This is a genomic window from Nonomuraea cypriaca (assembly GCF_015645445.1).
Lineage (GTDB): Bacteria > Actinomycetota > Actinomycetes > Streptosporangiales > Streptosporangiaceae > Nonomuraea > Nonomuraea cypriaca.
The window spans coordinates 1-57,671 of the sequence record NZ_JADOGI010000038.1 but is presented as its reverse complement, the minus strand read 5'-3'; the positions used below and the strand labels follow the sequence as shown (position 1 = coordinate 57,671).

Genomic DNA, 57,671 nt, shown 5'->3' with positions numbered 1-57,671 from the left:
GCTGCCGATCGAAGGTGTGGAGATACGACTATTGGACGGGGCCGGGCATCCGGTGCCGGTCCGTCGCCCCGGGATAGTCCATATCGGAGGCGTGCCGGTCGACGACCTTTGCCGTTGGCGTGACGACGGTGCGCTGGTGCCAGGCCTGTCGGTCGGGCCGGAGACCGGGTCACACGGCGCGGACGGCACCGACGCCGCCGACGCCGCTGACGACGACGAGGTGCTCGAGCGGGTGGTCACCGTCTGGCGGGAGGTGCTTGGGCTCGATCAGGTTTCACCCGACGTGAACTTCTTCGACCTCGGCGGGCACTCGTTGGCGATGGTGCGGGTGCAGGCGGCCCTCGCGAAGGAGTTCGACCGCAGGCTGCCGCTGCTGCAACTGTTCGCCCATCCCACCGCGCGCTCGCTGGCGAGGATGATCGGCAGTCGCGATGTCGAGGCCGCTGCGACCGTGGCGACGATCGAACCGGTGGAACCGGTGGAGGGTTTTCCGCCGTTGGCGGTCATCGGGATGGCGTGCCTGTTCCCCGGCGCGGCCGGTACCGACGAGTTCTGGCGCAACCTCCTCGACGGTGTCGACAGCACGCAGGAGCTGACCGATGACGAGCTGCGCGCGGCCGGGCTGACCGAGGAGGAGTTCCACGCCGGCAACTATGTGCGGCGGATAGGCCTGGTGCGTGGCGGCGATCTGTTCGATGCGGGCTACTTCGGCATGAGTGGTCGCGAGGCCGAGCTGGTCGACCCGCAGCAGCGTTTCTTCCTGGAGACGGCGCATGACGCGCTGCAGGACGCGGGTTATGACATCGAGCAGTTCTCCGGCCGCATCGGGCTGTTCGGAGGTACCGGCCTGAATCTTTATGGCTGGCTCAACGTGGCGCTGAATCCGGCCAAGTCGGAGCTCACCCACCTGCAAGGTCTGCTCGCCGTCGAGAAGGACCACGCGGCCACCCGCGCCGCCTACAAGCTCAATCTGCGCGGGCCGGCGTTGTCGGTGCAGACCGCCTGCTCGACCTCGCTGGTGGCCGTCTGCACGGCGGCCAAGGCGCTGGCGATGGGCGAATGCGACATCGCTGTGGCGGGCGGCACCAACATGACGGCGAATCCGAGCGGCTACCACTACACGCCTGGGGGCATCACCTCACCGGATGGTCGGTGCCGCGCCTTCGACGCTGACTCGGGCGGCACGACACCGGGCATGGGTTCGGGATTCGTGGTGCTCCGGCCGCTGCGCGACGCCGTGGCCGCCGGTGACACGGTACACGCCGTCATCATCGGTGCGGCGACCAACAACGACGGTTCCGACAAGGTGGGTTACACCGCACCGAGCATCTCCGGGCAGGAGGCGGTGTTGCGAGCCGCGCATCGGACGGCGCGGATCGATCCGCGTTCGATCGGCTATGTCGAGGCGCACGGCACGGGCACGGCGCTGGGCGACCCCATCGAACTCTCGGCGCTCAACCGGGCTTTCGGTGATATGAAGGTGAACTGCGCCATCGGCTCGGTGAAGAGCAACATCGGTCACCTCGACGCCGCGGCCGGAGTGGCCGGATTCATCAAGGCGACCCTGATCGTCCGCAATGGAGTGATCCCGCCGAGTCTGCATTACAGGGCGCCCAATCCCGAGATCGAGTTCGGCGGGTTCAGGGTGAACACCGAGATTACGCCGTGGCCGGCGGGCTATGAGCGGCGGCGGGCGGGCGTCAGCGCGTTCGGTGTCGGTGGCACCAACGCGCACGTGGTGCTGGAGGAGGCTCCGGCGATCGCGCCGAGCGACCCGCCCGGATCGTCGGAGCTGATCGTGCTGTCCGCCGATGGAGAGGAGTCGCTTCGGAAGTCGGCGGACCGGCTCGCCGCTCATCTCGACGCGCATCGCGACCTCAATCTGGCCGATGTCGCCTTCACCCTCCAGGTGGGACGGCGTGCCCGGCCTCTGCGGCTGGCGTTGGAGGCGCGCGATGTGGCCGACGCGGTGACCGCGCTTCGTTCGTGGGATCTCACGCGGCTGCGGATCCGGCGAACCGGCCCAGGCTGTCCGACCGTGCGGGAAGGAGACGTGGCCGAGGCCTGGCTGGCCGGCGCGTCGATCGCCTGGTCGGGGCTTCATGTGGGCAAGCGTCGGCGCCGGATTCCACTGCCGACCTACGCCTTCGACAAACGTCGCTACTTCGTCGAGATCGAGCAGCCCGGCGTCGACGAGCACCGAAGGGACACGGTCTACCTTCCGACCTGGACTCGTGTGCTCGGCGACAATCCCCGTCAGGGCACGCACTGCTTCGTCATCCACGACGGCTCAGCGCTGGCCGAGGAACTGGTGGCCGGGCTGTCCGCGATCGGTGCCCGGGTGGTGCCGCTCGGCGTCGACGACGATCTGATGGCGTCGGTGCGAGCGCTGCGGGCGGAGGCGACCGCGCCTACCACGATCGTCCACTGCGTAGGGTCCGATGTGGAGGATCTGACCGGGTATCGATCGCTGCTTGCCCTCGCCCGCACCCTGGCGACAGAGCACGTGGCGGAGGAGGTCGTGGTGATCACCGATGCCGGTCAGGCGGTCGCTGGTGAGCGCGCCCTCAACCCGTTTGCGGCGATGCAGCGGGCGCTCGCGGTGGTGATGCAGCAGGAGTTGTTCGGCCTCACGTGCCGCACCATCGATGTGGCGACCTGCGTCGACACGGTGCCGGTGGCGGCCCATCGCGCGGCGGCCGAGGCCCTTTCGCCTGCGGTCGGTCCGCTGGTGGCGCTTCGTGGAAGCGATAGGTGGGTACCGCATTACGCCCCCCTGCGTTTGCCGGAGCCCCCGGAACGTACGACGCTGCGGGAGCACGGCACCTTCCTGGTGCTCGGTGCCGGTGGCGTCATCGGCCGCGCCATCGCCCGCCGGTTGGCGCGCCGGGCCCGGGCCCGACTGGTGCTGGTGCAGCGCAGCGCCTGGACCGACGAGGCGTTCCTTACTGAGCTGACCGACTGTGGCGCCGAGGTGATGACGGCGCGGGCCGACATCACCGATGTGGTCGCGTTGCGGGAAGTCACGGCTGCTGCGGAGAAGCGCTTCGGCGCTGTGCACGGCGTCGTCAACACCGCCGGTGTGGTGCATGAGGACTACGCGATGCTGCTGCCGGACCTGGACGACGAGGTGTGCGATCGCAACTTCCGGGCGAAGCTGGCCGTGACCGACGCCCTCTGGCAGGTCTTCGGCGATCACGAGCTCGACTTCTGCGTACTGGCGAGTTCCGTGTCGGCCGTGCTCGGCGGCCTTGGCTATGGGGCCTACGCCGCCTCGAACGCCTATGTGGACACTTTCGTCGAGCGGGCCCGGCGAGGCCGGCCGAATCGATGGATGGCGATCGACTGGGACGCCTGGCGGAATGAGACGGCCGAGGCCGGCTCGCCGCTGGGCATCTCTTTGGAGCGGCACGCCCTTACCTCGGAGGAGGGTGGTGACCTGTTCGAGCGGATGGTGACGGGGGAGCCGCCGGCCCGCCTGGTCACCTCCACCACGGATCTCCATGCTCGGCTGGAGGACTGGGTGAATTCGGTTGCCGAGCGTCCCGAGACGTCCTCCCGGAGGTATCCGCGGCCGGAGCTGAAGACGGCCTTCGTGGCGCCGCGCACCGCCGTGGAGTCGCTTCTGGTCGAGATCTGGTCGGAGATTCTGGGCCTGGAGCGGGTCGGTGTCTTCGACGACTTCTTCGACCTCGGCGGCGATTCGTTGCTCGCGCTGCATCTGGTCGATGGGATGGAGGCAAGGTTCGGTCGGTCGGTGCCGCTGGAGGCGGTGTTGACCTCGACCACGATCGAGCGCCTTGCCGAGCTGATCTCCCAGGGCTCGGAGGGCTCGTCGGTGGTGGTGCCGTTGGGCGGTGACGGTGCGGCGTCGCTGTTCCTCATCCACCCCCTGGCAGGCACCGTGCTGTGCTATCGCGGGCTGGGCGAACGGCTTGGTGTCACGCTCTTCGGCGTGCAGTCGCCCGGTCTGGTGGAGGATCCCGAGCAACCACTGTCCTTTATGGATCTGGTAGAGCGCTATCACGCGGAGATCAAATCGGTGCAGTCGGAGGGGCCCTACCTGGTCGGTGGCTATTCGATGGGTGGTGGGCTCGCGTTCGAGGTGGCCCGCCGCCTTGTCGACGGCGGTGACGAGGTGGCTTGGGTCGGCTCGATCGATGGGTACCCGCCACAGCGCGGCTCGGCGTTCTTCGACAACGCCGAGCTGATGGCCGAGTCCATGCGTGAACTGCTGACCGGCGTCGGCATCACCGCCGACCCGGCGACGATGACGTCCCTGCCGCCGGAGGTCGACAGTGGACGGTTCGCCGATCGGGTCGACGTGGTGGCCGAGTGGATGCGCGGGCACCGCCTGCTGTCGCCGAACGCCGATGTGCGGCGACGGGCCCGGCTGCTGCTGGTCGGCGTCGACAACCGCAACGCTTATCACCGTTGGCAGCCGGGCGAGTTCGGCAGCCGGATGAACGTCTACGCGACCAGCGAGTCCGCCGAGGTGATCGGCGCCGACACCCTGGGCTGGCAGCGCTTCGCGCGGGCCGAGGGTCAGGTCATCACCGGATCACACGAGCGCCTGTTGACCGAGCCGATGCTGACCGAGTTGGTCGGGAGATTGCGCCGGGACGTGGCGGCGCCTCGATAGCGAGGATCAGGACAGCCGGAGGGCGACATCGAGAGAGATGTCGCCCTCGACGGCCGCGAGCACCTGATCCATGTGGTCGCGGTGGAAGAAGTGGCCACCGGGGAAGACCAGCGCCTTGAACGCGGCCGAGGTGTGGCGCTCCCACTCGCGCACTTGCTCAAGTGGGACATGGATGTCGTCCTCTCCGGTCAGCCCCGTGATCGGATAGGGCAGCGGCGCGCCGACCCCGGTGCGATGGTTCTCCGCGATGATCAGGTCACCACGCAGGGAAGGCACGATGAGGTCCAGATATTCACGCCGGTCCAGCAGCTCGACCGGGATGCCACCGATGGCTGCGAGGCCCCTGATGAGCTCGTCGGTGGGCAAGTCGGCGAGCCGGGGGCCGGAGAGCGGGAGATGCGGCGCCCGCGCGCCGGAGGCGAACAGCCGCAAGGGTTGTGGCCCGCCGCGTCGCAGCAGCTCCTGCGCCACTTCATAGGCAATGACGGCGCCCATGCTGTGCCCGAAGATGGCGAAGGGCAGATCCGCGGCAGCAGCCATCACATCGGCCAGGGTCCGCGCCATTGCGTGAATGTCGGTGATGGCCGGCTCCTCGATGCGGGTCTCCCGGCCGGGCAGCTGTGCCGCGCACACCTCGATGTGCGTGGGCAGGCCGCGCGCCCATGCCGTGTAGGAGGAAGCGCCGCCCCCTGCGTGGGGTAGGCAAAACAATCGAATCCGGGCTTGCGGTCGGGGCACCGGGATGCGGATCCAGGAACTGCTCGAACTGTTCACGGTCACAGACTCGTGGCCGGACGGTTCACCGACAAGACCATCGCTGCGCCGCATTAGCCGAACGATGGCGACCTGATGAGCCGGTTGTCTCCTGCGTCACGCCCATGCCATCCCAACGAAAGCAAACCCAGTCCGCTCTGGCTTGTTTCTCTGCCCTGACTACCCGGCATAGAGGTTAGGGGTGCGCGGCCATGTGCTTGCGCAGGCTCAGCGGACGCATGTCGGTCCACACCTCCTTGATGTGGGCCAGGCACTCCGCCTTCGAGCCGGTGGGGCCGCTCTGCTTCCACCCCGCCGGCAGGTCACGGTCGGCCGGCCAGATCGAATACTGCTCCTCGTGGTTGATCACGACCACATAGGTGCGGTTGTCGTCATCTTGAAACATCGTGTTGCTCCTCCTTGTTGTCCGTTATGACTTTGGCCGAAGCTGTTCTTCGATGAAGGTGAGCAGCGCCATGAAGCGCTGGGCCACCTCGAACGGGTCGGAATGTGCGGGCCCCCAGGCGGCCACGTGGCCGTCGTCGTGCCGAACGATGACGAGATCCGTGTCCACGGCCGCGAACACGTGTGCCAACTCCCCCGCGTCAGGAAGCACCACTACAGATGCCCGGGGCGGATCCCCGATGTGGCAGGACGGGTGGCGTCCGGCGACATCGCGCATGAAGGTGCCGCGGCGCTCGGCGTGGGCGAGGTCGGCGGCGAGCGCCTCGACGGCGGCGGAGAAGCCGGTGGTCGGGTCCGGCACCGACACCGGGAGCACGATGCTCCAATGTGACCACAGATCGCCGACCAGTTGCTGGGCGCGGCGCGAGCTCCACAGCGGTGGGGTGTCGTCCATCCCGAAGCCGCCGCGTAGGCCGGGATGGCGCTGCCAGCCGCACAGCAGCGCAGCCAGTGCGGTGTGTTCGTTGTTTGTGGACAGATCGGCGGGCGGGTTGGCCTGGTGTGCCTTGACGAATCGGCCGGACCCGCGTTTGCCGGTGGGAATCGCGGCGCTCTCCAGGCGGTCGACCCAGAATGGTTCGAAGCGATGGGCCTGCCTGCCTATCTCGTCGATGCGGTGCAGTTGCTCGGGGGCGGGTGCAGCCAGGATGGTACCCACCTGGAAGAAGGAGGGGTCGAGCTTGTGCCCGCCGGTCGTGACCGGATCGCCCGCGACCAGGTCGGTGGTCCTGGTGGCGATCACCGGCTTGCCCGCTACGACCTCGACGATGGTGCCTGGAGGCTGGGTCGATGGACGACCGGTGGACCTGGCGGCGCGTACCAGGACCACCTCGTCGTGGTGGGTCAGCTTCACCACGCCGAACGAGTTGTCGAACGGACCGGCTTGACCGGCACGCGACCAGCGCTCCAGCTCCTCGGCGGAACGATCCCAGGTGATGATGCCGGTGTGTGGCAGACGGTCCGATCTGGAGCGATAACAGCCGCCGGGCTCCTGTGGGGTCGGCCGCAGGTCTCCGGACGTGAGCTGCTTGAGCAGCGTCTCGAAGGTGCGCAGGCCGTGGTCGAAGCACTTGATGTTCAGTGAGAGCAGGGTTTCGTCCGGGTCGATCGGGAACCGTTGCTGCACCAGGATGTCGCCACCGTCGATCTCCACGGTCATGCGGTGCCAGGTGACGCCGTGTTGGCGTGCGTCGTCCACAATCGCCCATGATGTCTGGGCGACGCCTGAGTAGTGCGGCAAGGGTGAGCTGTGGAAATTGATGGCCATTCCGGTGGGTACCGCGAGGTCGTCCGCGCTGAGAATAGCCTTGTGGGCGATGCTGAACAGATGATCCGGGCGGTGTTGGACGGGCGCCTCGGCCATGTCGGCGAACACGCGTATCCGATGCTCGCCGGCCCACGCGATCGCACCGGCCTCGGTGCTGACCACCGCCTGGATGTCGTGACCATGGGCGCGCAGCAGGTCACCGCAGGCGCCGAGCAGCGATCCTGAGCCGACCAGCCACGCGCTGAAACGTCCGTCCGCCATGGCTAGTGGCCGACCTCGACCGGCCCACCGGCCAGTCGGTTGGCGAGCGCGGCTACATCGCTGATGCTGCGGAAGTTGGCGATGTCGAGGTCGGCTCCGGTCACCTCGACCCCGTAGCGCTGCTCCAACCACATCACCAGCTGGATGGCGAACAGCGAGTTCACGTAGCCCGTCGCGAACATATCGTCATCGTCGGGGACGCTGTCGTTGCCGCTGTTCTCGTGGACGAACCGACGCACCTCGGCGAGAACCGTCATCGTGCTGCTCCTGTCATGACCGAGTTGTACTCGTGGAAACCGGCCCCCGACTTGCAGCCCAACCGGCCGGCCGCGACCAGTTGTCGAAGCAGCACACAGGGGCGGTACTTGGGGTCCTGGAAGTTCTCCAACAGCACCTCCAGGGAGAGCAGGACCGTGTCCAGCCCGATGAGGTCGGCCGTCTCCAGCGGACCCATCTGGTGTCCGAAGCACTGCTTGAAGAGCATGTCGATGTCGACGGCCGAGGAAACATCCTCGTGCAACGTGTAGACCGCCTCATTGATGGTGAGCATCAGCACGCGGTTGGTGACGAACCCGGGGGAGTCGTTGACCACGATGTGTGCCTTGCCAAGCGACTCCATCAGCGCTCCGGTGAGGGCGATGGTCTCCGCGGAAGTGTGGTACCCCTTGATCACCTCGACGAGCGGTTTCATGGGCGCGGGGTTCATGAAGTGGGTGCCGATCACACGGTCCGCACGGCCGGTGAGCCCACCGATCCGGGTGATGGGCACCGCTGAGGTGTTGACGCCGAAGACCGTGTGCGAGGGGCAGATCCGGTCCAGGTCGGGGTAAATGCCCGCCTTGACCTCCCAGCGCTCGGTGGCGTTCTCCACCAGATAGTCCACATCGGACAGTTCCCCGAGGTCGGTGGTGAAGGTGATGATTTTGAGGGTCGCCTCCACATCCACCGTCGAACCGGCGAACAGACGCCGGGTGCGCAGGCCGTTGTGTATGGCTTGGCGCGCGCGGACGAGAGCCGACGAGTCATTGTCCACCAACACGGTGGGGTAGCCGTTCTCCGCCATCAGCTGCGAAACGCCGATTCCCATGGTGCCGGCACCGACGACCCCGACAGTTCGAATAGTCAAAGTCCTCTCCTCGCGAATTCAGATATCGGACGGGCGCAGCGTCTCCGGCCACGCCCGCGGGTCGGTGCCGTGCTGGGACACGATCGCCAAGGTGAGCCGCTCGAGTCCGACTCCGACACAGGCCGAGTGGATCGACTCGCCCTCCGCACCGGTGATTGCGAAAGCGTCACCGAAGTGTTGGTCGTGGAAGTTGAACGAGGCGCAGGCGATGTCCCGACCACCCCCGATCGGCAGCCGCAGCTCGAACTTCAGCTCAAGCAGCCGCTGCGACGAGATCCGCGCGGCGGTGGCCGCACCCACGAAGAACGGGTCGCTGGCCACCTCGCATCGACCCCCCAAGCCCCAGCTCTCCACCAGCTCACAGACGCTGCGCATGATGCGCTCGCGCGTCTGCCGGGCGTAATCGCGGGAGCCGAGGAATACCATCTCTCGAATGGTGAAGTCCCAAAGTCGGGACAACCCCTCGTGATAGCGGGACTCGTGCCTGAACGACTTGCCACGCGCGGTTATCGCCATCGGCTCGCCCAGGCGTCGACCGGACAGCTGCTGGAAGGTGTGGTAGCACATAGTCGGGGGCAGGCAGTAGTCGGTGTTCCCGCACATCGCGAGCAGGTCGTCGCCGAAGGCGAGCCGATCGCTGAACGCTGCGTAGGTGTCGCTGTCACCGTGCAGCCGTGTCACGAACATCAGATGCTGTGGGAACGAGCGCATGTAGCCGCACTGCCGCAGCGTCTCGGTGCGCATCAGGGTGGGGTAGCGGTACTGAACCGCTCCGGTCTCGCGACGCACCAAGGCCACCAACTGCCGATCGGCGTTGTCCAGCAGTGTCAGCAACGGCTCGGCGAGCGCCATCTGGCCCTCGCCCATCGGCACCACCAGGCCCTCGTCACACAGTCGCGCGAAGTCGGGCATCCCGTCCGGCGCCTCGTGGCTGCTGCGCCAGTACACCTTGACGGGGCCGACCCGCTGGTGCCGGATGTCGTTGGCGATGACGGTGTGCAGCCTGCGGTGCAGTTGGTCGGTGGAGACGGTGTCGCGAGTGGATAGTCGCACCCCGGTCAACAGGCCGTCACTGCCGTCAATGGTGAACTCGACGATCTCCTCGGCCAGGAAGTAGATGCGGCGGGCGAGCTCCTGCCGGAACTCCTCACGCAGCGGAGTCTCCAGATGGACGATGTGCACGTTGGCCACTAGGGCACCATCCTTACAGCCAAATCGCAGCCAGAGGTTGACACATGTGGTGTCATGCCCGCACCGCCTGCCCGGTCGGTTCGCGCCTCGCGCCGAGGCCGGACGGCAGCCCGAGCAACTGGGCGATCGCCTCACGCTGCATCTGCGACGTGCCGGCGTAGATGGTACCCGCAAGGGCGTCACGCACCTCGCGCTCGATGCCCCACGCGGTGAGGTAACCGCGCGCGCCGTGCAGTTGCATGAGGGACAGCGCGGTGTCGCGGACGGTCTCGCTGACATAGAGCTTGAGCATGGCTGACTCGAGCAGCGCCGTCCGATCCCGCTGATGCAGCCAGGCCACCTTGTAGAGCAGCAGGCGGGCCAGCTCCAGCCGCAGGTTGGCGTCGGCCAAATCGTGCGCGACGCTTTGGAAGGCGCCGATCGGTCTGCCGAACTGCTGTCGGCTTTTCGCCTGCCGCATGCCGGCCTCGACCAGCCGGCGCAGCACACCGACCTGGCTCGCGAACATCATGCCGCGCTCCCACGCCGCGGTGGCGGAGAAGATGTGGTGGCCGTCACCCTCGACGCCGAGCATGTGATCGGCGGGGATGCGGCACTCGTCGAAGGTGATCTCGCCCATGGGGCAGCTGCGCAGGCCCGACTTGTCGAAGGTGTCGGTGACCGCGACACCGGGCATGTCACGGGTAACGACGAAGGCCGACAGCGCCCGCTGCGGAGCGGCCGCGTCAGAGGTGCGGGCGAAGACGATGAAGACATCGGCGACCGGACCGTTGCTGACAAATGACTTCACGCCGTTGAGCACCCAATGGTCGCCGGACCGCTGGGCTACGGTCTCCATGGCCGCGATGTCGGACCCCGCTCCGGCCTCGGTGAGCGCGTGCGCGCCGATCATGCGGCCGAAGACCAGTTCCGGAAGGAAACGCGCGCGCAGGGAGTCGCTGCCGTGGCGGGTCAGGTAGACCGCACAGGCCCACAGATGATTGTTGACCGCGAACACCAACCCGTTGTCGTGGCAGCCGTAACCAAGCGCTTCCAGCGCCAGCACCGTGTCGAACAGATCCAGCCCGCCACCGCCGTACTCGCGGGGCACCGGCCAGCCCAGGACGCCGAAGTCGGCGCAGCGGCGCCAGCCCGCGAGATCGAAACTGCCCTCGCGATCGTGAAATTCAGCCTCGGTGCCCAACTCCGACTGGGCGAACCGAATCACCCGTGACTGCAGATTCCGTTGTTCGGCGGAGATCGAGAAATCCATGTGACTCCTTGTGAGCTCGTCGGAGCAATCTTCAGCAGGGGTGGCATCGCCGAGCCATCGGTCGCTCACTCATCCGCCATGGAGCCCGCAACGGTCGACATACATCCATTGCTGTCCAGCTGATCGGTTGATTGGCTGTTGGTCGCCCGCCTACTGATCACGTGGCGGCGACACGACCATCCGGCTGGAGGCCCTGCATGTCGTTCGTCCACACGCTCCGCACGGAGCCGCATTTCCGCAAGCTCTGGTACGGACATGCGCTGTCGCTGATCGGCACCACGGTGACCGACCTGGCGTTGCCGTTGACCGCCGCCGTCTATCTGGGCGCCAGTCCGGTGCAGATGGGTGTGCTGGGCGCGATGGATGGCCTGCCCTGGCTGTTCGGGGGTCTCGTGGTGGGTGCGTTGGTCGACCGGTGGCCGAAGCGTCGGGTCATGCTCACCGCCGACCTGCTGCGCGCGGCGATCATCTTGGTCGTGCCGCTGCTGGCGTGGCTGGGCGGCCTCGACTTCTGGGTGCTCGCGGTGGTGTCGATCTGCATGGCCACCGGTCTGATGTTCTACGACACCGCGTCCAACGCCCTCATGCCGGGCCTGGTCAGACCGTCGTCCTTGATGGCTGCCAATGCCGCGATCCGGCTGAACCTGTCGGTAGGATGGATGGCCGGTCCCGGCATCGGCGGTTGGCTGGTGGCCGTACTGACCGCGCCGTTCGCCCTGATCGTGGACGCGGTGACCTACCTCTGGTCGGCCTTCTTCGTCTCGCGCATGCCCGAGCCGCCACGTAAGGTCGAGGAGCAGGCCAAGACCAGCATCTGGGCCGACATCAAGGAGGGCGGCCGCACGGTGTCGCACCACCCGGTGCTGCGCGCGGTGGTGGGTGGCACGGCCCTGCTGACCTTGGGCAACGGCATCTTCGTCGCCGTCTACATCCTGTTTCTGACTCGGGACCTCGACCAGCCGGCGTGGGCGGTGGCGCTGCCGTACGTGGCGATGGGCGTCTCCGCGGTGGTGGGTTCGCTGACCGTCAGTCGCATCACCAAGCGCTTCGGACTCGGCCCGGCCATGATCGGCGCCGGTTTCCTCAACGTCCTGGCCACCGTGGCGATCCCGCTGACCTCGGTCAGCGCCAAGTGGATCCTGCTCTGGGTGCTGCTGCCGTGGCTTATCTCGGGCTTCGTGACCGCGATCTTCAGCAGCGCGATGAGCACCGTGGTGCAGACCTCCGCACCTTCCCGGCTGCTGGGTCGCGTGTCGGCGACCATGAGCGTGCTGTCCTGGAGTTGTATGCCGCTCGGCTCCCTGATCGGCGGTGTGCTCGGCGTGACCATCGGGCTGCGGGCCACGCTCTTCGTCAGCATCGCCGGCTACGCCGCGGCCCCGGTGCTGTTGCTACTGTCCCCAGCCCGCCAGGCGCGTGAGGCGACAGCGGAGGACGACCAGCCGCAGCCCGCCGAGGTCGGTGCCGAGTAGCCATGGATGCCGCGAAGACCGAGTTCGGCGAGCTGAGTGTTGCCATCGTCGGCATGACGTGTCGGGTGGCCGATGCGGACGGAGTGGAGCAGTTCTGGACCAATCTCTGCGCTGGCGTCGAGTCGGTGCGCGACCTGACCGACGAGGAGCTGCTTGCGGCGGATGTGCCGCGCTCGGTGTTCGCCCGACCCGACTACGTTCGCGCCGCTTCGGTCATCGAGGGCGAGGACCTGTTCGACGCGGAGTACTTCGGCTTCGGACCTCGCGAGGCTGCGGTGATGGATCCGCAGCACCGCGTCTTCCTGGAGGCGGCGGCCACCGTGCTGCAGCACGCGGGCTATCAGCCCAACGCCGGCACCGGCAGTGTCGGCGTCTTCGCAGCCTGTGGCATCAATCAGTACATCGTCAACAATGTTCGGCCACATACCGAGATCGGCGATGCGCTCGGCGAGACGCAGATCAATATCGGCAATGACGCGGACTACCTGGCCACCAGGGTGGCCCACAAACTCGACCTGCAAGGTCCCGCACTCACCGTGCAGACCGCCTGTTCCAGCTCGCTCGTCGCCGTGCACCTGGCGGTCCAGGCGCTGCTATCGGGGGACTGCGACCTCGCCATCGCAGGTGGCGTGTCGATCCGTTCGCCGCAGCGGGTGGGGCATCGGGCCAGTGAGGCCAACATCGGCACCGCAGACGGACACTGCCGCCCGTTCGACTCCCGGGCGAGCGGCACCCTCACCGGCAACGGCGTTGGCGTAGTCCTGCTCAAGCGCGCGACCGAGGCGATCGCCGACGGCGACATCATCCACGCCGTCATCCAGGGTTCGGCGATCAACAACGACGGCGCCAACAAGGTGGGCTACACCGCTCCGAGCGTCACCGGGCAGAGCCGGGTGATCCGCGCGTCGATGGCCGCGGCCGGTGTTCAACCGCGATCGATCGGCTACGTGGAGGCACACGGCACCGCGACCCGGCTGGGCGATCCGATCGAGGTCACGGCCCTGGTGGACGCCTATGGCAGGGGAGTGGCGCGGCCATGGTGTGCGCTCGCCTCGGTCAAGGGCAACCTCGGACACCTCGACGCCGCCGCGGGCGTGGTTGGGCTCATCAAGGCCGCGCTCGCCGTCGAGCACGGCGTGATCCCGCCCAGCCTCCACTTCGTCCAGCCCAACCCCGAACTTCCGCTCGCGGGCAGCCCGTTCTTTGTGCCGACCGAGCCGACACCGTGGCGGATCGCGGGCGTGCGGCGGGCGGCCGTCAGCTCCTTCGGCATCGGCGGCACCAATGCCCACATGGTGGTGTGCCAACCTCCCGCACGTCGCCCCGGTGTCGAGGTCGCCGGGCCGCGGACACTGCTGCTGTCGGGCCGCGACCAGGACGCGATCGTGCGCGTGGCGACGCGGCTCGACGAATTCCTGGCGGGAGATCCGACCGTCAACCTGGCCGACGCCGAGTACACCCTCCAGATTGGACGGCCAGCGCTCGCCCATCGGGCCGTGGTCGTGTGCCGCGACGTGGCCGAGGCCCGAGCCGAGCTGAATGCGGTGGCGACCGCCTCGAGCCGCCGGGTCGCCGCCGCGCGGCGCCGCCTCGGTTGGCTCCTACCCGGTCAGGGCAGCCAGTTCCCGGGAATGGCGGGCGGGCTGTACAGGACCGACGAGGAGTTCAGGGCCGTCATCGACCTGGGCGCCGCGGCGGTGCGTGCTCACGTCGGACTCGACGTGATGCCCGCCTTCGCCGGCGCCATCGCGCCTACCGACCTGGCGGACACCCGGATCGTGCAACCCGCGCTGTTCCTCGTCGAGTACGCGCTGGCCGACCTGCTGCGTCGGCGCGGCGTGCCCCGCGACGCGATGCTGGGGCACAGCCTCGGCGACTTCGTCGCGGGTTGCAACGCCGGCGTGTTCCCCTATCCCGACGCCGCCGTGCTGGTGGCGGAGCGCGGACGGATCATGGCCGAGTGCCCACCCGGGACCATGCTCGCCGTCGACGCCGATGCCGACCGGATCGCCGACCTGTCGCCAGACGACGTCGTCATCGCCGCCGTGAACGCGCCGGGCACCTGTGTCGTCGCCGGACGCCACGATGCGGTGGCGGGCCTTGCGGCGAGGCTGGAGAGCACGGGCATAGGGGCCAAGGCGCTGCACACCTCGCACGCCTTTCACTCGCCGCTCATGGATGACGCGGTGTCGCGGTTCCGGCGGGTGATCGACGGTGTGCGGCTCGCCCCGCCGACCGAGCCGATGGTCTCGTCGATGACGGGCACCTGGCTGTCCGATGCGGAGGCCACCGACCCTGACTTCTGGGCGCGACAGCTGCGCAGGCCGGTGCTGTTCGGTACGGGCCTGACCGCGCTGGCCGAGCGAGGCATCAATGCCTTCGTCGAAGTCGGTCCGGGACGCGCGCTGACGCAGCCGGTGCGGTTGACGGTGCCAGACGCGCCGCTCGTGTGGCTGCTGCCCTCGCGGGAGGTCGACCGCGATGACGAACGCGCGATCGCCGAGGCCATCGGTCGACTCTGGGCCATCGGCGTCGACATCGACTGGTCGGCCACTCGCCGTGGCCGGACACCCCGCCGGATCATCCTGCCGACCTATCCCTTCGCCCGCACCAGGCACTGGTTGACGGCACCGGAGCGGGCCGCTTCACCGGTGTCGAGGGCTGTGCGCCGGGTCGTGTGGCTTCCAGAGCGGGCGGTCGCGTCGGCACCGCCCGATGCGGTGCTGGTCTACCCGCCCGCAGACGGCGGAGCGCTGTTGTCTGCGCTGGGCGAGGTCGTCGACGAGGTGCGCGTGGCGCGAGCCGGCGAGGTCGCCGCCACCGTGATCTATTGCTTGGCACATGGGGTACCGCAGCTGGCCACCCTGATCAATGCAATGTCCACCATGGACACAACACACCGACTGGTGGTGCTCGCCAACGTCCACGCGCTCGAGTCACAGGACCGGATCAGCGACGCGGCGCCCACGATTCGTGCCCTGGTCGCACAGGCGCCACCCAACGTGTCGGCCCGGATCGTGGATGTCCCGGCCGACCTCCTGCGCGCTGATCCACGCCGGATCGCCGCCGAGTGCGTGAGTGCCGAGTCCTGCCCGGTCGCGCTGCGTGGTGGGCGACGGCTGCGTCGGCGGGAGATCGTCATCGAGGCGACGGCGAGTCGATCGCCTGGAGCATGGTCGCTGTTGGCCGCCGCGCCAGACCGCGTGGCCGAGCGGGTGCGCCAGGTGTTGCCGGAGGCCGACGGCTCCGAAGTGGCGGGTGTCGTCTGGGTGCCCGCCCTCGACTCCCTGCGTATTGACGAGTGGCGCGCCGTCCTGCGCACCACCGCGACGGACGCGTCGATCGCACGCGCGGTTCTGCTGGCGCCCGATGGCTCAGCCGAGTCGGGCTCCGCCGAGGCCATCGCAGCCCTGGTCGAGGAGCTGCGCGCGGACGGTCCATCGTGGACGGTGGTCCACTGCGCTCCTGGCGGGCCAAGCGACGCCGACTGGTTGGGCGAGGTTGAGCTGGGTGTCGAGACGATCGTAGTTCCAGGTGATCCGGCCACGACCGACGACGTCACGCCGGCCGCCGACGAGACCGCTGCGCCGACGGTGCGGGATCGCCTGGCGGGCATTTGGCGCCTGATGCTGGGCGTGTCGGAGATCGACGGCTCGGCCGACTTCTATCAGCTCGGCGGCCATTCCCTGCTAGCCACGCGGATCACCGCACGGGTGCGACAGGAGTTCGGCGCCGACATCCCGATGAACGAGCTGTTCTCATCGATGTCGACGTTGGACGCAATGGCGGCCTGCGTGACCCGACACCTCTCCGACGATGTGACCTCCGCCGGTGCAGTGCCCGAGCTGCGGGCGGGTGAGCCGGGGGAGAGCGCGCCGCTCGCGCCGGTGCAGCAGTCGATGTGGTTCCTTCAGCAGGTGGACCCGAATAGCGTGGCCTACCTGCTGGCCAACAACGTCGGCCTGACCGGCGCGCTCGATGTGCCGGCGCTGCGCCGGGCCATGAGCCGATTGGTGCGCCGGCATGATCTCCTGCTGTCGGCCTTCGCGCTGCGTGACCGCAGGCCGAGCATCGTGCCGATCGCAGAAGACATCGCCTTTCCGCTGGTCAACCTGTCTGGGCTAGACCCGGACGTGGCGATGGTCCAATTGCGACGGTGGCGGCAGCACAATGCGACCACGCCGATCGAGATCGCCACCGCGCCGCCACTGCGCGCGATACTTGTCCGCCTGGCGCCCGATCGGCACGAGCTGCTGCTCGGCTTGCATCATCTGGCGGGCGACTACTGGTCGAGCGCGATCCTGCTGGACGAGTTGTTGAAGCTCTATCAGGCGGAGGTCGAAGACGACGATGCGGCAGTGGCCGCACTCTCCTTCTCCTACCGCGACTACGCGCGTTGGCAGCAGGGGCTGCTCGACGGGGGCTGGCAGGACGGTCAGATCGACTACTGGCGCTCCCGGCTCAACCCGCTGCCGGAGCCGATGGTGTTGCCCACTACGGCGGCCGGCGGCGATCGCTTCCGCGGCGAGAGTGTGCACCTCGAGATCCCATCGCGGGTCCGGACCTTGGTGGAATCGGTGGGCCGAGCGAGTGGTACCACCCCCTTCATGGTGTTCCATGCGGCGCTCGTGATGCTGCTGCGCGACCTGACCGGCCGCGACGACATCTGCGTCGGCACCTTCGTCGCCAACCGCCCGCACCCGGAGTTGGAGAAGCTGATCGGCCTGTTCGCGAACACCGTGGTGTTGCGCATCGATGCCGGCGGTGATCCCACATTCGGCGAGCTGCTGGCACGGGTCAAGACCGCCTGCACCGAGGCGTTCAGCCACGCCGACGTGCCGTTCGATCGGGTGGTCAAGGCGGTCGGGGTGCCACGCCAGTGGGGAAGTAATCCGCTGTTCCGGGTGATGCTGGTGGCCGAGACCGCGCCGCCACCGGGGCTGTCGACTCCGTTGTTAGAGGTCTCGGTCGACGCCGAGCCCAGTCCGACCGCGAAGAACGACCTGCTCTTCGTGGTCTACCCGGAGGGTGACCGGCTAATGCTCCAGCTGGAGTTCGCCACCGGCCTGTTCGACCGCGAGACCGCGCGCTCCTGGGCCGATCGCTTGATCTCGCTGGTTACACGTGGTGCGGAGGATATGGGCCGGCACGTCGGCGAGCTGACCCTGGGCGCGATGGCGGCCGAATGAGGCACGAGTGACCTGGATTGACAGGCTCATCACTGTCCGAATCGACACGGAAAGGGCCTCAGTTCATGGCTACCTCCTCCATCCGCACCGAGTTCGAGCAGCTGGGCTACCGCGTTGACCATGACGTCTTCTCCAAGGCCGAGGTGGAGGCGTTCCGCCGCGAGATCGCCTGGCTCTCCACTCAGGACACTCCGCAGCGGGTTCTCGAGTCCGAGTCCACCGTGGTGCGCTCGCTCTACGCGGTGCACGAGTCGAGCGAGCTGTTCGGTCGCCTCGCACGCGACCCGCGACTGCTCGACCTCGCCAAGGGGATTCTCGACGACGATGTCTATCTACACCAATCGCAGCTCAATCCCAAGGCCGCCTTCCACGGCGAGGTGTGGGACTGGCATCAGGATTTCGTGATCTGGTCGCGCGACGACGGGATGCCCGAGCCTCGCGCCATCAACGTCAGCGTGACCATCGACGATGTCAACGAATTCAACGGTCCGCTGTTCGTGGTGCCGGGCTCTCACCTGGCCTCGTTGGAGGACTTCACCGCGGCCGTGTCGACCGGGTGGGAGGGTAACATCCGCGCGGCCAAGCATGTGGTCGACCGGGCCGCCATCGAGGCTTGTGTGAGCGAGCGTGGCATGGCCTCGATGTGTGGCGCGGCCGGATCGGTGCTCACCTTCGACAGCAACATCCTGCACTGCTCGGCGCCGAACCTTTCGCCGTGGCCGCGCACCATCTTGTTCTTCCGCTACAACGCGGTCAGCAACGCCCTGCGTCCGGTAGACGAGCCGCGGCCATGGTGGTTCGCGTCGCGTGACCCGAGGCCGCTTCAGCCGCTGGAGGGCCCGCTGCTCGTCGACGTGGTGGAGATGACCGAGGCATGACCGCTTTCACCATCACCGGCAGTCGTCTGGCGGAGCTGTGGTCGATCGTGCTCGAGGTCCCGGCCGCGTCGCTGCGGCCCGAGCACGACTTCATGGCGCTGGGCGGTTACTCCCTTCTCATGGCGGACCTTCAGGCCCGCATCAAGCGCTCCTTCGGCTGTGTGGTCTCGCTGCGCGATCTCTTCGAGCACAGCACCCTGGCGGCGATGACTGAGCTGCTTGACTCCGATCAATACGCGACGGGCGGGGCGTCGGACACACCCGCGGCGACGCCCGACGCCCCGCCCGTCGCCGAGTCGGTGGCCGAGCTGTCGGCCGATCAGGAGCGCATCCGCTTCGCCGACGGGCTCACCGACGGCAGCCCGACCTACAACGTGCCGTTCGTCCTCCGGGTGCCTGGCCGCCTCGACGAGGCGGCGCTGCGCCGGGCGATGCACATCATCGTGGCCCGGCACGAGATCCTACGCACCACCTATCCGATCATCGACGGCCGGGCGATTCAGGTGGTGCACCCGCCGCAGGAGCTGCCGCTGCCGGCGGTGGACCGGGCCGATCTGTCCACAATGGAGCTCGAGGCCGAGGCGAGACGCCCCTTCGATCTGGCCACCGGTCCGATTGTGCGGTGCACGCTCTATCGCACGACTGAGGGCGACGCCTTTATGATCGTCATGCACCACATCGCGTCCGACGCCACCTCACTGACGCTGCTGATGCGTGAGCTCACCGAGGCCTACGCGGCCGTTCGTGAGGGCCGCGACCCGGTCCTGCCCACGATTCCCCTGCAGTATCGGGAGGTCGCCGCCCGGCAGCGTGAGGCGACCGAGACCGAGAAACACCGACGTGATCTCGACTACTGGGCAGCTCGGCTGGCCGGCATCACGCCGCTGGAGCTGCCGCTCGACCGGCCTCGCCCGCCCGTGCAGACCTACCGTGGCGGCCATGCCCACGGACGGATCGCCCCCGAGGTCGTCGCACGGGTGCGCACGGTCGCTCGAGCGCATCGGGTGACCGACTTCATGGTGGTGTTGGCGGGCCTCAAGGCCATGCTCTGGCGCTACTCCGGACTGTCCGATGTGGCCGTCGCGAGCATCACGAGCACCCGCCACCAGTGGGACTGTGAACATCTCCTCGGACTCTTCGTCAACACCCTGGTGCTGCGAACCGAGGTCACCCCGGAGCTTACCTTCCCCGAGCTGATCTCCCGGGTGCGCGACACCAGCCTGTCTGCCTACGAGCACCAAGACGCGCCCTTCGACGAGGTGGTCCGCCGGGTGAACCCACCGCGAGACCCCAGCCGGGTGCCGCTGGCCACGGTGGCTGTATCGTGGCAGATCGGTGAGTTGGAGGCGCCGACCTTCGACGGAGTCAAGGCGACCGTCTCGGAGTATCCCACCGCGACGGCCAAGTTCGACATGGAGTTCTTCCTGACGGCGAACGGCGACGCCATCGACATCACCATCGAGTACAACCGCGATCTCTATGATCAGGCCACCGCCGATCGGCTCGTGAGCGCGCTGGAATCGATGCTCACGCACGCGCTTGAGGCCGCCGACCAGCCGTTGAGCCGCATCTCGCCGCTGTCCGCTGCCGAGCGCCGCACCCTGCTCGTCGACTACCAGCCGGTGCGCACCTGGCGTGACTCGCTGGTGGGCGTTCACCACCTCGTCGAACGTCAGGTGGACCGGACCCCAGACCTTGTGGCGGTCGAGTTCCATGGCGAGACGCTCACCTATCGCGAGCTCGAAGAGCGGGCCAATCAGCTGGCGCACTTCCTTGGCGAGTTGGGGGTCGGCCTCGACAGCAGGGTCGCGGTGTCGCTGGAGCGCACACCTCTGCTGGCCATCGCGTTGCTGGGCATCTTCAAGGCGGGTGGCTGCTACGTGCCACTCGACCCCGACTATCCGCAGGAGCGCCTGCGGATGATGATCGACGATTCCGACGCCATCGTCGTCCTGACCGAACAGGGCCTGGCGAACCGGGCGCCGTCCACCGGGCAGCGCGTGATCAGCCTCGACACTGAGTGGGAGGCGATCGCCAAGCATCCGATCGACCGGCCGGGCCATGCGATGCATCCGGAGGCGATCGCCTACGTCATGTACACCAGCGGATCGACCGGCCGCCCCAAGGGCGTCGTGGTGCAGCACGCGGTGCTCACCAACCTGATGCGGTGGCGCACGGGAGTCTCCGAGCTCGGGGTGGGTTCCCGCACGTTGCAGCTGGCACCGCTCAGCTTCGATCTGTCCTTTCACGACATCTTCAGCACGTTGATCTCGGGCGGCACGATCGTGATGGTGCCACCGCACGTGCGACAGGATCCCAACGCGATCGTCGAGTTCATGGCGGCGCACGACATCCACCGCTTCTTCCACCTGTTCACGGCAGCGCACAACGTCGCCGCGGTGCCGGATTCTTCGCGCCTGCTTCGGACCATCCGTGAGATCACCAGCGTCGGCGAACAGTTCCAGTCGACGGCAGAGATTCGCCGACTCGTCGACAACCTCGATGGCTGTGTGATCTGGAACGAGTACGGTCCGACCGAGACCCACGTGGCGACGGCCTACGCGCTGCGCGGCCCGGCGTCGGCGTGGGCGGTGCGGCCGCCGATCGGCACCCCGATACTCAACGCGCGTGCCTATGTGTTGGGCCCTGATCTGGAGCTGCTGCCGATCGGTGCCGAGGGCGAGCTCTATCTGGCTGGCGTCTGCGTCGCCCGGGAGTATCTCGGCCGGCCGGACCTGACCGCCGAGCGATTCCTGCCGGACCCGTTCGCCGTGGAGCCGGGCACCAGGATGTATCGCACCGGCGATCGCTGCCGGTGGACAAGTGACGGTCAGTTGGTGTACTTCGGCCGCACCGACCACCAGATCAAGGTGCGGGGCAAGCGGGTCGAGCCCGCCGAGGTCGAGGAGGAGCTGGGCCAACATCCGGCGGTCGGTCAGGTGGTCGTCGTCGGCCTGCCTGACGCCGACGGCAACGTGCGGCTGGTCGCCTACGTTTGCCCGGTCGGTCCGCCACCGTCGCAAGTGGAGCTGCGCGACTTCCTCAAGGCTCGGCTGCCGGATCACCTGGTACCGCCGGTCATCATGATGCTGGACTCGTTGCCGGTCACCCCGAGCGGCAAGGTGGACCGCAAGGCGCTTCCGTTGCCCGCAGCGGATGCCCGTGCCCTCAGCTACAGCGACTTCCGGGCCGCCGAGTCACAGATCGAGCGTGAGGTGGCGCGGGTATGGCAGACGGTGTTGAACCTCGACCATCTCGGCGTCGACGACAGCTTCTTCGACGTGGGCGGCGACTCGCTGCTCATCGTCAAGTTGCACGCGATGCTGCGGGATGAGCTCGGCAGTCCGCTGTCCATTGTGGATCTCTTCGTGCACCACACCATCGCCGCGCAGGCGCGAGCCCTGGCCGATCGGGAGGAAACACAGGAGGATTCGACGGCTGTGGTCAACCGGCTCGCCGGCCGCAGGACGGCACTCGGCGGCGTCGGATGACGCACCCCGACGTCCCCACGATGGTGTGCGCCGCAGCCGAGCGCTATCCAACGGCCGTCGCGATCGAGGACGGCGATCGTCGCGTCAGCTACGAAGAGCTGGTGGAGGCAGCGCGGCGCATGGCGAGTGAGTTCGTCACGCCGGGGCAGGTGATCGCGCTGCACCTGCCCCGCGGCGCCGACTTCATCACTGCGGCGCTGGCGGCGATGCTGGCCGGCGCTCCCTTCCTGCCCATCGATCCGCACCTGCCCGCCGAGCGGGTCGAGCAGATGATCACCTTGGCAGACGCCGGCATCGTGGTGCGAGGGGAGGACGGAACGACGGCGGCACGTCCACGCCAGGCCGTCGCGCCACCCGCCGGGCCCGTGCCTGCGTACATCATCTTCACCTCCGGATCGTTGGGGGAGCCCAAGGGCGTCGAGGTGTCGCACGCCGGACTGTCCAATTTGGTCCGTTGGCACAACGCAGCCTACGGGGTCGCGTCGGGCACTCGGGCGCTGCACACCGCAGGCATCTCCTTCGACGCGGCCATCTGGGAGATCTGGCCCTACGTGTGCGCCGGGGCGACCGTGGTGGTCGCGCCCGACGAGGTGCGCACGACACCGGATCTGCTGGCAGAGTTCGCCGCCGAGCGCGACATCGAGATCGCCTTCGTGACCACACCGGTGGCCGAGGAGCTGCTGCGCATGCCCGAGGTCAAGCCGGGTTGGCGCCTGCTGCTGACCGGTGGTGACCGGCTGCGCATGTCCCGCCGCCCCGAGGGATGGCGCATCGTCAACCACTACGGCCCAACGGAGGCTACGGTCGTCACCACCGCCGTCGATGTCACCGCCTGTGCGGATCCGTCACGGCCACCGATCGGACGGCCCATTGCCGGCGCCGAGGTGTTGCTGATCGGCAGGGACGGGGAGGCGGTAGCCACCGGAGAAAGCGGCGAGATCGTGATCGGCGGCGAAGGAGTGGCACTCGGATATCGGGGTCGGCCGGACCTCACCGAAGCCACATTCGTCGCGCTGCCCGGTCGCCCGGGACGGTGGTACCGCACCGGCGACATGGCCCGCGCGCTGCCCGACGGAAATCTCGATTTTCTCGGTCGAGTCAACGCCGAGCAGCTCAAGGTGCGCGGAGTGCGGGTCGAGGCGGCCGAGATCGAGGACGCCATGCTGCGCCATCCTCACGTTCGAGCAGCCTTGGCCGTGATCACCGGCCCGGCGAGCAGCGAGAGCCGGTTGACGCTGCTGGTCGTCGGCGACGGCACGGCCATCAGCGCCAGGGAGGCGCGAGCTTTTCTGAGTGGACACCTCGCGCCCTGGTGTCTTCCGGACAGATTCATGTGGGTACCGCGTTTGCCGCTCACCGCGAACGGCAAGGTGGACCGGGCAGCCGCCCGAGAGCTGGCGAGCGGCGGGCAGGAGTCCCGATGACACCGCGTGTGTCTACCTCAGGCTGCGATTTGGACGGGTGCTCGCCGAGGTGGGCGGCGGCCGAGTGGCATTCGGCGATGACCGCGGCGTCGCCCGCATCGTTGTTGGCCCCGGAGGGCACCTCACTCTCGCGCCAGGTCTTGATCGCGTTCGGTTTGTCCGGGACCGGTGTCCGGCCTTCGGCAGTCATCGTGGCCATTCGCCGGCGACAGAAACGGACCCTCACCCCGGCCTCCGCCGGGGTCCTTCATCGACCCTATGCGGATCTCGCAGTAAGGATGGAGCCCCAGTGACCGATCCAGACCAGGACACGATGGCGACGCTGTGGGGTGAGGTGCTTGGCTGCCCGCCGCCCGGCCCCGACGAGGACTTCTTCGACCTCGGCGGTCAGTCGATCATCGCAGCGCGGCTGGTGCGTGCGGTGCAGCATGTCTTCGGGGTACGGGTACCGCTACACGTCGTCTTCGACCATCCCACCGTGCCGGCCTTCACCGAGTTCGTGCTGGCACGGCGGGGTTCAGAGCGGACGGTGTAGCCGTGCCCCATCGGTCAGGCGCGGTCTCCACCAGTGCGAGGTCGGAGATCAGCCACGGGTCGCACTGTCCCGTGTCAGGGGTCGCGACCAGGCTCCAGGGCGTGCTGGCCAGCACATCGCGCACCCGCTGTATGGTCGACCGTCTGCTCTCAACAGACTCGTCGGTGAGCAGGCGCTCGATCGCATAGCAGCGTGCGAGTGAAGGCATGCGGTAGAGCACCTGGCCGTTCTGATCCGCCTCAGCCGTCAGCAGCCACGCGTCGACGAGCTGTTCGAGCAGCGCCTCGGCGGTCAGCGGGTCGACCGACACGAGTGTAGCGGCCACCCACGACGGCACCGGCACGTCCTCCAACAAGGCCAGCCTGCGGAAGAGGACGGCTGCCGCCGCCGATTGCTCGTTCTCCGCTCGACGAAATCTGCTGCGCAGGTCGAGGTCGCTGTGGGTCAGCCCCTCTAGACGGTTCTTGGGGTTGGCCAACCGACTCTCCACCATGGACAATCGCCAGTGCGGTTTGGCGGCGATCCTGGCGCCGATGGCGTGCAGCGCCAACGGCAGACCGTCACAGAGTTCGGCGATGCGCTTGGCCGCGCTTGGCTCGGCTGCCACCCGTCCGCTCCCGAGCAGCGTGGAGAGCATGTCCAAGCTCGCCTCGGGATCGAGGGTGTTCAGCACGATGGTGTGCGCCTGGGCCAGTGCGGTGAGCGGTCGCCGACTGGTGATCAGAATCGAGCAGTTGCCGTTGGTGGGCAACAGACCCCGGATCTGTGCCTCGTCGACCACGCCATCGAGCACGATGAGCATGGACCTGCTCGCCAACGCCTCGTTGTACATCCCGATGAGGGTGTAGTCGGTCGCGTCGGCCGGTGCCGGTTTGCCCAGCGTGATCAGGAATCGGTGCAGCGTCTCCGCGAGGGGCGCGGGCCGTGCGTCCATGCAGGTCCACAAGCGGCCGTCCGGGAACACGTTCGTCGTCGTGCGGGCGACGCTCTCGGCGAAGGCGGTCTTGCCGACGCCGGGTGGGCCGGTGACCACGACGATCGGGGGGCTCTGCGATGCTGATGCGGCCGGTGGGGTCAGGTGCTTCACCGCGTCGATCGTCTCGGAGCGCCGACCGGCCATTTTGATGAAGCTGGCCGGAAGGTGCATGGTGAGCCGCTTGGAGGGGGTCGCTTCGGCCGCGCGGACCAGTGCAGGCTGCGGTGTGGCAGGGGGCTCCGGTGGCGGTGCGGCCGGCCGCAGCAGCTGCCGATCGTTGGCGAGGATCTGCTGCTCCAAGCGGCGGAGCTGATCGCTCGGCTCGAGGCCCAGTTCGTCGATCAGCATCCGGCGGGTGTTGCGGTAGACCTGCAGCGCGTCGGCGGTGCGCCCGCCTCGGTGCAGCGCCAGCATGAGCAGGCCGCGAAACCGTTCCCGCAGTGGATATTCGATCGTCATCGCCTGAAGATGGCCGATCAGGTGGCGGTCGCGGCCGAGCTTGAGCTCGAGCTCGGCCCGCTCTTCGAAGACGGTCAGCCGCTCCTCGTCGAGCCGATTGGCGGTCGCCTGGATCACCTCATTGCCCAGCCCCGCCAGGGCGGTGCCCCGCCACAGACCGAGTGCTTCCCGGTACATACCGAGCGCCTGGTGCGGATCGGTCGGCGCGAGCGCACGGGCGTGCGCCGCGAGCTCCTCGAAGAGGGTGGCGTCGAGTTGGTCACAGGGCACCGCTGCCATGTAACCGGGTGACCTGGTGACGACCGTACCCGCCAGCGGTGCCCACTGATCCAGGGTCCGGCGCACCGCAGAGACCACGTTCTGCACCTGCTCTTTGGCGGTGACCGGCGGCTGGGTGTCCCACAACAACTTGATCAGGCGATCGATGGATATGACACGATTGGCCTCGGCGAGCAGGCCGGCCATGATCGCCCGCTGCCGTACGCCGCTGAAGTTGATGAGTTCGGCATCATCGGCCCGAACTTCTAGTGGGCCGAGAATTCTAAAGCGCACCGCTCACCGTCCATACCCGAGACGATGGCGTTTCCATGGAACCGTCCACGTCTTGGCCGACGCCCCTAATGGCCCCCGTGGGAAACCACATAAACGACCTCCCGTTATCTGCACGGATATGCCCAGGCCGGTAAGTGTTGGGCGAATCCGTGGTGATCTTCCTTTGGTGCGGCACTATATCGGCATATGCGATCTAGGCCGCATTCGTTCGTCCCCTTATATAGCTAAGAATTGGCGGAACCACTCGCTGAACCAGCCTTCATGCTGCACATTGCATACGGTGGTCGAAGCGGATGGTGAAGAAGTCGGGACTACGACTACCTGTGCTGGTGGAGCTGCCGACAAGACGGCCACTGCTCCCACGAAGGCAGTGTCCAACTTGGGCTTTTGGACATGCTGGGCATCCCTTCGGGGATTGGCTATCCGATTTCATAAACAATAACGGGAGCAGCTTTAGATTCCCTATCGATCCGATATATGGGCTCATCGCAGTTGTGCGATCACTGACCGTCATCAGCCGTGCCCCGTGCTTGTGTCGGTTGGCGCGCCAGGCTCCAGCACTGCCCCTCGCGACCAGAGGGTAGGTGTCCCTGCCGCCCACGGACCAAGTCCGACCAGCCAAACAACGCTGCCGGCCAGCTTCATGGGACCACTCGGGAGGAGTTTCTGCCCCGAGCCTGGGCGTTTCACTGAGGTGGCGACGCAATTCTCGCTGGACCTTCTCGCGTCCGGTGCAGTCCGTCGCGGCCGGGGGAGGATATTCGGCACCGTCGGCCCTTCCATCAGCGGCGCGGCGTGCGCGTGGCGAGCACCATCCTCTACGTCAACCGCACTGGCATCCCCTGGCGCTACCTGCCCCACGACCACTCGCCCTGGCAAACCGCCTACGCCTACTGTGCGCCGTGCAGCGCTTCGTTGTATCCCCGACGCAGTCGGGAGAAGGCGATCATGAGGCGGATGGGGATGGGGCGGAACACGGTGCGCAAGGCGTTGGCGTCACCGGAGCTGCCGAAGGATCAGAGGCGCCGAAGGGGTTGATCGTGGACCCGGTCGAGCCGCAGGTCCGTGAGCTCTTGAGGGAGTTGTCCGAGATGCCGACCACGTGATTGTCGAATCTACGAGGTCTACGCCACCGCATAGCCCGTGCGGCGATGTCCCAGGCGTGACGGATCGATGGTGAGACCGGGGAGTCTGGCAGCTGTTGACTTCGTCGTGAGGGTCTGGTGACTGATATGAATCGATACTATCGAGCATGCCGTCGATCCGATGTGGAGTCCTTCCCCGGCTGGGCCGAGATCGCGCGCCAGGACGTCGGCGGGGACATTCTCTACATCAGCGATGACCTGCGGGTGTTGACCGAGTCCTTCGACGATGCGGCGGTGGTCCTCGCCGAGGCGGCACCCGGCTGGGCCGATTTCTGCGCACAGCGGCTCGGCGTCGACCCGAAGAGCGGCTCATGACCGGCGACCACGTGGCCATCGTGGGGATGGCCTGCCGGGTACCGGGTGCGAACTCGATCGAGGAGTTCTGGCACAACGTCGAGGCGGGTGTCGAGACCGTCGCGACGATCGACGACGACAGGTTGATCGCGGCCGGAGTCGATGCCGTGACCCTCGCCGACCCCCGCTATGTGCGGCGCGGCGGCATCCTCACCGACCTCGACCGCTTCGACGCGGACTACTTCGGCTACGGCCCCCGCGAGGCCGAACTGCTCGACCCGCAGCACCGCCTGTTCCTCGAGTGCGCCACCGAGGCGTTGCAGCGCGCGGGCTACGACTCACCGCACTACGACGGCCTGGTGGGCGTTTACGGCAGCGTGGGGTTCAGCTCCTACCTGCTCAACAACGTGGCGTCCAACCGGCACCTGCTCGACAACGTGCCGGATCTCCAGGTGATGATATCCGGCGACAAGGACTATCTGGCCAGCCGCGTGTCGTACAAGCTCAATCTGCATGGTCCCGCGATGACCGTGCAGACGGCGTGCTCTAGCTCGCTGGTCGCCGTTCACCTGGCGGCCCAGGCGCTGCTGGCGGGCGAGTGTGACCTGGCGCTGGCGGGCGGCGCCTCGATCCACGCATACGGAGTCGGCTACCTGGCCCCAGTGGGCGGCATCCTCGCCGCCGACGGGCATTGCCGAGCCTTCGACGCCGAGGCGACCGGTGTGGTGCCGGGCAGCGGTGCCGGTGTGGTGGCGCTCAAGCGGCTCGCCGATGCCGAGGATGACGGCGACGTCATCCACGCCGTGATCCGGGGCTCGGCGGTGAACAACGACGGCGCGCACAAGGTGGGCTATTCGGCCCCCAGCAGGCGTGCCCAGCGGGAGGTCATCGAGATGGCGTTGGGCGCGGCCGAGGTCGACCCGGAGACGGTCGGCTTCGTCGAGGCGCATGGCGCGGCCACCCGACTCGGTGACTCGATCGAGATGGCGGCGCTCAACGATGTCTTCGGCCGAACCCCCGGTCACCGCTGCGCACTGGGCTCGACCAAGGCGGCCATCGGCCACCTCGACACGGCGGCCGGCGCGGTCGGTCTGATCAAGACGGCGCTGGCCGTGCAGCACAGCGTGGTCCCGGCCACCGTGAACTTTCGCTCGCCCAATCCGGAGATCGACTTCGCGGCGGGGCCGTTCTTCGTCCCCGCCGAGCGCCAGTCCTGGCAGGTCGGTGACGGTCCGCGTCGGGCTGGGGTCAGCTCGTTCGGCATGGGCGGCACCAACGCCCATGTCGTGCTGGAGCAGGCCACCACTCCGGCATCACCATCGTCCGACACGGACCGTCCGACACTGCTGAAACTCTCGGCCCGCTCGACCGCCGCGCTCGACCAGATGGCGCACATGCTGGCCGACCATCTCGAGTCGCATCCCGAGGTCGCGCTCACCGATGCCGCGTGGACCCTCCACATGGGACGCCCCGAGCTGCCGCTGCGCCGGGCCATGGTCGTCGGGGACCGCGCCGAGGCCATCCGCCTGCTGCGCGACCCGGCCTCGGCGGCGGTGCACGACGGTACGACGGCCAAGACCAAGCCCTCGGTGGTGTTCCTGCTCTCCGGCGTCGGCGACCAGTTCGAGGGGATGGCCGCCGGGCTCTACCGCGAGCGGCCCGCCTTCCGCGACGCCTTCGACCAGTGCGCCAAGCTCTTCGAGCCGCTGATCGGATTCGACCTGCGGCAGATGATGGTTCCCTGCGAGGGCGAGGCGCCGCGACCGAGCACCCGGATCATCGACGACGAACCGTCGGTGGGCAACCCGGCGCTGCGCCAGACGGTGATCACCCAGCCGCTGATGTTCACCATCGGGTACAGCCTGGGTCAGACGCTGTTCGAGTGTGGCGTGAAGCCGTCAGCGCTGCTCGGCTACAGCATCGGTGAGTACGCCGCGGCGTGTCTGGCGGGCGTCTTCGACCTGCCCGACACGGTGCGGTTGGTGGCGGCCCGGGCAAAGCTGATCGAAAGCGTGCCTCCGGGCAGGCTGCTGGCCGTGCTGCTCGACGAGGAGAGCGTGCGCGGTTACCTGACCGAGCCGGGTGTGTCGCTGTCGGCGATCGACGGGCCGAAGCTCTGCGTGCTCGGCGGGACCGTAGCGGGTGTCGAGGCGGTGGCTGCGCGGCTGCGGGCGGACGGCATCGCTCACCGAATGCTCCCCGGTGAGCACGCTTTTCACACCGACATGATGCGTGCGCTGGACCCCGCGCTGACCGAGTTGGCGAGCGGCATCGAGCTGCGACCGCCGCGGATCCCGTTGCTGTCCAATGTGACCGGTCGGTGGCTCACTGACGACGAGGCTCGCGATCCGGGCTACTGGGCACGGCACACCTATCGGCCGGTGCAGTTCGCCGACTGTCTGGAGCAGGTCTGGAGCCTGAGTCTTCCGGTCGTCGTCGAGCTGGGACCGGGCCGTGGCCTGGGAACCTTGGCCGTGCAGCACCCCAGGCGGGCCTCCGTCGAGGCGGCGACCACGTTGCACACCATGCCAGGCAGGCTGGACGACTCGGGCGATGAGGAGACCCTGCTGCGCGCGCTCGGCAGGCTGTGGCTGTGCGGTGTCCAGCCCCACTGGGCCGGGGTGGCCGGGCCGGCGCGGCGGGTGATCCTGCCGACGTATCCGTTCCAACGTGGACGGTACTGGTTGGACGCGGTGAGCTCGCCGGCATCGATCGAGTCGGCGGTGGTGTCGGGCGGGAAGGTGGCGCGTCGGCAGGACCCGGCCGACTGGTTCGCCCTGCCGTCGTGGCGCCGAGAGGAGCCCCCCGTGCCCGCCGAACGGAGCGGCGTGTGGTTGGTGCTGACCGACAATCCGGTGGGCGAGCGGGTCGCCGCGACGCTGGTCGCTGCGGGGCACGACGTGCGACTCGTGGCGGCGGGCGGTCCATTGGGGATCGATCTGGACAGCCGCGACGACTACAGCCGGCTGGTGGAGTTGATCCCGGAGCCCGCACGCGTGGTGCACTGTGTGTGGGATGAGGGACCGGGCCGCAGGCCCTACTACAGCCTGCAGTATCTCGCTCAGGCTCTGTGGGGCGCGGTGCTGAGCCCTGTCGAGATCATCGCGGTCACCGCGCACGGCGTGTCCGTGGCCGGCGAGGCCGAGCTGCGACCGCTGCACGCCACCGTCGGTGGGCTGTGCCGCGTGCTACCGCAGGAGTTTCCGCACGTGAGCTGCCGCACGATTGATGTCAGTGCTCCCGCCTCGGAGGCGGAGACGACGCGGGTGGCGGCACAAATCGGGGCTGAGGCCGTATGCTCCTCGATCGAGCCGACCGTCGCTTATCGGCACGACGCCCGTTGGGTGCAAACCTATGAACGTGCCCGCCTGGAGACCACCGAGACGTCGGCGAACCTGCGCCGGGGCGGTGTCTATCTCATCGTCGGCGGCCTCGGCACGGTGGGCTCGGTGATCGCGAACTACCTCGTCGACACGGCGGGTGCGCACATCGGCATCGTCCGCCGTTCCGCCATGCCGCCCCGCGACCAGTGGGAGCGGCTCGCCGCCGATCCGAGCACCTCCCAGGAACTGGCCTGGGATCTCGACATCCTGCTGGGCATACAGGCCAGGGGCAGTCGGGTGCTGGTGGCGCAGGCCGATGTGGCCGATGAGGAGGCCTTCACCCGCGCGGTCGCCGAGGTGGAGCGGGAGCTCGGCCCACTGGCAGGAGTCTTCCACTCGGCGAGCGTCGTCGGCCAGGGCGCCGAGCTGCCGCTCGATCAGGCCGATGACGTGTCGACAGAAAGGCACTTCCGCAGCAAGCTGGATGGGTTGCCAGTGATGGCCCGGGTGCTGGCCGACAAGCCGCTGGACTTCGTGGTGCTGAACTCGTCGATCTCCTCGGTGCTTGGTGGCATCGGCTACGGAGCCTACGCGTCCGCCAACTGCTTCATGGACACGTTCGCCCACCGGCAGCGGCGGCACAGCCAGACCGCCTGGACCGCGATCAACTGGGAGGGCTTCGCCTACGGCGAGGACGCCGAGGAGGTCCGCACCGGCGCCACCCTCCACGATCTGCTCATCGACGACGCGCAGGCCCGTGACGTGATCGATCGCATCATGTGCTCGTCGCTGCCCGTGCAGATCGTCGTGACCACCGGCGATGTCGAGGCGCGGGTAGATCAGTGGGCGCGGCACGTGTCGCGTCTGTCGATGGCGGCGGAGCAGCAGACGACCGCGGTGCTGCACGGCCGACCCCACCTGCACACCGCCTACGTGCGGCCGGGCACCGAGGACGAGAAGCAGATCGCCACGATCTGGCAGGACCTGCTGGGCATCGCCGAGATCGGGCTGAACGACAACTTCTTCGACCTAGGCGGACACTCCCTGATCGCGACCCAGTTGGCGGGCCGTATCCAGGAGGAGTTCAAGGTCCGCGTCACGCTGCGCGCCGTGTTGAGCAAGCCGACCATCGCCGATCTGGCCGAGCTGATCGCGAAGTCGACAAAGAACCAGACCAGCGGCGCCATCCGCAGGGTGGCCCGCGAGCGCTATCGCGCGCAGCCGGAGTGGGAGGGCGAGTCCGCGTGACGATGACAGCCACGCTTCATGGTCGTTTCGAGGCCAGGGTGGCCGCCGATCCGCACCGGATCGCGTTGACCGATGGCGCCCGGCGACTGTCCTATGCGGACCTCGACGCGCGCGCCGAGGCGTTGGCGTCGAGGCTGCGCGCGGCCGGGGTGCGCCCGGGTGACCTGGTGGCCACGTGCCTCGCCCGGTCCGCCGAGCTGATGGTGTCGATCATCGCGATCCTCAAGGCGGGCGCGGCCTATGTGCCGCTCGACCCGGACTATCCCGAGCAGCGACTGGAGTTCCTGCTCGCCGACAGTTCGGCGGTCACGGTGGTAACCGACACCGCGCACGCCGCGAAGCTGGGCGTCGAGCACCGTGTCCTCATCGATGGGCCCGGCGGCCCGGGGCACGACACGGTACGGTCCGGCGGCACCCGGCACAAGGACTGCGCCTACGTCATCTACACCTCGGGTTCGACTGGTGCGCCCAAGGGCGTGCTAGTCAGCCATGCGAACGTCATCGCCCTGATGGACGCGACGGCACCAGTGGCCGGCATCACGGAGTCCGATGTGTGGACGCTGTTCCACTCGGTGAGCTTCGACTTCTCGGTGTGGGAAATGTGGGGCGCGCTGCTCTATGGCGGGCGCCTGGTGATCGTCCACAGCAGACACACGAAGTCGCTGGAGGACTTCGTGGGGCTGCTCCGCGACGAGCGGGTGACCGTGCTCAACCAGGTGCCCTCGGTGTTCCGGCATCTGGTGGCCGCCTTCGATCGGTTGAGCTGCCCGGTGCTCGCGCTACGCGCGGTCATCTTCGGCGGCGAGGCCTTGGACCCGGCCTCGGTGCAGCGGTTCTGGCGGCTGAACCGCGGGCCCCACGTCCGGATGATCAATATGTACGGCATCACCGAGGCCACGGTCCACGTGACCTTTTGCGAGCTCACCGACGAGGTACTGAACCCGGGCGGGGACGGCACCCCGATCGGCGTCCCGCTGCCGCACCTCGAGGTGCACCTCGTCGATGAGTGTGGCGAGCCGGTGCCCGACGGCGAACCCGGCGAGATATGGGTCGGGGGCGCCGGCGTCGCGTGGGGCTATCTCGGCCGACCCAAGTTCACCGCCGAGCGCTTCCTGCGTGGCGGAACCGTCTATCGCAGTGGTGATCTGGCGCGGCGTGATCCGGACGGCGGTCTGCACTACCTGGGGCGGATCGATCACCAGGTGAAGGTGCGCGGCTTCCGGATCGAGCCCGCCGAGATCGAGGCGGTGATAAGGGAGTTCCCGGGTGCCGAGGGCGCTGCAGTGGTGGCGCACGACTCCGCACAGGGCGGACGCCGCCTGGTCGCCTACGTCGAGCCCGCTCTCGAAGGTGTCCATTCCTTGAGGGAGTTCGTGGCCGGACGGTTGCCCGCTCACATGACACCAGCGCAGTTCATCGTGATGGCACGCCTGCCCATATCACCCAACGGCAAGCTGGACCGCCGCGCGCTGCCCGATCCCGACAGGCAGGACACCGGTCCGGCACCGTGTGCGGCCACCACCCCGCTGGAGCGCATGCTGGTCGAGGTGTGGTCCGAGGTGCTCGGCCTCGACCCGTACGAGCTGGGCATCGACCAGAACTTCTTCGTCAGCGGCGGTGACTCGCTCAACAGCATCCAGATTTCGGTGGCCGTCGAGGAGCGTGGGCACACGGCGACACTGGAGAAGATCTTCCGGCATCAGACGATTCGCACGCTCGCCGCAGCCATGGCTGAGCAGGAGGGTGCCCCCGACCAGGCGGGTGCGGAGCGCGAACTACCCCCGTTCGCCTTGGTGTCTGATGTGGATCGAGCACGGCTGGGCGCAAACATCATCGACGCCTATCCGATGACGATGCTGCAACAGGGCATGCTCATCGAGAGCATGCTGGGCGCGACCGCGGGCCGCTACCACGACATCATGCTCACCGCATGCGGCCTGCCGCTTGTTCCGGAGCTGCTGGATCGCGCGCTCGCCGACCTCTTCGTGGCCCATCCCACCCTGCGCACCAGCTTCGACATCGAGTCCTATGCGGAGCCGCTAGGTCTGGTGCACGCACATGCCGAGACCCGGGTGCAGATCATCGACCTGCTGGGCTTCGACTCAGCGATGCAGGACCGCGCGGTGAAGCAGTGGGTCGATGGTGCCAAAGCCCGACCGATGTCCTGGCAGATCGCGCCGCTGGTGCGGGTGGCGGCGTTCGCCGTCGATAGGGCCTCGTTCCGTCTGGCGGTCGGCTTTCACCACGCGATTCTCGATGGGTACAGCTTCACCATGCTGCTCAGCGAGCTCCTGCGCCGCTACGCGGATCTGCTGCGGCACGGCACCGCTGCCGCCCCGGTCGTCGAGCCGGTCAGGTTCGCCGAGTACGTGGCGCGAGAACGCGCCGCGATCGCCGAGCCCGCGGAGCGTCAGTGGTGGCTGGAGCGGCTGTGTGGCTACAGGCCGTTGTTGCCGAGCACCGACGACGGTCCGCAGTGGTATCACCGCCGCGTGGTCCACTTCGACTCGGAGGCCTCTCGCGGCCTGCGCGAGGTCTCCGCGCGGGAAGGGGCCTCGGTCAAGCATCTCGTGCTCGCGGCGCACCTTTGGGTGTTGGGGCAGTTCTTCGGGCGCGTCGATGTCACCACAGGACTGGTCACCAACGGCAGACCGCGCGATGCCTCAGCGACCGAGCTGCTGGGACTGTTCCTCAACACCGTGCCACTGCGCGTCGAGCTGGGTCACCCGACGTGGCGCGATCTGGTGCGCGAGGTGTCGGCGGCGGACGTCGAATCCCAGGAACATCGGCTGTACCCCTACGCGCAAATGGTCCGGGACATCGGCATCACCCCGATCCAGACCTCCTTCAACTTCCTCCGCTACGTGGAGTACAACCGGCTGGAGGAAGAGGGCGTGCCGCTGCTCATCGACGAGTTCCACGTGCAGACGGAGTTTCCGTTCTCGCTCAACGCGGAGGTCGATCCGAAGACAGATGAGCTGTCGCTCGACATCTGGATCGACGGCGACCGTTGGCCCGAGGAGGAGGCTACCAGGGTCGCCGAGCTCTACCGGCGCGCGATCGGCGCGATGGTCGCGGACATCGCCGGTGCCTGCCCGCCGGTGCAACCCCGGCAGTCCGAGGCGGGTACCGCCGCCCGTGCGCTCGGCGTGGCGCCCGAGCACGTCGTCGCGGTCGGGCCACTCACCGAGATGCAGCTCGACCTCTACCTCTACCAGGCGCGGAAGCCGGAGAGGGCGCACTACTTCCTTGCCTTCCATCTGCCACTAGGTCGTGAGCTGCGACCCGAGGTGTGGCGTCGGGCGGTGGCGGAGGTCGTACGGCTCGAGGAGGGGCTGCGCACCCGGCTGTGGGAAACGGCCGACGGCACCACACACTGGTGCGTACTGGCCTGCGAGGCGGTCCTGGAGGAGATCTCTGCCGACGACCTCGAAAAGCTGATCGACGCGGTGCGAGAGCCCTTTCCGCTGCTCGGATCGCCGTTGGTGCGGCACTATCTGGCCCGCGACCCGGACGGCGAGTATCACGCGGTGTTGGCCACGCACCACATCGCCCTCGACCGCATCTCCGGCGTGGTGGTGCTGCGCAGCATCCTCGATGCCTACCATTCCATTCTGGAGGGTCGTCTGGTCGAGGGGCCCGGCGCGAGCTTCCGCGACTTCGTCGCGTCGCCGGATGCTCGGATGGACGCCCCCGACTCCGTCGACTACTGGCGCCGCCAGGCCGAGGTGGCGTCGCCGCTGATGATGCCGCGACCGGCGGTCGGCGCCGCGGGGCGCGTGGTGGATCGCGCAGTGTTGTCGACGGCCGACGTCGAGCGGCTGCGAACCTGGTGCGCGGAGCATTCGGTGCGGCTGCCGAAGCTCATCCTCGCCGCCTATCTGGCGACACTGTGGCGGGTGGGCGAGCCGGACGGCCCGTTCGTCGTCGACCACGTGGTCGCCGGGCGCCCGGCCGGCCATCGAGACACGGTCGGTTGTTTCTATCGGGTGGCACCGTTCGTCGTCGATCTCGCCGCCGACCGCGATCGCGCGTCGTGGGTCATGGAGGTCGAGCGGGAGCGCTCGTCGCACGCTCGACTGTCCGTCCGAGCCCAGCGAGCCATCTTCCCCGCACAGTCACCGCGCTTCGTCTACAACGCCTACACCTCCGGTACGATCGGGGGTTCGCGGATGCGCCTGGTGAACGACGAGCCGCTGGATGAGGCCCATCTGGTGGTCGAGGAGGTCGACGGCGAGCTGGACCTGTCCTTCCGTTATCGGGAGGATCAACTCGCCGGGTTCGCCTTGCCCACGCTGGTGGCCAGGGTGGCGTTGGCCCTGATCGAGCCGGGCACCGTGGGCTCGATTCCGCTGGTGTCCGAGGAGGAGCGAGGCGAGCTGCTGCGGTTGGCCGATGGCGGGCCCATCCTCCATCGCGACGGCGCGCTGCTGCACGACCTCATTCGGGCGCAGGCCGGGCGAACGCCGCACGCCGAGGCGGTCCGCATCGGCGACACCGCACTGTCCTATCAGGAACTGATGGGGGGCGCCGACCGACTGGCGGCACGCCTGGTCGAGCTGGGGGTCGGCCCGGACGACCGGGTCGCCGTGGCCCTGCCGCGCTCGCTGGAGCTGATGGTCTCGCTGCTCGCGGTGCTGCGGGCGGGCGCGGGCTACGTGCCGCTCGACACCGGCTATCCGGAGGCCAGACTGAGCTACATGCTGGCCGACTCGGGGGCCTCAGTGGTGCTGGCGGACGCCTCGTCCGACCTTCCGCTGCCCGCCGGAGTTGTCCGATGTGGACCGACGGAGGTCGGCGCGGCACTGCTGCCCGAGCTCGCGGATCCCACACTGCTCGCCTATATGATCTACACCAGCGGTTCGACGGGCCGACCCAAGGGCGCGATGAACCAGCACGGCGCGGTTGTCAACCGTCTGGAGTGGATGCGCAACGCCCTGGACGTCACCGACGTCGATGTGGTGCTGCAGAAGACGCCTAACAGCTTCGACGTGTCGGTGTGGGAGTTCTTCCTGCCGCTGCTCACCGGCGCGCGGCTGGTGTTCGCCGCGCCAGGCAGGCACGGTGACCCGTTCTACCTGGCCGATCTCATCGAGTCGGTCGGCATCACGATGGTGCACTTTGTGCCGTCGATGCTGCGGGTCTTCCTGGACGCGATGGAGCCGGGCCGCTGCGTGGGCCTGCGCTGCGTCGTGTCGAGCGGCGAGGCGTTGCCGCCGCAACTGCGCGACCGGTTCCGCCGACTGCTGCCGGGAGTGCGCCTGGTGAACCTCTACGGGCCGACCGAGGCGGCGGTCGACGTGACCGTGCACTACTGCGCCGACGAACCACTCGCCACGGTCCCGATCGGACGGCCGATCGCCGGCACCAGGACCTACCTGCTCGACCGGGACCTCCGCCTGGTGCCCCGGGGTGCCGTCGGCGAGCTCTGCCTCGGCGGCATCCAGGTCGGCCGGGGCTACGGCGGCAGGCCCGACCTCACCGCCGATAGGTTCGTGCCGGACGAGTTCGTTGGGGGTGGGCGGCTCTACCGCACCGGTGACCGGGCTCGCTGGCTGCCCAACGGCGAGTTGGAGTACCTGGGCCGCAACGACGACCAGGTGAAGCTGCGCGGATTCCGGATCGAGACGGACGAGGTGACCGCCGCGCTGCGCGAGCTGGCCGAGATCGCCGACGCCACCGTGCTGCTGACGGAGTCGGCGGGTGGCAGGCCGATGCTCGTCGCCTATCTGGTGCCCGCGCCCGGGGCGACCGTGGACTGGCCGTCGGTCGGCCGGGCCCTGCGGCTGTGCCTGCCCGAGCACAGCGTTCCGACCGGCCACGTGGTGCTCGATGCCATGCCGTTGACGCCCAACGGGAAGGTGAACCGGGCCGCGCTGCGGGCGATGGATCCGGTGCGGGCGCATGAGACACACGCCGAGGGCGCCCCGTGTTCGTCGACCGAGGAACGGCTGGTCCAGGTCTGGCGGGACGTGCTGCACCTGGACGCCCTCGGGGTGGAGGACAACTTCTTCGACCTCGGCGGCGACTCGCTGCTGCTGCTGCGCACCCTCGGTCGGGTGCGCGCGGTCGCGGAGGCGGGTACGGAGCTGTCGGTGGTGGACCTCTTCAGCCATCCGACGATCCGCACCCTGGCCGCATATCTTGATCGTTTGAACACGTCGGAGCGGGCGACGACCGGTACCCGTCGAGGAGGCCGCACCGCGAGGGAAGGCAGGCTGTCTGAGCAGCGGGAGCGCCGCCTGGCCGGGCGACGCCTGGCCGATCGTCCGTCGGACTCCACATCATGAACGAGCTGGAGCTGCGCCAGGCCGAACCGGACGACTTCCTGGCGGAGGCACAGGTGCGCCTGCTGCACGTCGACACCGACGTGGGCTACACGGCCTCGGTTCGACTGCTGGAGCGCTGCGGGTTCCGGCGGGTGGAGAGCGAGAGCCAAGCTCACCTGCTGCTGGTTCTGGACAGGGGATGGTGAAGGCGATGAACGGAGATCAGAAGGTGGCGGTGGTCTATGACACCGGTTCGGCAGGACCGCTTGAGGTGATCGACGCGGCCACGGGCGTGTGCGACGTGGTCTTTCTGCTCGACCACACCAGGCCTGGTGTGCGTGAGGCGGCCGAGCTGTGGGAGGAGATATCGCCGGAGGAGGTCCTGCACATTACCGGACTGTCCGATGAGGACATCGCCGATCGACTGCGGCGCATTGGTGTGGCGGGCATCGTCACCTTCAGCGAATACGCCGTCGTGCTCACCGCCGCGCTGGCCTACCTGGCCGGCCTGCCCTATCACCGGCCCGACGTGGCGCATCGGCTCACCAACAAGGCGAGCCAGCGCCGCCGCCTGGCCGAGGCCGGGATGGAGGCGATCAGGTTCCGTACCGTCACCGCGCCAGAAGACGCGACGTCGGCGCTGGCCGAGGTCGGGCTGCCTGCGGTGGTGAAGCCGACAGTCGGCGCGGCGAGCCGCAACGCCTTCCCGGTCACTGTCGACGAACCATGGTCCGATGTGGCGCCTCGACTGCGTGACGAGAGCGAGCTGATCATCGAGGAGCTGCTGGTCGGCGACCCTACAGTGGCGGGGGAGGAGTGGGGTGACTATCTGTCGGTCGACGCCATCACATGCGCGGGCCGGCATCACTGCGTCGCGGTGGTCGGCAAGTTCCCGCTGATCCCACCGTTCCGAGAGGGCGGCATGATCTTTCCGGCCACCGTCTCGTCCGGCATCCATCGGGATGCCATAGAGTTGGCATTCGCCGCGCTCACCGCGCTGGGTGTCGAGCGCGGCGTGACCCAGACGGAGATCAAGCTGACCCGGCAGGGGCCGCGGCTCATCGAGGTCAACGGGCGGTTGGGCGGCTATGTCGGCGACATCGTCCGCCGTGCGGTCGGCGTCAATATGGTCCGGCTGGCCCTACTGGCGGCGCTGGGGGCCGACGGTGTCGAATCGGTGCCGACGCCGCGCGGCGTGACCTACTCGTACTTTCTGCCCACGCCGCACGGTCGGCTGCGGTTGACCGGGCTGCGCGGACTGCCGGAGGTGAGAGCAGTGGCCGGGGTGACTTCGGTGACCGCGCACGCTCGACCCGGCACACTGCTCGACTCGAGCACGGGTACCCAGGTCTACCTCGGAGTGGTGCGGGGACATGCCCCCGACCACGCCGCCGTCACCGCGGCGGTCGCGGCGATGCACGACCGGATCGAAGCGGCCTACTCGCCCTGCTGAGGCACCACAACGGCGGTGCCGATCAGCCCGTTCGCGACGGTCCAGCGTCCGGTGAAGCCGGTGATCCCCGGCGGTCCTGGCACCAGCAGGCGCGCGCGGAAGGTGCCGTCCCGGTCGATGACGACCTCCGCCTCCTCGAAGCCGAGCCAGCGCCCGGTCAAGGAGAACCACGCCTTGTAGACGGACTCCTTGATGGAGAAGAGGAGCCGATCCCAGCACACCCCGGATGTGCTCGGCAGCGCCGCCAAATCCTGCGGCAGCGCCACGATGCGCAGCAGGCCGTCAGGCAGCGGCCAGGCCGGTTCGGCGTCGATGCCGATGCTCAGCCATTCGGTGGTGACGGCTGCGGCGCGATAGCCATCGCAGTGGGTGAGGCTGCCGACGACACCTTCGGGCCAACACGGTTCCCTGTGCTCGCCCGCCAGGATAGACACGGAAGGGAAGCCGAGTACGGCCAACGCCTGACGGGCGCAGTGCCGAGTGGTGGTGAACTCCCGCCGCCGCGCCTCAATGGCCCTCGCGATCAGCTCGGCCTCGCCGGGCATGAGCTCGGCGTCCAGGGCGTCGTCGAACCGCTCGACGCATGACACCGATGGCGGCAACAGCCCGGCGATCATCGCGCCCCCGGCAATCGGGGCAGGATGCCGTGCGGATGGCCATGTCGCCGCCATTTGCGCGGATAGCCGAGTGACACCTCGCGGAACGGAACGCCGTCGTGCCACGTGAGCCGGGGGATGTGCGGGTGTGGGCTCACGAGCGCAACCATCGCCGGATCGCCGTGGTCACCTCACGCACCTGCGGCTGTGCCAGCACCGAGGCGTGGTCGCCCGCTACGTCGACGACCGTGATCGCCGGAATGAGCGCACGCCATCCCAGGTGGTCGTCGCCGGTGGGCAGCTCGGCGAGCGGTCCGTTGTGCTGTGCGGTCGCCCGCAGCAGGAGCGCGTCGACCGGGCACGGTTCCGGGCGGTAGGCGTCGAGCTCGTCGCCGTGGTGGGTGCCCACGGCGACGGTGCGCCGCAGCAGGTCGCCGCCGCCCGCCTCGATCGCGCGCACCAACGACGGCATCCCCGCCGCGGTGGCTGCCTCGGCGGCGACCCGATCCCGGACGTCGCTCGGCAGCGCCAGGAACTCGGCGTAGCTCTCGGCCGAGTGCACCCCAGCCTGGCGCAGCCAGTTCCAGACGATGGTGGCGGCCAATTCCTCCGCACCGGAACGGGGCAGCGGCTGCCCGGTCGGGGCGGGTGAATCGATCATCACCAGATGGACCTGCTCGCCGGACTCCCGCAGGAGTCGGGCCACCTCGAAGGCGACGACACCGCCGAAGGACCAACCGCCCACCCGGTAGGGGCCGTGCGGCACCTCACGTCGCAGCGTGGCGAGGTAGCGCTCAGCAAGCTCTGGGATGGACTCCCGCGGCGGATCGTCGACCGCGAGCCGCTGGTCGTCGCAGGCCAGCACCCGTATGCCGAGGCCCTGCGCGAGCCCGGCGTAGCACAGCACCCCGCCACCCTGCGGATGGATCAGCAGGAGGGGCGGGCCCGAGTGCGCGGCGAGCTCCACGATGTCGATCGAGCCCGGCTCGGCGATCAACGGCGCGAGCGTGCGCGGTGTCGGTGCGTGGGCGATCGTGTTGGCGGGCAACGACCGGCCGGTGGCCTCCTCCACCCGCCGCAGCAACCGCAGCGCCAGCAGCGAGTGACCGCCCGCGTCGAAGAAGTTGGTGTGCGGGCCGCACGCCGCGCCCAGCACCTCACTCCACAGGCCCACCAGCCGATGCACCATCGGGTCCTGGTCGACAACCGGCTCCTCCTGGCGGCTCACCTGCTCCGATGCGGCGTGGCCACGTAGGTCGACCCACAACTGGGCCCGCTCGATCAGATCCCCACGCGACACAGCGAGGCAGCTCAGCCCGTCGATGCGCAGGGCGCGATCGAGGGCGTCGATCGCCTCCGCCGGTGTCAGGGCGAAGGCGTCGAGGCCCGGACCCCGGTCGCTGCCGGCATCGGTGGACGTGGTGCCCCAACCGTCCCACGCCAGCGACAACCAGCGCGTCCGCGATCGGCGGCTCTGCTCCGCGGCCACCCCGTCGAGCACCGCGTTGGCGGCGGCGTAGGCACCCAGGCCAAAGCCGCCGAGCACCGCCGCGTTCGACGAGAACAGGGCGACGAAGTCGAGCCGGCGATCGGCGAGCACGGTGGCAAGCATGGCCGCACCATCGACCTTGGGGCGCAGCTGCTCGCGAAGGTTGGACCGGTCGAGGTGCAGCGCCTGACGAGGCACCGACCGTCCACTCACGACACCAGCGAGGTGGATGACGCCGTCCAACCGGCCGAACCGGTCGTCGGCCTGCGCGATCGCCTTCCTGACATCGGCCTCCTCGGCCACGTCGCCCGCCACCACGCACACCCTCGGATTGTCCGACCACGACGGGTGCCTGGGCAATCCACTGCGGGTCAGCACCACCACCTTGGCGCCGACCCGATCGGCCAGGTGGTCGACGAGCAGCCCGCCGACGTGACCGGATCCGCCGCTGATCATATAGACCTTGTCCCGCTCGAACGAACCCGTCGCTGACGTGTGCTCCAGCTCAGTCAGGACATGGGTCAGCCGACGGCTGTGCCGGTAGGCGACCAGGCGGTCCGCCTTCGTCGCCGAGAGCTCGGCGGCTACGGCGCGCGACCAATCCAAGTCGAGGAAATCGACGACCGTCCAATCACACCAGTCGAGCTCCTGGCCGAGGCTGAGGCAGAGGCCGATCAGGCTGCGCCGGTCAGCACGCAGCCGTTCTGTGCCGTCAACATCGTGCAGGCCGGAGCCCACCACCAGGAGGCGGATCGATTCGGCGGCCAACCGATCCAACTCCTTGGCGCAGGACAGGAGAGCCATATCGATGTCGGGCGTGCCGCCGTCGGCGTCCAGCACCACCACATCCGGCTGCCAGGCCGGGTCGACCGTGTCCGACATCCTGATGTCGTGGTGGGGCAGGGTTTCGCGGAGGTCGGCGACCCGCTCGGGGTCGTCGCCGATGATGAGGATTCGACGGGTACCGGCCGAGTCGATCATCGGCACCACCGAGCTCTGCCACGACGGCGTATAGAACCACCGCTCCGGCGGCCGGGCACCCGTCGCCGCCACCGGCGTCCGCTGCCCTTCGATCGAGTGGGTGCGCCTTTCGAACGGGTAGGTCGGCAGCGGTACCCGACCACGCTCGGCCCTGCGGCTCTCCGGCATCCGCACCTCGACCCCGAGCTCCCACAGCCTGCCGAGGGCGCGGGCAAGGGAGACATCGCCGGCCGCATCGCCGGGACAAACGGTGACGATGTGTTTCCGGCTGCCAGCCCGCCGGCCGGCCAGCGAGCTGAGGTCGCGCCCCGGACCCACCTCGATCAGGATCGGCGCTGGCGTCATGGTCAGCAACGTGTCGATGCCTGCGGCGAACTCGACCGGCTCACGCAGCTGCCGCACCCAGTACTCTCGATCGGCGAGCAGCTCCGGGGCGGCCCAGGTGCCGGTCAGCCCGGAGACGAAACGCAGCACGGCCCGCGACGGTCGCAGCTCGGCGAGGCGGGCGCGGAAGCCGGGCAGGCCGCGGTCGAGCAGCGCAGAGTGCGCGGCGGCGGCGATGGCCACGTCGCGCACCTCGACCCCGCGCGCGATCAGGGCCTGACGATAGGCGGCGATGTCCTCGGTGTGTCCGGAGACGACGGTGAACTCGGACGCGTTGACCGCGGCGACAGACAGGCCTGTCGGCAGCTCGGCACGGACCTCGGCGGCGGGCAGGGCGACGCTGAGCATCCCACCGCCTGCCGCCTCGAGCACCGCCGAGCGCGCCTCGACGGCGGCGGCCGCGTCGGCGAGATCGAAGGCGCCCGCCATCACCGCCGCCGCGTACTCGCCGAGGCTATGGCCGATGACCACGGTGGGCCTGATCCCGTGTTCGCGCAGTGCGGCGGTCAGCGCGTACTCGAAGGAGAAGATGGCCTGCAGGGTGATGCCGAATCGCGGCTTCTGCGGGGTGTCCGACAGCAGCAGCCGGCGCACAGGGGCCTGCGCCGATGGGGCGAAGCAAGTCACACATCGATCGAGGTGTGCCCGGAAGACGGGATCGGCACGGTACAGCTCGGCGGCCATACCGGCACGCATCGTGCCGCCGCCCGGGTACATGAAGACGAGATTCGCCGCGGTGCCAACAGGTTCGGTCGGCGAGGCGGGTTCGGTGAGCAGATCGATAAGTTCGGCGCGGTCGCTCGCCACCACCGCCTGCCGGATGTTCATCCACTGCCGACCCTCTGCCAGGGTGAAGGCCACGTCGGTGGTCGCAGTGTCGGGGTGCGCGAGCAGATGATCGGCGAGTGCCGAGCGGAGCCCGGTCACGGCCTCGGCGGTGCGGCCGGAGAGCATGACGATCTCGGGCCCAGCGGTGTGGTGCGTCGGAGTGCGGCGAGGCGGCTCCTCGACGATCACGTGAGCGTTGGTGCCGCCAATGCCGAAGCTGCTGACGCCCGCCATCCGCCGCTCCGACCCGGTCCACGGCTCCAGGCGGTCGCAGACGGTGAACGGTGAGTCGTCGAGGTGCAGCTCGGGATTGGACTGTGTGAAGTGGACGGTGGGGGTGAACAGTCCGTCGCGCACCGTCAGGCAGGCCTTGATCAGGCCGGTGATGCCCGAAGCGATGTCGAGGTGCCCGACGTTCGACTTCACCGCGCCGAGCCCGATGCCGTCGCCCGTCTTGGCGAAGACCTGGCTCAGGGCGGCCACCTCGACGGCGTCGCCGAGCGCGGTGCCGGTGCCGTGCGTCTCGATGTAACCGATGTCGCCCGGGTCGATCTCGGCGGTGCGCAGCGCCTCGCGGATAGCGGCGGCCTGGCCGGCGGCGCTCGGCGCGTGATAGCTCATCTTGCCGCTGCCGTCGTTGTTTAGGCCGTAGCCGGTGAGCACGGCGTGGATGGTGTCCCGATCGGCGATCGCGTCGTCGAGCCGTTTCAACACCACGACCGCGACGCCGTTGGCGGGCACCGTGCCCGCCGACCCGAGGTCGAACGGCCGGCAATGGCCGTCCGGGGACAGGATGCCACCCTTGGTGTAGAGGTAGCCCCGCGCCTGCGGCGTCTTGATCGCCGCACCACCCGCGACGGCGAGATCGCAGTCGCCCGCGAGCAGGTTCTGCGCGGCCATGATGGTGCTTACCAGCGAGGTCGAGCAGGCGGTTTGTACGGTGACGGCCGGACCGTGCAGGTTGAGCTTGTAGGAGACCCGGGTGGCGAGGAAGTCGTTGTCGTTCCACAGCGTCGCACGCCACGCCTCGGCCGAGTCAGGGTCGAGTGGCACCCCAAGCCGCCACAGGTGGGTGTTGGTGCCGGCACCGGCGAAAACACCGACCCGCAGCCCGCTGTTCGCGCAGTAGCCCGCATTCTCCAGCGCCGACCTAGCGATCTGGAGGAACCGGCGCTGCTGCGGATCCATCCACCGCGCCTCGCTGGGCGCGATGCCGAACAGCGCCGCGTCGAACTCCTCCGCACCGCGCAGGATGCCCCGCGCCCGGACATAATCGGGCGAGCGCAGCCGCTCCCGGTCTACCTCCGCCCGCAGCAGCTCCTCCTCCTCGAAGAAGGTCAGGCACTCCTCGCCGGCGCGGACCCGGCGCCACAGCTCCTCCACGGAATCGGCGCAGGGAAACTCACCCGCCATGCCCACCACCGCGAGTTCGGTGCCTCGCGGGGCGTTCACGACGGCCGCCCAGCACTCATCCGGCGACGCAGCCGGTCACGTCCGGCATCCGATGGCGGCGCCGCGTCGGAGGGCTTGGCCGTCGCTTCGTCGCCGCTGATGGCGAGGAACTGGCTGCGTACGGTTGGGTATTGGAACAGGTCGGCCACGGTGCCCTGCCACGGGAACGTCGCCTGCAGGCGGTGGTGCAGCCGCGCCAACAGCATCGAGTGTCCGCCGATCTCGAAGAAGTTCTCGTGCACCCCCACCGACGGCACGCCGAGCAGCTCGCACCAGATCCCCGAGATGACCTGCTCGAGGCCGTGGGTCGGGGTCGCCGCCTGGGCATGCTCCGGCGCGGCCGGACGCAGTGCGGCCAACGCCCGGCGGTCCACCTTGCCGTTGGGCGTGCGGGGCACCTTGTCGATCATCACGAACCTGGTCGGCACGTAGTGTGTCGGCAGCTCGCGCACGGCCAACGCCTTCACCTCGGCCGCCAGCGAATTGCCGGCGCCGTGCACCCGGGGCACCAGGTAGCCGACCAGCTCCACGTCGTCGCCCTGGGCGGACACCGCAGCGACCGCCATCGCCACGTCGGCGTGCCGGCCGAGGGCGTTCTCCACCTCGCCGAGCTCGATGCGCACGCCGCGCACCTTTACCTGGTCGTCGGTGCGGCCAAGGATCTCTAGCCTGCCGTGCTCGTTCCACCGGCCGCGATCACCGGTGAGATACATCCGTCCACCCGGGGCGGTCGCGGCGGGGTCGGGCACGAAGCGTTCGGCGGTCAGCTCGGCGCGGTCGTGGTAGCCGCGGGCCACGCCGTCACCTGCGATCGCGACGTTGCCGACCACACCGATCGGCGTCGGCCCGCCGAAGGCGTCGAGCACCCGGATCACCGTGTTGGCGATTGGGCCCCCGACATTGATCGGACCCGGCTCGACCGGACCGCACGTCGACCAGATGGTGGTCTCCGTTGGTCCGTAGACGTTCCAGGCGGGCACGCCGAGCTCCGCCAGGCGCAGCGTGAGGCTCGCCGGCAGCGGCTCGCCACCGACCCAGGCCGACAGGACGGGCTGACCCTCCCAATCGGACTCCACCAACATTCGCCACGAGGTCGGCGTCGCCTGCAGCACGGTCGGTCGGTCGGCGGCGATCCGCGCGGCCAGCCGCTGCGGATCAATGACCTCATCGGCGTCGGCCAGGCACAGCTCGGCGCCCACGGTCAGCGGCAGGAAGAACTCCAACCCCGCGATGTCGAACGAGACCGTGGTGACCGACAGCATCCGATCCTCGGCAGTGAAGCCCGGGTATCGCTGGAACGACCGAATCAGGTTGGTCAGATTGCGGTGGGTGTTCATGGAGCCTTTGGGTGTGCCGGTGGATCCGCTGGTGTAGATGACGTAGGCGAGGTTGTGGGGGTGGAGGGGTGGGTGTGGTGTTGTGGTGGGTTGGTGGTGGTGTGTGGTGCTGTCGAGGGTGATGGTGGTGGCGGTGGTGTGAAGTTGGTGGAGGTGTTGTTGGTGGGTGAGCAGGATGGTGGCGTTGCTGTCGGTGAGCATGTAGTGGAGGCGGTCGGGTGGGTAGGAGGGGTCGAGGGGTACGTAGGCGGCGCCGGTTTTGAGTATGGCGAGGAGGGCGATGATGAGGTCGGGTGAGCGTTCGAGGCAGATGGCTATGCGGGTTTCTGGTTTGGCGCCGTGTTGGGTGAGGGTGTGGGCGAGTTGGTTGGCTTGGTGTTCGAGTTGTTCGTAGGTCAGGGTGGTGTGGTGGTGGCGTAGGGCGGTGTGGTGTGGGGTGCGTTGGGCTTGTCTGGAGATGAGTTGGTGGATGTAGGCGGGGCCGTCGAATTCGGTGAAGGTGTCATTCCAGCCGGTCGAAGGGTCATCGCTCTCGACCGTCGCGAGTGGACGGTCCGCGGCCTGCAGCAACGCCGCGACCAGTGAGGTGAAGGAGCCGGCGAGTCGGCCGATCGCCTCGGCGGTGAACAGGTCGGTGGCGTACTCGAAGGTGCAGGACAGGCCGGTCTCGGTCTCTTCGACGAAGAGCGTCAAGTCGACCTTTGACCCTCCGTTGTGGACGACACTGTCGCGCAGCGTCAGTGCGCCCGTCCGACGCACCGGCCTCGCCTGCTGGTAGACGAACATCACCTGGAATAGTGGATTGCGGTCGGGGTCGCGCGGCGGGTCGGCCAACTCCACAATGCGGGCCAGCGGGACGGCCTGATGGCGGAACGCGTCCACGGCGGTGGCGCGGGCGTCGGCGACGCATTCCCGGAAGGTCATCTCGGGGCTGAGCCGGGCGCGCAGGGGCAGCGTGTTGAGAAAACACCCGACCACCCCGGCGAGTTCGGGTCGATCACGGCCGGAGACCGGCGCGCCGACCAGGAAGTCCAGTTGGCCGCTGAATCGCGCCAGCAGCACCTGGAAGGCGGCCAGAGTGGTCATGAACATGGAGGCCCGGTTCTCCGCGGCGAAGTCGCGCAGCAGCGCGGTGACCTCGGCCGGCAGCGACACGGTGTGGGTGGCGCCGCGGTAGGACGGCATGGGCGGTCGCACCCCCTTCGTCGGTAGCTCGATTGAGGTCGCCGCACCGGCGAGCGCCGTGCGCCAGAAGGCCGCCGCATCGTCCGATGTGGACTGCTCGGCCTGCCACGCGGCGTAGTCGCGGTAGTGAAGCGCGGCCCGGTCATCGGCGTAATCCTGCTCGGCCGGCTCGTCCAGTTCGGTCAGCTCGTCCAGCAGGATGGTGATGGCCGCCTCGTCGCAGGCGATGTGCGGCATCGTGAGCACCAGCACGGCCCGCTCATCGGAGTGTCGCAGCAGGACAGCGCGCAGCATCGGTCCCGCCGCGAGGTCGCACGGCAGGCGCGCCTGCCGTGCCTGCTCGGCCGCCGCGGCCTCGGCCCGCTCATACTCACCCAACCCGCGCAGATCGCGGACCACCAGGTCGACCTCGGCCGCAGGGAGGATGCGCTGGGCCGGCATGCCGTCGACCGACTCGTAGCGGGTGCGCAGGATGGCGTGCCGCCGCACCAGACCGGTCAAGGCGCGGCCGAGCCAAACCGGCTCCACCGGGCCGTCGATGGTGACGGCATGGCACACGTTGTAGGACGGGTTGTCCGGGTCGAGCTGCTGAAGGAACCAGAGCGCGGTTTGTTCTGCCGACAGAGGGCCCGGCACCTCGACGATGAGGTCGCGCCGGAGGATCCGGTGCTCGACGGACGGCGCGGCGTCGATGCGGGTCGCCAGCCCGGCCACCGTCGGGCGGGCGAAGAAGTGACCGACGGTGAGCTCGATCTTGAAGGCTTCCCGGCAGCGGTGCACCATCCGCGCCGCGAGCAGGGACTGACCGCCGAGGGCGAAGAAGTCGTCGTGCACACCGACCTCGGTGACGCCGAGCACCTCGCGCCAGATCTCGACGACGGCGATCTCGGTGGCGCTGGACGGCGCGACGAGCGGCGTGGTCAGCGTGCGGTCGAACCTCGGCGGTGGCAGGGCCCGCCGGTCGAGCTTGTCGTTGGGAGTCTGCGGCAACCGGTCGAGCACCACCACGAAGCTCGGCACCATGTAGTCGGGCAGGACGCGGGCGAGCCGGGCCCGGATCTCGGCGGTCACGATGGGCACGGTCGGCTGCGCGGCGACCACGTAGGCCACCAGACGCGCCTCCTCGGTGCCCGCGGCGAGCGCGATGACCGCGGCGTCCCGGACCGTGTCGAGGCGCAGCAGTGCAGCCTCGATCTCGGTGGTTTCCACCCGGAACCCGCGCACCTTGACCTGATGATCCCTCCTGCCCAGATACTCCAGGACGCCATCGCCGCGCCACCGGGCGATGTCACCGGTGCGGTAGAGCACACTGCCCGGCTCGCCCTCGCCATCGGGGATGAAGCGCTCGGCGGTGAGGTCCGGCCGGTCTAGATAACCCCGGCTCACCTGCACCCCTCCGATGTGGAGTTCGCCGGCGACGCCGATGGGCGTCGGCCCCAGTGACTCGTCGAGCACGCGCAAATAGCTGTTGTGCAGCTGGGTACCGATCGGCACGGTCTCCCCGTCGGCGGCAGTGCAGTGCCAGGCGGTGACATCGACGGCGGCCTCGGTCGGGCCGTAGAGGTTGTGCAGCTCGACGTGCGGCAACTCTGTCAACACCCGATCGCGCAGGTGTGTGCTCAATGCCTCGCCGCTGCACATCACCCGGCGCAGGCTCGTCGAGGAGCCGGGGGCGCGGCTGTCGAGGAAGGGTCCCAGCGATGACGGGACAAAGTGGACGGTCGTCACGTGATGCTCATCCACCAGCCATGAGAGGTAGGCGGGGTCCTGGTCGCCGCGCGGACGGGCCAGGGTGAGGCTCGCACCCACGGTCAGCGGCCAGAAGAACTCCCAGACCGACACGTCGAAGCTCGACGGCGTGCGCTGCAACACCACGTCGTCCGGCTCCATCCGGTAGGTCCGCTGCAGCGTGTTCAGGAAGTTCACAATGTTGCGATGGGTGTTCATGGAGCCTTTGGGTGTGCCGGTGGATCCGCTGGTGTAGATGACGTAGGCGAGGTTGTGGGGGTGGAGGGGTGGGTGTGTTGTTGTGGTGGGTTGGTGGTGGTGTGTGGTGGTGTCGAGGGTGATGGTGGTGGCGCTGGTGTGAAGTTGGTGGAGGTGTTGTTGGTGGGTGAGCAGGATGGTGGCATTGCTGTCGGTGAGCATGTAGTGGAGGCGGTCGGGTGGGTAGGAGGGGTCGAGGGGTACGTAGGCGGCGCCGGTTTTGAGTATGGCGAGGAGGGCGATGATGAGGTCGGGTGAGCGTTCGAGGCAGATGGCTATGCGGGTTTCTGGTTTGGCGCCGTGTTGGGTGAGGGTGTGGGCGAGTTGGTTGGCTTGGTGTTCGAGTTGTTCGTAGGTCAGGGTGGTGTGGTGGTGGCGTAGGGCGGTGTGGTGTGGGGTGCGTTGGGCTTGTCTGGAGATGAGTTGGTGGATGTAGGCGGGGCCGTCGAATTCGGTGAAGGTGTCATTCCACGCGGGCAACAAAACCTCAGTCACTAAACCGACTCCCCACTACTCGGAAATATCGAGAACTGCTGCACGGTATCAATCCGCGACCTCCGGAGCAGGCCGCGAATGACGGACCGATGGCGCCGTAACAGCGAAGCGAGGGAAGGTCGGCGAAGATGCTCCGCGAGCGCGTCACGGCTTGCGGTGACACGGAATTCAAGGCCCGTCATTGCGCGGACACCGTTCGATCATCGCGCTGTCCAATGCGGCTTTCTCCGCATTGTCAAGGCCCGCCTGCGGTCGTAGCGTGTGGCCGATGTCGACGTCGTCGGATTTCTCAAGTCTGGTCGGATTGACGGTCCGCCAGGATCGCGTTTGGTCAGCCGTTCACGCCACGGCCGGTAGGGTGCCACCGCAGGTGCGAGCGCTCCGGATCGACGGCAGGATCGAACCGCAGGCGTTGGCCGACGCCATCACCTTGGGCGCTGCCGATCCGGTGGAGTTCCGCACCACCCTGGTCGCGACAGTGACGGGTGACCCGCTCCTGCTTGTCGGGCCCCCATCGCCGCCCGCGCTCGCCCCGGTGACGCGGGGTGACGACATCGGGGCGATGATCAGGCAGGAGATCGATCGGCCGTTCGGGCCGACCGAGCCGATTCTGAGCCGGCTGCGGCTTTTCCAGACCGGGCCGCGGTCCGCGCTGGTCCTGATCGTCCTGCACCCGATGATCGCCGATGACACCGTGGCCGATGGGCTCGCCGCCCGGATCGCCGACGCGATCATCGGCCGACCCATTGAGCCGTCGACCCCATCCATACCGTCCACGTCGGAGGCTCGCGAGGAGGTCGGCGAGGTCCAGGTGTCGACGGTGCTGCCGCTCGGCTCGGCGCGGGCGGGCTCCGCCCTGCTGACGCTTCCGGCTGATGCGCGCGCCGGGTTGGCCAAACGGGCGCACGGGTACGGGGTGTCCACTGTGGATCTTGCCGGCGCCGTGCTCACCACCGTCGTCGCGCGTTGGCTGCGGCGCGGCTCGGTCATCCTGGCCAGGCCCGACGCCGGGTGGATCGGCATGTCCGTGATCGACCACGTACCTGGGGCGACCGTGGACTCGGCCGTGCGGGAGGCGGCCCGAGCGGTAACCACCATGAAAGACGCACTTCCCCACGCCGACGCCGTTCTGGTCGGCCATCGGGAGTGGGTGCGGCGGACGTCACCGACGCTCACCGTCACCACCGAGCTTGTGCCCCACACGCGACAACAAGCCGCGGTCGAGCTTGTACTTGCCGAGGGCGACGAGCTGCACGCCATGCTGTCGGCACGCGACGATCTGATGCCGGAGCATCGGGTGCGGCGCATGGCGGATTCCCTCGGCCGTTGCCTCACCGCCGTGGCAGACGGCGAGGTCGACACGATCGACGAGCTGCCGGTCGCGTCGACCGACGACGCGCACCGGACCCTGGCGTTCGCGGGCGGCGCCACCACGCCCGAGGCGCCGGATCTGCTGCTGAACCAGCTGTTCGAGCGTCAGGCGGCGCGAACTCCGGACGCGCCGGCGGTCTTCGCCGAGCGCGAACTGTCCTATCGCGAGCTCGACGCGGAGGCTGAGCGGCTGGCCGATTGCCTGGTGGCCGAGGGTGTGCGGCCCGGCGCACTGGTGGCGCTGAGCATGCGCCGCTCGTCGCGGCTGCTGGCCGCCTCGCTGGCCGTGCTCAAGGCGGGCGCGGCCTACATGCCGCTGGTGACCGAACTGCCCTCGGAGCGGCTCGCCCTGATCGTCTCCGACGCTGATCCCCAGTTGATCATCACCGAGGAGGGGCAGGACCGCACCTTCCCAGAGCGACTGACCGATCGCCTGCGCGACTTCGACGCGCTGCTCGCCGGATCGGCGCCTGCCCGGCCGATGGTCGAGGCGCACCCTGAGGATCTTGCCTACATGGTCTACACCAGCGGTTCGACGGGGCGACCCAAGGGTGTGATGGTGCGTCACCGCAGCCTGGTCTCACGGATCGTCACCGACTCCTACGAGCCGACCCGTGCGGGTGAGCGCTATCTGCTCACCACCGCTCCGTCATTCATGGACTCGAACTGGGAAATCTTCACGCCGCTGTCCTCGGGTGGTGCCATTGTCATACCGACCGACGACGAGATGCGCGACGCGTGGCGCCTGGTCGAGTTGGCGGTGACCCATCGGGTGGAGCGGCTGTTGATCGTTCCGTCGCTGTTGGCCGCGATCATCGACCTGCCCGAGGCCGTGGTGGCGTCGCTGCGCGGCGTGCGCTTGTGCCTGTGCAGCGGCGAACCGCTGCCCCAGACGGTGCTCGACCGCGTGGGTCGACTGCTGCCCGATACCCGCGTGATCAACCTCTATGGGCTCTCCGAGACCTGGGACGTCTGCTGGGCCGATGTCTCCAGGATCGGCATGGCGAAGGTGATCGGCAGGCCGATGCCGCACGCCGAGCTCTATGTGCTTGATGACGATCTCGGCCAACCCCCGCTTGGAGCGCTCGGTGAGCTTTACGTCGGCGGCAACGGACTGGCCCGGGGTTACCTGCGCCGGCCGACGCAGACGGTGGAGCGCTTTGTGCCCAACCCCTACGGCCCACCCGGCTCGCGGCTATATCGCACCGGTGACCTGGTGCGTTGGCTCGACGATGGCAACCTCGAGTTCGTCGGCCGCCTCGATCGTCAGGTGAAGATTCGAGGCTTCCGGCTGGAGCTCGACGAGGTGGAAGCGGCGCTGAGGTCGATTCTGGGGTGTGAGGCGGTGGTGATCTTCGAACAGTCGCGGTTAGTGGCCTACCTGGCCGCGCCGCCGCAGCGGCGCATCGATGGCCGGGAACGGCGGCAGCTGCTCGGTCCGCACCTGCCCGACTACATGATCCCCTCGGTGGTGGTGTGGTTGGACGAATTCCCGCTCACCGCCAACGGCAAGATCAATCGCTTGGCGCTGCCGAGCCCTGCGACGCGACTCGCGCCAGCCTATCGTCCGGCCCGATCCGATCTGGAGCGTTACCTGCTGCGTGTGGTGCAGCGGCAGCTCCGGCTCGACGACCTCGGCATCGATGACGAACTCGACAGTGCGCTGCTCGGCGTCAGAGGTGCGGTGCGGCTGCAGGCGGACATCACATCGGCGACGGGAGCCGAGGTTCCCGTCGCCGATCTGCTCGCCAACCCCACGATCGCGAGGATCGCCGCGAGACTCGAAGGTTAGGGGCAAACGGCAGGCGGCCTACCAGCGCAGATCGAACCGCAGCGCCGCCAGGGCTTCCTCATCCGACAGCCTATGCAGCGCTTGCAGCACCACCTGTACTGCGTCAAAACGCGGCCACGATGGCTCTGACCCGAAAATAGAGATCAGCGGGCAGGCGGCAGCGAACCCCGGCCGTCGCGCCTGGTCAGGGTCTCTCGGGACGGTATGGGGAATGTCAGGCAGTCTCTGGTCCGACCGTCACCTTCCCGTCCCGCACGACGATCGTCTGGCCGGTGAGCGCTTGCAGGTGGCGGGCCAGGTTACGGACTTTGCGGTCCTTGTTGATACGGGAGTCGTAGTGCTCTGGGCCAAGGTCGCAGAAGTGCGCCTCGGGGTCGGCCAGCAGGTGCCAGATCACGGTGAGGACGGCGTTGCCCGAGGCGACGATCGCTTTCTGCGGAGCCATCCGGCGGGCCAGCCGGCGATGCCGGGTGCCCAGGAAGGTGTTGGTGCGCGAGAAGCCGAAGACGACGCGTCCCAGGATGCCGCCGAGCCAGGGGTTGCCCTTCCCGCGGCCCTTGGCCTTCTTCTTCCCCGCTGACTCGTGTGTCTTGGGGCAGAACTTGGCCCAGGAGGCCAGGTGGGCCGGGGTGGGGAAGCGTCCTCAAGCTCATCCGCGTCTACGCCGCCGGCTCCGCCTCCTCGCCGGCCGCCGCCGACGAGCGCCCTGCCGCCGTCCCCAGATGGGGCGACCGGGTGCAAGCCCGCGTTGACGTGACCGCGCAGTCTGCCAGCGGCGACGAGCGCGCGGACGCCGAGCGGGAGGACGGTGACGAGTGACCGGCCGCGCCGGCCTGGACGCCCGACTGCAAGCCCTGATCGCCGAGGTCGCCGAACTCGGTTCCACCTTCGTCGCCCCCAGGCCGTACATCCACGATCCCGTGATCATGCGGCTGGAAGGTCGGCCCTGCGAGGTAGAGACTGTCATCGACCTGCTCACCGTGCGCGGCATCCGCCTGCGCCACCGCAGCGAATTCCGCAAGACCCAGGGCGAACGCGAGCAGATGCACGTCACCGTCTTCCTCACCGATCCTGGCATGGACCGCGGCGACGCGCGCCACCCGGCCGCGTCCTGTGGCAGCCCGGTGACGACACGCTTTCGTGGGAAGCCACGCTCCTTCGCTGGGACGACCCAGGCCAGCGCATCGGGCGCGTCAAGCGGTCCTGGCGTGACACCCCGCCGGAGGAGCGCGCCTGGGCGACCAGGAACTGCCGCCAGGTCGGCCCAGTCCGGCGGGGCGCAGGACGGATGCCAGCGGCATGCAGGATCTCCCACACCGTGGAAGCGGCGATCGCATACCCCAGGCGGGCCAACTCACCCTGGATTCTTCGATGGCCCCCGGTCGGGTTCTCCTGCGCCACCCGCACGATCAACGTTCTGAACGAAACGCCGGTGGACGGTCGTCCTGGTCAGCGCCGGTCGGTGTAAGAGATGCCGCGGGTAGGGGCGCCGTCGCGAGCGCCGCGATACCGCCGCCCGGACCAGCGGAATCTCTTAGTGATCGAGCGATGATCGGTCGTGGCGACGGACCCGCGAGGGCGGTTTGCCGTCGGGGGGCTGAGTAGTGCCCCACGCGCTCGGCCGAGAATTGACAGTTTGTTACTCGCTACTACTGGGTTCTCTGGTACGTCTGGCCGAAACGGTCGAAACCTGACAGGGCGCGCATGCCCCACGCCTCCGAATTTGCGTTAGAGCGCACTCCAACTCCTAGGTTCGGAAGCATGCGATACATCAAACTCGGAACGACCGGACTGGAAGTCTCCGCCATCACCCTCGGCTGCATGAGCTTCGGCGAGCCGGACCGGGGCGGCGAGCCCTGGTCGCTGGGCGCGGACGCCAGCCGGGACATCATCAAGCAGGCCCTCGAGGGCGGCGTCAACTTCCTCGACACGGCCAATGGGTACAGCGCCGGAAGCAGCGAGGAGATCGTCGGCCAGGCGGTCAAGGACTTCACCCGGCGCGAGGAGGTCGTTCTCTCCACCAAGGTCTGGATGCGGATGCGCCCCGGCCCGAACGGCGCCGGGCTGTCCCGCAAGGCGATCTTCGCCGAGCTCGACGCCTCCCTGAAGCGACTGGGGACCGACTACATCGACCTGTACCAGATCCACCGCTGGGACTACGACACCCCGATCGATGAAACCCTCGAGGCGCTGCACGACGCGGTCAAGTCCGGGAAGGTCCGCTACATCGGAGCCTCTTCCATGCACGCCTGGCAGTTCGCCAAGGCCCTGTACCTGGCTGACCTGAACGGCTGGACCCGGTTCGTGTCGATGCAGGACCACTACAACCTCATCCACCGAGAAGCAGAGCGGGAGATGCTCCCGCTCTGCGCCGACCAGGGCATCGGCGTGATCCCGTGGAGCCCGCTGGCGCGGGGCAGGCTGACGCGGGCCCGGGACACCGCCACGGCGCGTGCCGAGACCGACGAGGGCGGCAAGATCCTCTACCGCGACGAGGACCAGGCAGTGGCCGAGCGCGTCCACGAGATCGCGGGCAAGCGGGGTCTGTCCCCGGCCCAGGTCGCCCTGGCCTGGGTCATGCGCAACCCGGCGGTGACCTCGCCCATCGTCGGGGTCACCAAGCCGGCCCAGCTGGCCGACGCGGTCGCCGCGGTGGACGTCGAACTCGACGAAGACGAGGCCGCCTACTTGGAGGAGCCCTACCAGCCGCACAAGGCCGCCTACCTGGAGGAGTCCTTCTACAAGCAGCACCCTGTGGCGGGCTCCCGGTAGTCCGGGCTACCGCCGGGCCATCGACGAGTCCTTGGCCTCGGCCTTCACAGCCCTGTGGTAGGCCCGGCGGTGCTTGCGGGCGGTCGCGCGCAACTGCATGATCTGCGCGCTGCCCGCCAGCGCGGTGAGCAGGATGCCCGCCACCGCGGCCAGCAGCAGGGCCACGCGCAGCGGAACGTGCCCGTGGGCACCGAAGTAGCTGACGTCCACCGACTGCTCCTGAGTTTGGTCAATTGGTAAGAGATTTCGCGGGTAGGGGCGTCAGGCTGATGTGACGCGGGCACCGGGATCCGTTTTGACGTGGGACTCCTACATCTCTACATCTGAAAACGGAGCACCGGTGCCCGCCGTCGAAGCATGGGCGATCAAGCCCTTGTGGGTCCAGTTCGAGGCCCTCCTGCCACCGCATCTCGAGACACATCCGTGGGGCTGTCACAACCCACGGATCCCGGACCGGATCGTGTTCGACAAGCTCGTCGCGAAACTCGTCTTCGGCGGCTCGTACGAGAAGCACGCCGATCAATCGTGCTCGGCAACCACGATGAGAACCCGACGCAACGAGTGGATCGCGGCCGGTGTCTTCGCAGGGCTGGAGCAGATCGTGTTGGAGACCTACGACCGTGTCGTGGGCCTGGACCTGGCCGACATCACCGTCGACGGGCAGATCACCAAAGCGCCCTGCGGTGGCGAGGTCGCCGGGAAATCACCGATTGACCGGGGAAAACTCGGGATCAAGTGGTCGCGGATGACCGACGGACGCGGGATCCCGCTGGGCTGTGTCGTGACCGGCGCGAACCGGCACGACTCCCCGTTCCTGCGCCCGACGCTAGAGAAGCCCGGGCGTTTCGAGCTCGCGTTGCCTGAGCAGATCACGGTACACCTTGACGCGGGCTACGACTCCACGGTCACCCGCAAACCGCTGACCGATCTCGGCTGCGAGTGGCGGATCCAGCCCAAGGGCGTCGTGATCCCGATCAACCACACTCGCCGCTGGGTCGTCGAGCGCACCAAGTCCTGGTACAGCCGCGGCTTCAACTTCACCCTGTCCTGCACGGAACGTCGAGCGGTCGTCATCAACGCACTGCTCGCGTTGATGACCGCGATCATCGTGATCCGACGCCTCATCCGCGAAGCCTGGACCAGCCAACGCTGGGACACACGGCCAGCCCGTCGACCATGACGCCTTGCCCCTCGTGTTTCGCAGTTGTGGTTGATCATGTTTCGGCGGCGGCCCAGGCTGCGAGGACGGCCTGGGTTTCTTCGGGTGTGGCCTGGTAGGGGGCTTGGGGCCGAAAACGTTCGGCGATGATGACGCGGCGGAGCTTGATCACCATGTCT

The 57,671-nt window shown here is 68.4% G+C and carries 29 protein-coding genes and 2 pseudogenes (1 of these 31 running past the window's edge); 16 read left to right on the top strand and 15 right to left on the bottom strand.

The window, feature by feature from the left end; translation table 11 throughout:
* A protein-coding gene (locus tag ITP53_RS15265; RefSeq protein WP_195896042.1) for an SDR family NAD(P)-dependent oxidoreductase crosses the window boundary here: on the top strand, positions 1-4,642 show its 3' portion. Its footprint begins 1,886 nt before the window's first position; 4,642 of the gene's 6,528 nt are visible here — the last part of the coding sequence; the start codon falls outside the window, past its left edge; it ends in the stop codon at positions 4,640-4,642.
* 6 nt (positions 4,643-4,648) lie between these two features.
* Here ITP53_RS15265 and ITP53_RS15260 read toward each other — a convergent pair whose 3' ends face one another.
* From ITP53_RS15260 to ITP53_RS15230, 7 genes are all read right to left on the bottom strand, one after another.
* Positions 4,649-5,470: a thioesterase II family protein gene (locus ITP53_RS15260; RefSeq protein ID WP_195896041.1), complete on the bottom strand. Its 822-nt coding sequence runs from the start codon at positions 5,468-5,470 to the stop codon at positions 4,649-4,651.
* 121 nt (positions 5,471-5,591) lie between these two features.
* Positions 5,592-5,801: an MbtH family protein gene (locus ITP53_RS15255; RefSeq protein WP_195896040.1), complete on the bottom strand. Its 210-nt coding sequence runs from the start codon at positions 5,799-5,801 to the stop codon at positions 5,592-5,594.
* A 24-nt stretch (positions 5,802-5,825) separates the two neighbouring features.
* Positions 5,826-7,388, bottom strand: coding sequence for a formyltransferase family protein (locus ITP53_RS15250; RefSeq protein WP_195896039.1), 1,563 nt, complete (start codon positions 7,386-7,388; stop codon positions 5,826-5,828).
* Positions 7,389-7,390: 2 nt separating this feature from the next.
* Complete coding sequence (locus tag ITP53_RS15245) at positions 7,391-7,645, bottom strand: acyl carrier protein (RefSeq protein WP_195896038.1); 255 nt, start codon at positions 7,643-7,645, stop codon at positions 7,391-7,393.
* The gene (locus tag ITP53_RS15240; RefSeq protein WP_195896037.1) at positions 7,642-8,514 is read right to left on the bottom strand and encodes a 3-hydroxyacyl-CoA dehydrogenase family protein; all 873 of its coding nucleotides are present in this window, start codon (positions 8,512-8,514) and stop codon (positions 7,642-7,644) included. Before ITP53_RS15240 ends, ITP53_RS15245 begins: the two co-directional genes overlap by 4 nt.
* Before the next feature lie 18 nt (positions 8,515-8,532).
* The gene (locus ITP53_RS15235; protein ID WP_195896036.1) at positions 8,533-9,705 is read right to left on the bottom strand and encodes a class-II aminoacyl-tRNA synthetase family protein; all 1,173 of its coding nucleotides are present in this window, start codon (positions 9,703-9,705) and stop codon (positions 8,533-8,535) included.
* Positions 9,706-9,757: 52 nt separating this feature from the next.
* Positions 9,758-10,957, bottom strand: a complete 1,200-nt coding sequence (locus ITP53_RS15230; protein WP_195896035.1) for an acyl-CoA dehydrogenase family protein — start codon at positions 10,955-10,957, stop codon at positions 9,758-9,760.
* A gap of 197 nt (positions 10,958-11,154) precedes the next feature.
* Here ITP53_RS15230 and ITP53_RS15225 point away from each other — a divergent pair, with 197 nt between their 5' ends.
* The 6 genes from ITP53_RS15225 to ITP53_RS15200 all read left to right on the top strand — a co-directional run bounded on the left by ITP53_RS15225 (position 11,155) and on the right by ITP53_RS15200 (position 23,946).
* Entirely contained in the window at positions 11,155-12,429 is a 1,275-nt protein-coding gene (locus ITP53_RS15225) for an MFS transporter (RefSeq protein WP_195896034.1), read from the top strand.
* Between the two features lie 2 nt (positions 12,430-12,431).
* Positions 12,432-17,618: a type I polyketide synthase gene (locus ITP53_RS15220; protein WP_195896033.1), complete on the top strand. Its 5,187-nt coding sequence runs from the start codon at positions 12,432-12,434 to the stop codon at positions 17,616-17,618.
* Positions 17,619-17,683: 65 nt separating this feature from the next.
* Positions 17,684-18,496 carry a phytanoyl-CoA dioxygenase family protein gene (locus ITP53_RS15215; RefSeq protein ID WP_195896032.1) on the top strand — a complete coding sequence of 271 codons (813 nt, stop codon included), beginning with the start codon at positions 17,684-17,686 and terminating at the stop codon, positions 18,494-18,496.
* The gene (locus tag ITP53_RS15210) at positions 18,493-21,987 is read left to right on the top strand and encodes a non-ribosomal peptide synthetase (protein WP_195896031.1); all 3,495 of its coding nucleotides are present in this window, start codon (positions 18,493-18,495) and stop codon (positions 21,985-21,987) included. Before ITP53_RS15215 ends, ITP53_RS15210 begins: the two co-directional genes overlap by 4 nt.
* Complete coding sequence (locus ITP53_RS15205; RefSeq protein WP_195896030.1) at positions 21,984-23,411, top strand: amino acid adenylation domain-containing protein; 1,428 nt, start codon at positions 21,984-21,986, stop codon at positions 23,409-23,411. The genes ITP53_RS15210 and ITP53_RS15205 overlap by 4 nt, the downstream gene beginning before the upstream one ends.
* Positions 23,412-23,700: 289 nt before the next feature.
* Positions 23,701-23,946, top strand: coding sequence for an acyl carrier protein (locus ITP53_RS15200; RefSeq protein ID WP_195896029.1), 246 nt, complete (start codon positions 23,701-23,703; stop codon positions 23,944-23,946).
* Here the strand turns inward: ITP53_RS15200 and ITP53_RS15195 are convergent.
* Positions 23,900-25,846 carry an AfsR/SARP family transcriptional regulator gene (locus ITP53_RS15195; RefSeq protein ID WP_195896028.1) on the bottom strand — a complete coding sequence of 649 codons (1,947 nt, stop codon included), beginning with the start codon at positions 25,844-25,846 and terminating at the stop codon, positions 23,900-23,902. The two genes, ITP53_RS15200 and ITP53_RS15195, sit on opposite strands and share 47 nt — an antisense overlap.
* 846 nt (positions 25,847-26,692) lie before the next feature.
* Here ITP53_RS15195 and ITP53_RS61085 point away from each other — a divergent pair.
* The 6 genes and pseudogenes from ITP53_RS61085 to ITP53_RS15165 form a co-directional block, all read left to right on the top strand.
* Positions 26,693-26,833: pseudogene (locus tag ITP53_RS61085) on the top strand (transposase); the annotation flags it as partial.
* Between the two features lie 368 nt (positions 26,834-27,201).
* Positions 27,202-27,393: a hypothetical protein gene (locus ITP53_RS15185; RefSeq protein ID WP_195896027.1), complete on the top strand. Its 192-nt coding sequence runs from the start codon at positions 27,202-27,204 to the stop codon at positions 27,391-27,393.
* The gene (locus ITP53_RS15180; protein WP_195896026.1) at positions 27,390-31,943 is read left to right on the top strand and encodes a type I polyketide synthase; all 4,554 of its coding nucleotides are present in this window, start codon (positions 27,390-27,392) and stop codon (positions 31,941-31,943) included. The genes ITP53_RS15185 and ITP53_RS15180 overlap by 4 nt, the downstream gene beginning before the upstream one ends.
* 2 nt (positions 31,944-31,945) lie before the next feature.
* The gene (locus tag ITP53_RS15175) at positions 31,946-38,233 is read left to right on the top strand and encodes a non-ribosomal peptide synthetase (protein WP_236050840.1); all 6,288 of its coding nucleotides are present in this window, start codon (positions 31,946-31,948) and stop codon (positions 38,231-38,233) included.
* Positions 38,230-38,418 (top strand): hypothetical protein, encoded by a 189-nt coding sequence (locus ITP53_RS15170; RefSeq protein ID WP_195896024.1) that lies wholly within the window; start codon positions 38,230-38,232, stop codon positions 38,416-38,418. Before ITP53_RS15175 ends, ITP53_RS15170 begins: the two co-directional genes overlap by 4 nt.
* Before the next feature lie 5 nt (positions 38,419-38,423).
* Complete coding sequence (locus ITP53_RS15165) at positions 38,424-39,665, top strand: ATP-grasp domain-containing protein (protein ID WP_195896023.1); 1,242 nt, start codon at positions 38,424-38,426, stop codon at positions 39,663-39,665.
* Here the strand turns inward: ITP53_RS15165 and ITP53_RS15160 are convergent.
* The 3 genes from ITP53_RS15160 to ITP53_RS15150 all read right to left on the bottom strand — a co-directional run bounded on the left by ITP53_RS15160 (position 39,650) and on the right by ITP53_RS15150 (position 50,398).
* A complete protein-coding gene (locus ITP53_RS15160; RefSeq protein WP_195896022.1) occupies positions 39,650-40,282 on the bottom strand; it encodes a 4'-phosphopantetheinyl transferase family protein in 633 nt (210 codons plus the stop codon). The genes ITP53_RS15165 and ITP53_RS15160 overlap by 16 nt on opposite strands.
* Before the next feature lie 133 nt (positions 40,283-40,415).
* Positions 40,416-45,395 (bottom strand): type I polyketide synthase, encoded by a 4,980-nt coding sequence (locus tag ITP53_RS15155; protein WP_195896021.1) that lies wholly within the window; start codon positions 45,393-45,395, stop codon positions 40,416-40,418.
* Positions 45,392-50,398 (bottom strand): non-ribosomal peptide synthetase, encoded by a 5,007-nt coding sequence (locus ITP53_RS15150; protein ID WP_195896020.1) that lies wholly within the window; start codon positions 50,396-50,398, stop codon positions 45,392-45,394. The genes ITP53_RS15155 and ITP53_RS15150 overlap by 4 nt, the downstream gene beginning before the upstream one ends.
* A 268-nt stretch (positions 50,399-50,666) precedes the next feature.
* On the opposite strand from ITP53_RS15150, the gene ITP53_RS15145 reads away from it, so the two are divergent.
* On the top strand, positions 50,667-53,561 hold the full coding sequence (locus ITP53_RS15145) for a non-ribosomal peptide synthetase (protein WP_195896019.1): 2,895 nt from the start codon (positions 50,667-50,669) through the stop codon (positions 53,559-53,561).
* A 214-nt stretch (positions 53,562-53,775) separates the two neighbouring features.
* Here ITP53_RS15145 and ITP53_RS57430 read toward each other — a convergent pair whose 3' ends face one another.
* From ITP53_RS57430 to ITP53_RS15135, 3 genes and pseudogenes are all read right to left on the bottom strand, one after another.
* Positions 53,776-54,006 carry a hypothetical protein gene (locus ITP53_RS57430; RefSeq protein WP_236050835.1) on the bottom strand — a complete coding sequence of 77 codons (231 nt, stop codon included), beginning with the start codon at positions 54,004-54,006 and terminating at the stop codon, positions 53,776-53,778.
* Between the two features lie 75 nt (positions 54,007-54,081).
* A pseudogene (locus ITP53_RS61080) lies at positions 54,082-54,189 on the bottom strand (hypothetical protein); the annotation flags it as partial.
* Positions 54,190-54,220: 31 nt separating this feature from the next.
* A complete protein-coding gene (locus ITP53_RS15135; protein ID WP_195896018.1) occupies positions 54,221-54,661 on the bottom strand; it encodes a hypothetical protein in 441 nt (146 codons plus the stop codon).
* Positions 54,662-55,322: 661 nt separating this feature from the next.
* Here ITP53_RS15135 and ITP53_RS15125 point away from each other — a divergent pair.
* Positions 55,323-56,333 carry an aldo/keto reductase gene (locus ITP53_RS15125; RefSeq protein ID WP_195896016.1) on the top strand — a complete coding sequence of 337 codons (1,011 nt, stop codon included), beginning with the start codon at positions 55,323-55,325 and terminating at the stop codon, positions 56,331-56,333.
* A 6-nt stretch (positions 56,334-56,339) separates the two neighbouring features.
* Here the strand turns inward: ITP53_RS15125 and ITP53_RS15120 are convergent, their stop codons facing one another.
* Complete coding sequence (locus ITP53_RS15120) at positions 56,340-56,543, bottom strand: lipopolysaccharide assembly protein LapA domain-containing protein (protein ID WP_195896015.1); 204 nt, start codon at positions 56,541-56,543, stop codon at positions 56,340-56,342.
* A gap of 130 nt (positions 56,544-56,673) precedes the next feature.
* On the opposite strand from ITP53_RS15120, the gene ITP53_RS15115 reads away from it, so the two are divergent.
* Positions 56,674-57,513 (top strand): IS5 family transposase, encoded by an 840-nt coding sequence (locus ITP53_RS15115; RefSeq protein WP_195896048.1) that lies wholly within the window; start codon positions 56,674-56,676, stop codon positions 57,511-57,513.
* Positions 57,514-57,671: the final 158 nt, after the last annotated feature.

Coding starts and splice junctions, on each gene's coding strand:
- ITP53_RS15145 (WP_195896019.1), top strand. CDS start 50,667: ATGTCGACGTCGTCGGATTTCTCAAGTCTGGTCGGATTGACGGTCCGC.
- ITP53_RS15260 (WP_195896041.1), bottom strand. CDS start 5,470: ATGCGGCGCAGCGATGGTCTTGTCGGTGAACCGTCCGGCCACGAGTCT.
- ITP53_RS15245 (WP_195896038.1), bottom strand. CDS start 7,645: ATGACGGTTCTCGCCGAGGTGCGTCGGTTCGTCCACGAGAACAGCGGC.
- ITP53_RS57430 (WP_236050835.1), bottom strand. CDS start 54,006: ATGGCTCCGCAGAAAGCGATCGTCGCCTCGGGCAACGCCGTCCTCACC.
- ITP53_RS15170 (WP_195896024.1), top strand. CDS start 38,230: ATGAACGAGCTGGAGCTGCGCCAGGCCGAACCGGACGACTTCCTGGCG.
- ITP53_RS15230 (WP_195896035.1), bottom strand. CDS start 10,957: ATGGATTTCTCGATCTCCGCCGAACAACGGAATCTGCAGTCACGGGTG.
- ITP53_RS15215 (WP_195896032.1), top strand. CDS start 17,684: ATGGCTACCTCCTCCATCCGCACCGAGTTCGAGCAGCTGGGCTACCGC.
- ITP53_RS15165 (WP_195896023.1), top strand. CDS start 38,424: ATGAACGGAGATCAGAAGGTGGCGGTGGTCTATGACACCGGTTCGGCA.
- ITP53_RS15225 (WP_195896034.1), top strand. CDS start 11,155: ATGTCGTTCGTCCACACGCTCCGCACGGAGCCGCATTTCCGCAAGCTC.
- ITP53_RS15160 (WP_195896022.1), bottom strand. CDS start 40,282: ATGATCGCCGGGCTGTTGCCGCCATCGGTGTCATGCGTCGAGCGGTTC.
- ITP53_RS15195 (WP_195896028.1), bottom strand. CDS start 25,846: ATGGCCGGCCTGCTCGCCGAGGCCAATCGTGTCATATCCATCGATCGC.
- ITP53_RS15220 (WP_195896033.1), top strand. CDS start 12,432: ATGGATGCCGCGAAGACCGAGTTCGGCGAGCTGAGTGTTGCCATCGTC.
- ITP53_RS15210 (WP_195896031.1), top strand. CDS start 18,493: ATGACCGCTTTCACCATCACCGGCAGTCGTCTGGCGGAGCTGTGGTCG.
- ITP53_RS15125 (WP_195896016.1), top strand. CDS start 55,323: ATGCGATACATCAAACTCGGAACGACCGGACTGGAAGTCTCCGCCATC.
- ITP53_RS15255 (WP_195896040.1), bottom strand. CDS start 5,801: ATGTTTCAAGATGACGACAACCGCACCTATGTGGTCGTGATCAACCAC.
- ITP53_RS15175 (WP_236050840.1), top strand. CDS start 31,946: ATGACAGCCACGCTTCATGGTCGTTTCGAGGCCAGGGTGGCCGCCGAT.
- ITP53_RS15180 (WP_195896026.1), top strand. CDS start 27,390: ATGACCGGCGACCACGTGGCCATCGTGGGGATGGCCTGCCGGGTACCG.
- ITP53_RS15205 (WP_195896030.1), top strand. CDS start 21,984: ATGACGCACCCCGACGTCCCCACGATGGTGTGCGCCGCAGCCGAGCGC.
- ITP53_RS15250 (WP_195896039.1), bottom strand. CDS start 7,388: ATGGCGGACGGACGTTTCAGCGCGTGGCTGGTCGGCTCAGGATCGCTG.